Here is a 56,080-nt window from a genome sequence, read left to right as displayed (position 1 = left end):
GTTGAAGAAGCTCGTGCCGAACTGTCGATCCGACAGCACCATCGTGATGGCCGCAGCCAGCACCGGGATGACGGCAATCAGCAGGTAGGCAGTGATCAGCCAGCTCCAGCAGAACATCGGCATCTTCATCAGCGTCATGCCGGGCGCGCGCATGTTGAGGATGATGACGATGATGTTGATGGCGCCCATGATGGACGAGGCACCCAGCAGGTGCAGCGAGAAGATCGCCAGGTCCATGCCACCCGGCATCTGAGTGCTCAGCGGCGGATACAGGGTCCAGCCCGCGGCTGGTGCGCCACCGTCCACGAAGAAGGTCGCCATCAGCAGCACGCCGGCCGGCACCATCAGCCAGAAGCTGAAGTTGTTCATCCGCGCGAATGCCATGTCCGAGGCGCCGATCAACAGCGGAATCATCCAGTTGGCGAAGCCGACCAGCGCCGGCATGATCGCCCCGAAGATCATGATCAGCCCGTGCATGGTCACGAGCTGGTTGTAGAAGTGCGGGGAAGAGAGCTGCAGCCCGGGCTGGAACAGCTCTACGCGGATCAGCAGTGCGAGCACGGCATGGTGAGAGAGAACAGGAGGTAAAGGGTGCCGATGTCCTTGTGGTTGGTGGCATACAGCCACCGTCGCCAGCCATGAAGAATGGCGTGGCCGTCATGCGGGTCCGTGGCGTGGTGCGTGAGGGAGTCCATGGCGTGCGGGCGTCCGTGTGGGGCATCGGCGTGGCAAGGCTGCTTTCGGCGGGCAAAGCCCGTGCCGAAGAACCGCCCGCGCGCTGATGCGCCACACCACGACGGCATGCCGCTTGCCGGACCGGTGCACCGCATCACGAAAGGAGCGACCATGAGCACGCCGCAAGCGCAAACCCCGCCTGACATCGCCGAAATCTACCGACGGCTGCAGCGCGGCACCGGACACGAATGGGTGGACGAGGGCAACGTGAAGGCCCTCATCGAGATGGCCCGGACGCGGGGCGACACGCTCACCGCGACGCTGCTTGAGGAGTGGCGTGCCCCGTGCGCCCCGTCGACCCCTCCGGAGCCGCCTTCGGCCACGAACTGAACGGGGCGGCCAGACCGGCCAGCGGCGGCATGGCGCGCCGCTCGAGTCGGGCCAGTGCATCGGCCAGCCGGTCGATCAACCGGCTGTCCCACACCGGGGCCCGGTAAGCGGCCTCCAGATCGGCACGCAGCCGACGGTACTGTTCATGCAGGTCATGTGACCACATCCCGAAACCTCCTGTTTTGGTGCCCCCGAAGGGCGCTGCACAGGAGGGGCAAGTCACATGCCCGCCCCCCGGGGAGGCCGCGCCAGCCAGTCGGTCAGGGCATCGCTGTCAATGGGCTTCACCATGTGGGCATCGAAGCCCGCCTCCAGCGCCTGCTGCACGTCGTGTGGCTGTCCGTAGCCCGAAACCGCGATCATCCAGCCGGTGTGCCCCCGTTCGCGCGCCTGCCGGGCCACCTCGTAGCCCGTCAGCCCCGGAAGCCCGATGTCCACCAGCGCGAGGTGCGGCCGCTGCGCCAGCAGACGCTCAAGGCCGTCCTTGCCGTTGTCCTCGCCGTGGACCTCGTGGCCCTGCAGGGTGAGCATCGTGGTGAGCGCCTCGCGGGCATCGGGGTTGTCCTCCACCAGCACCACGGTGCGCGGCGCGGGCACCTCGCCGGTGCGCTCGACATGGTCTGGCTGCACCGGGGCGATGGCCGGCAGCATCACGGCAAACACACTGCCTCCCGGGCTGCTCTGCACACTGACCTCGCCGTCGTGGAGCTCTGCCAGCCGTCGCACCAGGGTCAGGCCGATCCCGAGCCCACCCTGACGGCGGTCCAGCGTCCGCTCGCCCTGCACGAACAGGTCGAAAATGTGGGGCAGCAGTGCCTCGGGGATGCCCGGGCCCTGGTCGATCACTTCCAGCCTGGCACGCCCGTCGGCCCGCACCACCCGAACCTGGATGGGCTTGTCCGGCGCGCTGTACTTCACGGCATTCGTCACGAGGTTGTTGACGATCTGCTCGAGCCGCATGGCATCGCCGTCAACCCACACCTCCTCGACGTCCAGGCTCACCGGGTGATCCTGCAACAGCCCGGCCATCTGCATGGTGCTGACGAGGCGGTGCACCATCGAGCCGAGGTTGACGGGCTGACGCGACAGGTGGATCTTGCCGGCGATCACCCGCGCCACGTCCATCAGGTCATCCATGAGCCGGGCGAGGTGCCGGGTCTGGCGCGTGATGATGGTGCGCACCCGCACCGCCTGCTCGTCCTGCGAACTGATGCGGTTGAGCACCTCGATCGCGGCCGAGATGGCACTCAACGGATTGCGCAGTTCGTGGCCCAGCATGGCGAGGAATTCGTCCTTGGCGCGGTTGGCACGCTCGGCCTCCAGCCGCGCCTGGTGTTCCTGCGCGATGAGCCGGGCGCGCTCATGCTCGATCTGCTGCTGCACCGTCACGTCGACCATCACCCCGATCATCCGGGTGGGCACGCCCTCGGGGGTATAGAGGATGACCATGCGGCTCGACAGCCAGCGCTCGATGTCGATCTGCCCGGCGGTGCGGAACTTGAAGGTGACCTGCTCGAGCTGGTCGCGCCAGGCCTGCTGCAGCAACACCTCGAGTGCGCGGGCGTCATCCGGACGCACATGGCGAAGCCAGCCGACCCAGTTCGTCTCGATCGCACGCCGCTCGAGCCCGAAGAGGCGCGCCAGGCCCGACGTCATGGTGACCGTGTCGGCGGCCACCACATGGTCGAAGAAGCCCACATCGCCCGCCTCCTGGGCCAGCTCCACCAGGTGCTGGCTGTCCTGCAGCCGGGTGCGCGCGCGCATCAGGCGCTCCTGTGCCAGCATGCGTTCGGTGATGTCGACATACGTGGCAATGGCGCCGCGCGCATGGCCATGGCCGTCCAGCAGCGGCACAGCAAAGGCCAGCAGGCGCAGCACCCGGCCATCAGGGTGGCGCACTTCCACTTCCTGGTTCCACACGGTTTCGCCACGTGCCGCGCGCTGCAGCGGATGCCGGGCCGTGGGCAGCACCTCGCCGTCCTGCAGCATCTCGTAGCGGGCCGGCTCGCCATCGCGGATGCCGAACATCGCCACCTTGGCCGGGTTGCGCAGCACCATCCGGCACTCGGGGTCCTGTGTGATCGACAGGCCGATCGGGCTGGTGTTGAACAGCGTCTCGAACTCGGCCGCCTTGGCCTCCAGCCGCTCGCGCGCCTGCTCACGCTGGGCCTCGGCAGCCTTCATCGCATCGCGCAACAGGCCGATCTCCCGCACGGCGATGTCCCCCGGCACCGCGGAAGCGCCGCCCGTGGCCAGTGCATGCAGGGGCTGGTTCACCCGCCGGACCACGAACAGCGACAGGCCGATCCCGGCCATGAGAGACAGGGCGCCGGCCAGCAAGGCCATCGAGATCGCCATGATGTTGCTGCGATCCAGCGGCGCCGCGGCCACCCCCACCCCGATGCCCCACTGCGACATCGGGATGCGCTGCCACGCCACATAGGTGTCCCCGCCCTCCAGCAGGGTGCTTTTCTGGAAGCCGGCGGACCGAACGCCCATCTGTCGCCGTCCGTCTTCAGGCAGCACCTGGCCCAGAAAGCGCTCGGGATGCAGCGAGCGGGCCACGATGCGATAGCCCTCGTCGAACACCGTCACGAAGCCGCCCTGTGGCGCCTGCATGTGGCCGATGAGGCTCTGCCATGCCGACGCGTGGATGTCGGCGGCCAGCCAGTAGGCCAGTTTGCCGTGCACTTCGACCGGCACGGCAATGCGCGAGAACAGGTCGGCGCCAGCCCCCCCCTTGAGCCCGCTGATCCGCGGCGGCGGGAGCACCCCGTCGGGCAGAGGCTGGGGTTCGTCGCGGGCCTGGGCCACGGCGGGCGCATAGGCCTCGTCGCTGCGCAGCAGCACCACGCCCTCGGGACTCGTCAGCACCACACGACGCCACGTCGGGCGCACCAGCGGCTTTCGGGCGAGCCGCATGTGAAAGCTGGCCAGATCGCCTTCTCGCAATGACGTGGAATGCGACAGGATGGTCAGCGCGTCGATCGAAGACACCTGCTCGCGTTCCACCATCAACGCCAGCGAGCCGGCCATCTGGGTCAGGCCCAGTGTCATCTGATGGCGCACCGCCATGATCTCCTGCGCCATCAACCACGACGTGAGCGCAGCCAGCGGCACAGTGGCCACCACGATGACGGCAAGCAGGTAGGTGCGCAGTGAAGCGACCGGCCACTGCAGGCGCAGGCCGCGAGGCCGGTTCAGTCCCTGTAGGGGCAGCGGTTTCATGGGCATGGAGGAAGGCGGAACACAGTGCACCCCAGGGGCGCTCGATGCCCTTTGGGCATGGAGTTTGCCGCCTTCACCGTGTTGTCTCCCTCTTCTTTCTCATTACAAGGAGTAAATCATGAAGCAAGTCATCCGGATCGCGGCCGGCATGGGCCTGGCCATCGCCCTGTCATCGGGCCACGCACAAGGCACCACCACGGGAACCGGCGCCGCAGGCACCGGCTCGGCGACCACGACACGTCAGGGCAGCGAGGACTGGCAACGCATCTACCGCGTCAGCAAGATCATCGGGTCGGACGTGCGCAACCTGCAGGGCGAGAAGGTCGGTGACATCAAGGACATTGTGCTCGACCGCCAGGGCGCGGTGTCTTACGCCATTGTGGCCACGGGCGGCTTCCTCGGTCTGGGCGATCGTCTGCATGCCGTGCCCTGGAGCGCACTGCGTTCCGTCCCTGGCCGTGACCATCGCCTGCTCGACATCGACAAGGAGCGCCTGAAGCGCGCACCGAGCTTCGAGCCGGACAAGTGGCCCAACGTGGTGGAGGAAGGCTGGAGCAACACCAACCGACGCTTCTTCGAAGGCGGCAGCGGCACGAGCGAGCGTCGCTGACGCAGGCAGGCCGGCGTCGCCCAGGGCGGCCGCCGGCCTGTTTTCGTGCCACGCCGATCAGGTCGATGCGGCCGGCCTGTCCGGTTCCGAGGGGGTAGAGATCTCCCGCAGCACGTCCTGCACCGCCTCGGGCTCCCGGACAGCGATGTCGCCCAGCGACACAATGCCGATCAACTCGTTGTCCTCGTCGAGCACCGGAATGCGGCGGACCTGGACGTCGCTCATCTGCTGAGCCACCTCCTCCAGTGTCTGTGACTCCAGGCACCACCTCGGGTGTTCGGTCATGATGTCGCTGACCCGGACCTCGCTGGGTCGCAGGTCACTGGCTGTGGCCCGCACGGTGATGTCGCGGTCGGTGATCATGCCCACCAGCCGCCGGTTGTCGCACACCGGCAACGCGCCCACATTCAGGTCGTCCATCATCTTGGCCGCCATCTGCAGGGTCGCGTCCGGGGCGATCACCTCCACACCGCGCGTCATCACATCGGCAATTCTCTGCATCACATCGCTCCTCTCGGCTGCCGGCAAGCTTTCCGGCAAAAATGCCCTGTGGTCTGTCAGACCGCAGTGCGATAGCGCTCACGCAGGAGTTTGACCTGCTCGTGATTGCGCAACACACCCTGGTACTGGCGCTCGATGACGGCCCGGATCGGCTCGGGCAGCGGGCGCGACAGCGCCTTCTCGTAACGGGCCTTGGCGACGTCCTCGCCGCGCTCGCACTCTTCCAGCATGCCCACGTCGGTGTAGCCGCTCAGGGTGCCCCGCACGGCCACCCAACCCCGGTGCATCGCACCGCTGATCGAGCCGCCATCGTCGGGCGTGCCCCCGCACTCGCTGACCAGCACCTGCAACTCCGAGACGGCGGTCTGGCAGGCCGTGGCGCGTGCCAGAAAGATGTCGCGCAGTTCGGGGGACTTCACATGTTCGGCGCAGGTATTGAAGCCGTACTGGCCGTCACGGCTGTTCTCGATCAGGTCGTTGAGCACATCGATGATGTCGTCGCGTTCCATGGTTCGCTCCTGTTGGGTTCAATGAAAGGGCCCGCCACGCGAGCCCCGCCCTGAAGGTGTGGCAGGCAGCATGCCTGCCTCCCAGGCACGGCGTTTGCCACGTTGTGCCATCGCCCTCGACCTTGCTCGTCATGCCCCACCTCATCGACGTCACCATGTTCTGGAGCGCCACCGGTGGAGGCGTGCGCCGCTACATCCACGCCAAGCGGGCGTGGCTTCAGGCACACACCGCGTGGCGGCACAGCGTGGCGGCGCCCGGAGCCGATGGACGCGATGCCGTGGCCCTGCCCGGGGTGCCCCTGCCTGGCAGCGGCGGCTACCGGGCACCGCTGAACCGACGGGCCGCGGCGCGCGCCCTGGTCGACCGCCGGCCCGACCTCATCGAATCGGGCGACCCGTACCGCCTGGCCTGGTCCGCCCTGGATGCCGGACAGGCCCTCGGCATTCCGGTCGTCGGCTTCTGCCACAGCGACCTGCCCGAGCTCCTGAGGCGCTGGACCGGACGTGGCGGCGCGGCGGCCGGGCGGCTGTACCTGCGTCACCTCTACCGGCAGTTCGACCTGGTCTTCGCCCCCAGCGCCACGGTGTATGCCCACCTGCGGGACGCCGGCCTGCAGAACGTGGTGCAGCAGGGCCTGGGGGTGGACACCGGCCTGTTCCATCCGGCAAGACGCGATCCGGCCTGGCGCCAAGAGCTCGGGCTGGCCGACGACGTCCGCGTGCTGCTGTATGCAGGCCGCTTTGCACCGGAGAAGAACCTGTCGGTGCTGGCCGATGCGGTCCGCCTGCTGGGGCCATCGCACGTGCTGGTCGCCATCGGAGCCGGGCCCTGCCCTCCCCGCGGTGACCAGGTCCGGGTGCTGCCGTTCGAGCCCTCGCAACAGGCACTGGCCCGCGCACTGGCGAGCGCCGACCTTTTCGTGCATGCCGGCGACCAGGAGACGTTCGGGCTGGCGGCACTCGAAGCCATGGCGTGCGGCTGCCCGGTGGTCGTGCGAGACCGGGCCGGGCTGGCCGAGCTGGTGGGCGACGAAGCCGGTGTGCGCGTCGCACGCGGGCGGCATGCCGATTTTGCCGAGGCGATCGCCGCAGCCCTGCGCCGCGACCGCGAGAAACAAGGGCTGGCGGCCCGCCAGCAAGCCTTGCGGCACGACTGGTCGGATGCCATGCGCGGCCTGATGGGTCATTACCTCCGCCTGATGTGCACACCATGAACCTGCCCCTCCCGCCCTCTGCCGGACGACCGATGCTCAGCGTCACCATCCACGACGTGGCCCCCTCGACCTGGCCCGCGTGCGAGCGGGTGATGGACGCCGTGCGTGCGGTGGCCGACGTGCCGATGACGCTGCTGGTGGTCCCGCGCTATCACCTGCGTCCGTCGAACCACGCTTTCGAGCAGCGGCTGGAAGCGCTGCAGGCGCAGGGACACGAGTTGGCCCTGCACGGCTACAGCCATCTGGATGACGGCGAGCCGGCCAACTGGGTCGATCACGTGCGGCGCCGCTGGTACACGGCCGGCGAGGGGGAGTTCTCGGCGCTGTCGCAAGACGAGGCCCTGCGACGCCTGCATGCCGGCGCCCGGTGGTTTGCGCGCCGGGGTTGGCCCCTGCACGGCTTTGTCGCACCCGCATGGCTGATGAGCCGCGGCACCTGGCAGGCGCTTGACCAACTTCCCCTGAGCTACACGGCCACGCTGCGTGCGGTCTACAGCCTGCCGCAGGCACAGCGCATCACGAGCGCTTGCCTGGCCTTCAGCACGCGCACCGCCTGGCGGCGGGCCGTGTCCTTGCCGCGAAATGCCTGGGTCGCCGCACGCTGGCATGCGCAGCCTCTGGTGCGCTTCGAACTGCATCCACACGATGCAGATCACCGTCTGATCCGGCAATGCTGGAGCGGCCGCCTGCGCGCGCTGCTCGCCGAGCGCGAGGCGCGCACCGTGCATGCCGCCGTCGCGGCACTGCGGCATCAAGGGCGCAGCCAGCCCGCATGGGGAACCCGGCCATGAGCACCGCACCCACCCGCACCGAGCACGACGCCCTCGGGGCTGTCGAGGTTCCCACCGACGTGCTGTGGGGGGCCCAGACCCAGCGGGCCCTGCACCATTTCGACATCTCGACCGAAACCTTGCCGCCGGAGCTCATCCGGGCGCTCGCATTCGTCAAGCAGGCTTGCGCCCGGACGAACGCGACCCTCGGCGAGCTGCCCGCGCCCATCGCCCGGGCCATCGAGGCCGCCGTGCACGAGGTGCTGGCAGGGGACCACGACGCGCAGTTCCCGCTGCGGGTCTGGCAATCCGGGTCCGGCACGCAGACCAACATGAACATGAACGAGGTGCTCGCGCACCGTGCCACGGCCGTGCTGCGCAGCCAGGGTGATCCGCACGCCGAGGTCCACCCCAACGACCATGTGAACCGCAGTCAGTCGTCTAACGATGTGTTCCCGACCGCCTTGCACGTGGCGTGTGCCATGGGCGTGCAGCATCACCTGCTACCTGCGCTGGGCGCGCTGCGGGGCACGCTGCACGCCAAGGCGGCCGCGTACGGCGGGCTGGTCAAGATCGGCCGCACCCATCTGCAGGATGCGGTGCCACTGACGCTGGGCCAGGAGCTGTCGGGTTACGAAGCGCAGCTTGCCCAGGCCGAGGCGGGGATCGTGCACGCCTTGTCTGCGGTGTGCGCGCTGGCCATCGGCGGCACGGCCGTCGGAACCGGCCTCAATGCCCCACCCGGCTTCGGTGAAGGAGTGGCCCGCGATCTGGCTCACTCATTGAGCCTCCCGTTCACCACGGCACCCAATCGCTTTGCCGTGATCGCGGCCCACGATGCCATCGTGGCCCTGCACGGCAGCCTCAAGGTGCTGGCAGTGGCCCTGATGAAACTCGCCAACGACCTGCGGTGGCTGGCCTCCGGCCCCCGGTGCGGCCTGGGTGAGCTGCGCCTCCCCGCCAATGAACCGGGCAGCTCCATCATGCCGGGCAAGGTCAACCCCAGCCAGTGCGAAGCCATGCTGATGTTGTGCGTGCAGGTACTGGGCAATGACACGGTGGTCGGCTTTGCCGGGGCGAGTGGCAACTTCGAACTCAACACGTTCAAGCCCGTCATGGCGCACAACGTGTTGCAGAGCCTCCGGCTGCTGGCCGATGGCTGCACACGCTTCGAAGCCCACTGCCTGCGTGGCCTGACGGCCGACGAGCCCCGCATCGCCGCGCTGCGCGACCGCACGCTGATGCTGGTCACGGCGCTGACCCCGCACATCGGCTATGACCGGGCGGCAGCCATCGCACTGGACGCGCACGCGCAGGACATCACCCTGCGGGAAGCCGCGCAGGCCCACGGCGTGGACATGGCCCTGTTCGACCACTGGGTACGTGCAGACCGGATGGTGTGAGCACGGGGTCGTAAGCCTTACCGCGCCCGGCAAGGCTTGCCACGGTAGCCGCCCTGCCGCTTGGCTTACGAGCCTGATTCCGCATGGCGGACTCGGTACGGAGATTGCCCACCCCAAGGGTCGCCCATGCACAGACTGCATGCCGGCAGCCCGGTTCACCCGATCCATCCATCTCAAGGAGCCCACCATGAACAGGACCTTTCGCTTCACCAGCCTGATCGCCTGCCTGCTGACGGCGTCCGCCCTGCTCGGCGCGTGCAACCGACGCGACGGCCAGACGTCCGGCGACATGAGCCCTGCCAGCGCGCCCGACGGCACGGCCGGCACGATGGGCACGACACCGGGCACCACCGGCACCGACGGCGGACTGGGCACCACCCCGGGCTCGAACAGCACGACCGGCACCCCCGGCTCGGGCAGTGACGGCGTGCCGCAGACGGGCACCGGCACCGGCACGGGCACGGGCACGGGCGTGGATGGCGGAACCGGCACGACGGCACCGGGTGCCGCGCCCGGTGCCAGCACCGTGACACCCGGCGCGAGCAGCCAGGCCCCGCTGAACGCGCAGGACCAGGCGTTTGCCCGGGCGGCGACGGAGGCCGGCCTGTACGAGGTCGCGGTGGCCCAGCTGGCCGTCGAGAAGGCAGAGCACCCCGACGTGAAGGCCATGGCCGCCACGCTGGTGGACGACCATGGCGCGGCCAACAATCGCCTGGCTCAGGTGGTGAGCACCCGCATGACCTTGCCCAAGGACATCCCGTCATCGAAGCGCAAGGTGATCGACCAGTTGAACAAGGCCAAGGGCCTGTCGTTCGACCGGCAGTTCATCGACCAGGTCGGAATCAAGGACCATCAGCTGGACATCGATCTCTTCCAGAAGGCCGATGGTCAGCTCAGCGATTCGGCCATGAAGGAGTTCGTGCAGACCACCTTGCCCACCTTGCGTCATCACCTGTCAATGGCACAGGATCTGGCGCGCAAGCTGAAGCAGACCTGAGTGCCGCGGGCCACGCCCGCCTGCATGGGGGTCTTGACGGGACGGCCCACCGCGGTACGCTCTCAGGTCTTTGCATAGAGCTCGCGGTAACGAGGTAGAGCGTGTTGGAAAAAGGCGATGCGTGGTCGCGCCTGCGCTGGTCGACGGCCTCGCTTCGGGCGCATGTTCTGGCGGTGACGCTGTTGGCCACCGTGCCGATGACGATGCTGGCAACGTGGCTGGTATCACAGCAGGCGTTGGAAGGTCAGGCACAGATGAAGGCCGACCTCGCACGGGCAGCGCGGGCGTTCGCACTCACGGTCGACCGCGAACTGGCCTCGTCGGCAGAGGCGCTGCAGGTTCTCGCGCTGTCCGAGCTCTTGCAGGAGGGCGATCTCGCCGGCGTCTTCTCCTCCATGACGGCCTTGCGTTCGCCGCGCCAGAGCTGGAGCAGCGTGTTTCTGGTCGAGCTCGATGGCCAGATCGTCTTCAACACCCACCAGCCGGTCGGACAGCCGCTGGGCCGGCTGAGTGACCTCGCCGCCCTCGCCCGCCTGCGCCAGACCGGCGCCCCCGTGGTCACCAACCTCACGACCGGCCCGGACGGCATCGCCACGACCGGCGTCCTGGTGCCCGTGCATGCTCAAGGCCGTCTCGCGTTTGCGCTGGGCGCCTGGATTCCTCCATCAAGCTGGCAGCGGCTCATCACCACCTCCACGCTTCCCCAGAACGCGTTCCTGTCCATCTTCGACCGGGAACTGAAGCTGGTGGCCCGCAACATCGGCGGCCCCGACGTGGTGGCCCGCCCCCTGCCGGCGCTGACCCGCGCCCATGTGCAGGCTGGCCCCATCGGCACGGGCCGCATCGGCCTGCTGGAGGGCGGCGAAGCCTACGGCGCCTGGTACCGCATTGAGCCGTCGAACTGGGGTGTCGTGATCGGCGAGCCGGCCGACCCCATCGACCGCGCCCGGTGGCGCTCGGTCGGCATGGCGCTGTTGCTCGGGCTGGGGTCGCTGGCTGCCGGGCTGGTGCTCGCCATGGGCGTGGCCAGCCGCGTCACGGGCCCGCTGCGCGCGCTGGCATTGCATGGGCCTCAGCGCCGGGGCGAGCCGAGCACCGTGCGCGAGCTGATCCTGCTGGAGCAGGCCCTGCAGCGGGAAGAGGCCCAACGCGACATCGCGCACGACCGGCTGCAGCGTCAGGCCGCCGAGTTCGAGACGCTGTTCCGCAGCAGCCCCATCGGCCTGGCCATGACGCAGGAACGTCACTGCGGCCACGTGCTGCGCAACCCGGCGCTGGCTCGCATGCTGGGCGAGCCCACCCCGCCGGCCATGGACGAGCGCGCGGTCGACCGCAGCGGCTGGCCTGACTGTCCCATCACCGCGCACGGCGAGACGGTGGCCCCCGACGCCCTGCCGCTGCAGAAGGCCGCGCGCACCGGCTGGACGCAGAAGGACGTCGAGTTGCAGTTGCGCCCACCTCATGGCGCCGTGCGGGACATCGTGGCCCATGCGGTGCCGCTGTTCGACGGCCGCGGATTGCCGCGCGGCGCCATCGCGAGCTTCACCGACATCACCGAACGCCAGCAGGCCGAGGCCTCCCTGGCGGCGGCCGAACGCGGGCTGCGCGCCAACCAGCAGCTGGTCGAGCTGGCGCAGGCGGCCGGCCATGTCGGCTTCTTCCAGCACAGCCGGCGTGCACGGGTGGTGCACTGGAGCAGCGGCTTCTCGCGGCTGCTGGATCTGCCGCTGTCCGAATTGCGCGGGCCCGCGCGCCGCTGCCTGCGCCGCGTCCACCCCGAAGACCGGGCGCGTGTGGTGCAGGCCTTGCGCGCCGCGGCTGCCGGCCGGACCAACGCGCACATGCTGGAGTTCCGCCACGACACGCCCGAGCACGAGACACGCTGGCTGGGCGCCCGTCTGCGTTTCACCTGGGACGAGCAGGGCCGTCCCGAGCAGGTCAGCGGCGTGATCGTCGACATCACCACCATGAAGGCCATGGAGTCGGCCCGCATGGCGCTGGTCGAGCGCGAGACGGCGGCCCGTCGCGAAGCCGAGGAGGCCAACCGCAACAAGGACGAGTTCCTGGCCATGCTGGGGCACGAGTTGCGCAACCCGCTCGGCGCCATCTCGGCCGGATGCGAGGTGCTGAACCGCGCCGGCACGCAGGAGGATCTTGCACGGCGTGCACGTCAGATCATCGCGCGCCAGGCGGCCCACCTCGGCCGCCTGATGGACGACCTGCTCGATGTGGCCAGCGTACTGGCCGGCCGGCACGAGCAGCAGACCGGGGCCATCCGACTCGATCTGCTGGCTCATCGCGTGCGCCACACGCTCGAGCTGGCCGGCCAGCTGTCGCAGCACACGTTCGAAGCCCGGCTTGAGCCCGTGTGGGTGCAGGCCGACGCCAGCCGCATGGAACAGGTGCTCACCAACCTGCTGGTCAATGCACTGAAGTACACGCCGGCCGGCGGCCGCGTGAGCCTGACGGTGGAGCCGGTGGGCCGGGAAGCGGTCATCACCGTGCAGGACACCGGTGCCGGCCTCACCCCCGAGTTGCAGAGCAAGGTCTTCGACCTGTTCGTGCAGGGTGAGCGCACGCTCGACCGACAGCAGGGGGGGCTCGGCATCGGCCTGACGCTGGTCAAGCGCCTGGTGGAGCACCATGGCGGCACGGTGGCCGTGCAGAGCGAAGGCCCCGGTCACGGCGCCACATTTACCGCCCGCCTGCCCGCTTGCGAGGCGCCGGCAGCGGAAGAGCGCGCCGCCATCGAAGGACCCGTCACGCCACGGCGTGTGGTGGTGGTCGAAGACAACGACGATGCGGGCGAGGCCTTGCGCTCCATGCTGGCCCTCGACCACCATGAAGTGCGGCTCGCCACCAGCGGTGCAGAAGGCATTGCCCTGATCCATGAAACACAGCCCGATGTCGCACTGGTCGACATCGGGCTGCCTGGCCTGGGGGGCCTTGAGGTGGCCGCCACCCTGCGGGCGCAGGGCTATGGCGGCTGGCTGGTCGCCGTTTCCGGCTATGGCCGGGCCGACGACCTGGCCCGCTCGCGTGAGGCCGGGTTCGACCGGCATCTAGTCAAGCCGGTCACGGCCGCACGCATCGAGCGCTTGCTGGCCATGGCGTCACGCCCGCGGCCGACCGCGGATCAGGCCGACGATGCCCAGCAGGATCACGGCACCGACCAGTGACACCAGCACGGAGCCGATGCTGAAGACGTTGTCGTTGATGCTCGGTACGCCCACGAGGGGCGAGATGAGCCAACCTGCCAGCGCGGCGCCCACCAGGCCCACCACGACGTTGAGCAGAACGCCCTGCTGGGCGTCCGTCTTCATGATCAGGCTCGCCAGCCAACCGACGATGCCTCCCACCACCAACCACACAATCAAACTGACCATGACACGTTCCTTTCTGTTGAGAAACACTGGACACATGACCTCGTCTTGACTGCAGGGCAACGAGGTCGCCCACCCCGTAAGGGCAAGCCTCATGCCGGCTCGGGAAAGCGGCCTGGCGCCCGCCTTCGCCCGATGTCAGGCCGAAGCGTGCGGCGCGCGGCACGTTTTGCCGGTGGCCGCTGGAATTTGCCGATGGCGCCGCGCCAGACTGGCGATCAACAGGCCGGCGCCGAACGCTCCGTAGACCAGCGCCATGCCCTGCCGCGAGGCACGCCGCTCGAACCCCGGGCGCAGTCTGGGCGGCACGCCCCGGGTGTCCACCAGCCAGGCCAGCGTGGTCACCGCGGCCGCCAGCGCCACGGGCTTTGCCAGGTCGTGACCGGGGGCGGAAACTGCCTCTGCGGCGGGCCCCTGCTCGGCGCGCACAGCGGTGGATCGGTTTTCGAGCCAGTGACTCAGCAGCTGGTGCAAAGCGGCCCACCACAGCGAACTGAGATGGTGGATCAGCATCCCCCAGAACGTGAAGCGCCAGCTTGGCATGTTGGCGCGCAGGGCGCGGTCGCCATACAGCCAGTGACTGGGCGAGTTCAGCAAGGCCACGCTGCTGCCATGGCGCTGGCGTCCGTGCCAGGCCAACGCCAGGCTCGACAACAGGCTGGCAAGGGCGCCACTCCAGAGCCATTGGGTGGAAGCCAGCGGGCGAACGGTGTGGTCTCGGGACAAGTCGGTGGGTGCGAGCATGGTGAGGATTCTTCCGTTGGGGAGATCTCCCGCCGCAGCAATCGGTGTTCCGCGCAGGGGGTCAGGCTGGGGCGACCACCTGCGCGCGCAGGAAGGCCAGCAGGCCCTGCTCGTCTTCGCTGAGCCCCTGAACGGGTGATGGTGGGGCCAAAGCGGGCCATTGGCGGCACTCGGCGCAGCGCAGCACGTCCGGGTGAACATAGGCCTTTCGGCACACAGCCACGGTGTTGCCCAGCGCCTTCGCAACCTCGCGCAGCGCGGGCATCAGCGGAGCGTCTTCCGCTTCGGGCGAACGCGGCACCAGCAGCGCCCAGGCCAGCACGCTGCCGTGCCAGGTGCGGAAATCCTTGGCCGTGAAGTCGCCGCCCGACACCGCCCGAATGTAGGCATTGACCTCGGCGGACCCGATGGCATGCCGTGCGCCGTCGGCATCGGTGTACTGGAAGAGGGCCTGGCCCGGCAGCGACTGGCACCGGCGAAGCACGCGGGCCACCCGGCGATCCTGCAAGGCCACGTCGTGCCACACGCCCGACTTGCCGCGGAAGTGCAGCCGCACACGGTGGCCTTCCACCTCGACATGGCGTTGCCGCAGGGTGCTCAGGCCATAAGAGCGGTTGTCGCGGGCATAGGCATCGTTGCCCACGCGCAGGCGCGTGCGGTCCAGCAGCCGCACCAGCGCAGCCAGCACGGCGGTGCGCCCGGGGGCTCCACTGCCGTCCGGAGCGAGGTCTTCGTCCACGCGCGCCCGCAAGCCGGGCAGCGCCTCGCCGAACGCTGCCATCCGGCCGAACTTGTCGCTGTCGCGCACCTGGCGCCAGCGAGCGTGGTAGCGGTACTGCTTGCGGCCCCGTGCATCGCGGCCCGTGGCCTGCAGATGGCCGTCGGGCAGGGGGCAGATCCACACGTCCTCATACGCGGGCGGGATGGCCAACGACCGGATGCGCGCCAGGGTGGCCCGATCGGCAGAGGATCGTTCTGTGAGCCAGTGTCCGTCCGGTGCACGGTAGGCGAAGCCGCCACCCCGGCGCACGCGCCGGATGCCCTCATCCCCGTCGTCCACGTACACCAGGTCGGCGGCCGCGGCGACCTCCCGGGCCTCGACGGCCGTGCGCGGCGGCTCAGCCTCGCACGGGGAGTCGCTCGGCGGCACTGAGATGCGCCCGCAGGGTCGGCAAGGCGAGGAGCACAAAGCTGCGCACCTGCTGGTCGCGCGTGTCACGCCCGGTGCGCTCGAACAGGGCCACCGTGTCCTGCTGCGCCCGTGCACCGGCCACATGCACGAACTGCCGATCGAACTCGGCATCGCTGGCCCGGGCCAGTTCATCCAGGATGCGCTGCCTTGGCTCGGACAAGCTGGTGGGGACGGGCACGCCCAACCGCCGTGCCAGCTGCTGCAGGTTCCGGTTCATCGTCGTCTGGTCGTTCACGAGCAGGGCGGCATACGAGCGCACCGCGGTGTGACTGGCGCGCTCCGCACCCAGCTGCCCGACCCGCAGATCGAAGAGCCCCGCCTCGATCGCCTGCGTCACAAAGGCCAGTTCGGTGGCGGTCAACGCAGGGGCCGTGCTGGCGGGGGGCGGGACCGGAATCCCGGCTGCAGGGGGCGCATTGGCCAAGGTCGTTTCGGGTGAGGTCGTGACCGCCGGCGGAGGATCGACGTTGCCAAGCAGCGGCCGCCCCATGTCCGTGCCCGCCGCCATGGGGGCTGCCGCACCGTAGGCCGCGGCAGGCTGCGTGGTCGAGGGCACGGTGGACACAACCGGATCTGATCGGGGTGGCGACTTGGCTTCGGCCCCCACGACACCCGACACAGGCTTCGGGGCGCTCTGCTGCCGTTCGCAGGCTGTGAGTCCCCCCAACGCCACCAGCGCGGCCGACCAGGCGCTGCGCATCAACGCTGCCTTCGTGATCATGATTGACACCTCGTTCGTGCTGAATCATCCGCACCCGACATGGCGCGGCTTTGTCCACCTTCAGGCAGGCTGCGTGCCCGCGTCAAGGGCCGTTCACGCGCGCCGCGACGGGCGTACCACGTGCCGCGCGAGACGGCGTTCACGCGCCCTCAAAAGCATCGTCAGGCTGGGCGCGTCGCTGCGACCGCCCTCCAGGTAGTGGCAGATGCGCCGCAGGCCACGCCGCCGCTGGCACAGACACCGAAAGCCGAGCAGCAGGGGCACCGCCACCAGCGTCCCGGCAAAGCCCCATACCCAGCCCCACAGCATCACGGACAGGAACACCGACAAGGGGCTGAGCCGCAGGCGCCTTCCCATCACCCAGGGCGACACGAGGTTGGCCTCGACAGCGTGGCCCGCGAGAAAGATCGACGCCGGCAGCAGCATGGTCCAGGTCGCACCGAAACTCATGCTGCCGGCCAGCAGCAACAGCACAGTCACCAGCGCGGGGCCCAGGTAAGGGATGAAATTGAGCACAGCCACCACGGCGCCCCACAGCACCGGATCCGGCAGGCCGATGAAGGCCAGCGCGATGCCGGTCACCACGCCGAGGCCGATGTTGATGAGGCCCATGGTGCCGAGGAACAGCCCGATCTCGCGCCGCGCCTGCCGGATGCCGGACAGCAGCAGCGCCCGTGCGCGAGGCCGCCTCACGGCTTCGACCGTGCGGGTCAGCAACCACGATTGCGAGGCCAGCAGAAAATACAGCAGGATCACCGTGGCCGAGGCCTGCAGGGCGAAGTGCATGGCTTGGCCGAAAATCACCCGCGTGAGCAGCAGCCCTTCTGTGGCCAGCTTGTCCTGGATGGAGTCGCCACCGTGCACGGTGGGGAGCGGGTGCGCGGCCCGTCGACCCGGGGGCAACATCGCCACCCGCATGCGTTCGATGGTGTCTACGACCTGTTGCACGGTGGTGGGGGCCCGCTCGGCCCACTGCGCCGCCGGCCGGGCGAGCACGCTGCCCAGACCGATGACACACGTCAGCATGATGGTGACAACCACACCGGCCCCCCAGTGCGGCGGCACCCCCAGGCGATGCAGGCGCTCCACCGGCCCGCTGAGCACGAACATCAGGGCCACGGCCACCGCAATGGGAATGAGGATGGGGGCAGCCTCCCGCAGCAGCACCAGCCCCAGCAACGCCCCCAGCAAACGCACCACGACGGGCGGGATGGTCAGCGGTGCCGCCTCGCGTTCGGCCCGCGTGAAGGCCACCACCGGCGTGGAACGCGGAGGGGAAGGCTCGGGCAGACGGGGACGTACAGGCTGTTCCATGGCCCGCAGGGGCAAGCGACATGCCCGCCACGGGCGCGCGCCTTGCTGTGCTGGCGCACTTCCACCGTCTGAGGAACCGCGCCATGGCTTCTCCACCCGTTCTGCCTCCCGCTGTGCTGCGCGCCCTGCGCCATCTGCCGGCCCCTCTGCACCCGCCGCTCACACTGTTGATGCGCGCCGGCATGCGCTGGATGGACGAAGGGGCCCCACAACTCGGCGCGGCGCTGGCCTTCTACACGATGTTCGCAATGGCACCGCTGCTGTTGATTGCCATTTCGGTGGCGGGCGCCGTCTTCGGTGTGGAAGCGGCACGCGGACAGATCGTGCACGAGATCCAGGGGGTGGTCGGCAATGAAGCGGCCAAGAGCATCGAAGCCATGGTGGAGTCGGCCTGGCGGGACCCGGACGGGCTGCAGGCGGCGGTGATCGGCGGGCTCACGCTGCTGCTCGGCGCCACCGGGGTCTTCACCGAACTGCGCCGCGCGCTGAACCGCATCATGCATGTCGAGCCCGACACCTCGGCGATCGGTGCCCTCGTGAAGGCACGGCTCACCGGGCTGGCCTTGGTGATGGGCTTCGGCTTTCTGGCGATCGTCTCGCTGCTGCTCAGTGCCGCATTGCAGGCCTTCAGCGCGCTCATGCCCGGCGCGGTGGTGCTGGGCACGGTGCTGACCGTACTGGAGTTTGCTGTGTCCACCGCGGTGCTAGGCCTGGCCTTCGGCGCGCTGCTGCGCTGGGTGCCGGACCGCGCACCCCGTTCGGGTGCCGTTTTTGCGGGGGCCCTCACCTGTGCCGTGATGTTCAACCTCGGCAAATTCCTGATCGGGCTCTACCTGTCACGCGCCAGCGTGGCGTCCAGCTACGGGGCAGCCGGGTCGTTCGTGGTGGTGATGCTGTGGGTGTACTACACCGGCCAGATCCTGCTGTTCGGTGCCGCGATCACCGCCGATGCCAGCGAGGCACGGGGGGCCAGTGCCCCCTCCCCTTCGGCTTGATCATTCAAGGAAACCGCCCCGCGTGAAAAGGGGCGGCTTGTCATGAGGATCAGTTCGTCGCGGCGCGTACCACGATGTTGTTGCGCACGTTCTTGACGTCCGGCACGTTGAGCGCGATCTGACCCGCACGGGCCTTTTCGTCCTGGTTCGAAGCAAAGCCCGACAGCTGCACTTCACCCTTCAGCGTCTCGACGTTGATGCGCATGGCGCTGACCTGCTTATCCTCCGCAAACTTGGCCTTCACACGCGCCGTGATCGTGGCATCGTCCACGTACTGTCCCACGGTGCTCTGGCCGCTGGTGACGGCGCAGGCACCCAGAGAGAAGACGGAAGCGAGTGCAACGGTGGTGGCGGCGATGAATGTTTTCATGGTGAGCTCCTTGTTGATGGAAAAGGCGGCCCGGTGGGGCCGGCACACAGGAGAAGGCAAGCCGGGTGCCCATCCCCCTTGAATGTGGGGTCATCCGGCCACGGCCTTGCCGCCTTCGCCGGGCATCACGGCGCTCACGCGCCGTGCATCGCCACCGCGCTGGGCCAGCTTGCGCAGCAACTGCGCCGTCCCGGCCACACTGTGGTCCAGCGAAAACTGGCTGACCACACGCTCGCGCGCACGCTGCCCCATGGACGCGGCGCGCTCCGGCTCACGCAACAGGCTCACCAACTGAGCCGCCATCGCGTCGTAATCGCCATCGCCCACCAGCCAGCCGCTCAAGTTGTGCTGAACCAGATCCGGCACGCCTCCCACCCGGGTGGCGATCACGGGCACGCCGCTGGACATGGCTTCCAGGACCGCCAGCGGCATGGCTTCGGAACGCGACGCCGAGACCACCACGTCGAGTTCGGCGTAGATGTTCGCCATGTCGGTCTGCAGGCCGGCAAAGTGCACACGCTCCGTCAGGCCGAGGCGGGCCACGGTCTGCTCGAGCTCGGTTCGCAGTGGCCCCTCACCGATCAGCACGAAGTGCACATCCGGCATGACGGCGTGCGCGGCCAGGGCCGCGCGAACAAAGACATCGGGGCCCTTCTCGGCCGACAACCGCCCGACCTGGCCCACCAGCGGCGCCTCAGGCGGCACACCCAGGGCCTGGCGCAGCGGGCCGTTGCGCACGCGACGCGGCACGAACAGCGTCGTGTCGGCCCCGTTCGCAATGAGGTGGAGCTGAGAGGGACTGACGCCCAGACCGAGCGCATGGAAGTAGGTCTGGCGGCACACCACACTGAGGTGTGTGGACGCCGTGCGGTGCACCTCCAGGTCGAGCGTGCTGAGCTGCCGACCATGGATGGTGGTGATCACCGGCTTGCTGCACAAGCGACCGACCAGCGCAGACAAGAGGTGTGCGTTGGGCAGATGCGCGTGCAGCACATCAATGGCATGGGCCTTCACCAGGGCGCTCACGGTCTGAATGGCGCTCCAGGGCGGGTTGTCCGGCATCGGCGTTACGTACACCTCGGCGCCCAGCGAGCGCAGGTGGTCGGAGAGTTCGCTCTCCCAGGGAAGCAGGACCGTGATGCCGAACTGGTCCGCCGGCAGGCGTTCGATCAACCGTGAGACATAGGTCTCCATGCCACCGACGATGGCGTTACCCAGGACCTGCAGGACCTGGACGCGCTGGGATGCATTGGACACGCTGGGCATGGCGAAACAGAGGTTGGTTGGATCAGCAGCACCGAGGCATCAAGCGCAGGGGCCGGTCGAAAAGCGACGCATCGGGGTCATCGTCAGACGGTGCCACGGGCAGGCGGGCCGGCCAGTCGGTGTGCGAAGGCGCAGGGGGGCGCGGGGCAGGCGTGGGCAGATGACGCCCCAGCCAGGCGGCGGCCGTGCCCCACCAGATGCGTTCGCGCGCGGCCGGCTCGAGCGCCAGTTCGTCCATCAGCACCTCCACCCATCGGCGGCGCTCGATCAGCTCGGCGGCCGGGCAAGGCAGAAAGCAGTCGCTGCCGAACTGCAGCAACTCCGGGCCCAACACATCGAGCGCCCGACGCAGCACCTCCAGCCGGTAGGGCGGCGGCGGCCCGAACGAGATGTCGAAGCGGAAGGCCACCCGGTCGGGTGGCACGCCATTGATCAGGTCGATGACACCCACGGCAATGGCCTCGTCTGTCCAGGGCCAGCTGAGGTGGGCCAACGTCACCCGCAGGCCCGGGTGGGCCCGCAAGGCCTCGAAGAATGCGGGGCGGCAGAACCGGCCGGATCGGCCGTCGATGAAGATGCCGCTGTGGCACAGCACCGGCATATCGAGCCGGCATGCTTCAGCAAATACGGGTTGAACCGCGTCGTCGTATGGATACCAGCCGGTGGGCACGAGCTTCACGCCCGCCAGGCCGTGGTCTTCGCGTGCGCGCCGCAGGTCGCTTGCCGCATCGGCATCCCTTGGATCAACCACGGCAAGACCGACCAGCCGGTCCGGATGCGCCCGCACCAGGCGGCCGAGGTGGGCATTGGCGCGGCGCAACGAGGCCGCGTCATCGAGGCTGTAGCCCGGGCTCAAAAAGGGTGCCAGCAGCACGCCGACGTCGATGTCGGCCGCATCCAGCGCCCGCACCACGCCATCGGCCGTTTCGTCGCCGGTACAGTGGATGTGGGCGTCGATCCGCATCGGGCGCCCGTCACACCGCCCGCGCCAGCATGGGCGGCAAGGTGGCCAGTGCCTGATCGGCCGCGCGACGGCCGGCAACGAAGGCGTGGTCCGAGTTGTAGTACGCCCACTCGCTGTAGCGCCCCGCCAGCACGATGCCGGCACTGGCCAGCCAGTCACGGATGCACTGCACGTTGGCAGCGCGGGCGTGGTCGTACACCACGTAGGCGCACGGCATGTCGACCTGGTTGGCGGTGATCAGCTTGTCGTCGTCGCGCAGCATGCCGACGCGCCTGCAGTCGGCCACCACGCGGTCGATCAAGGCCTGGCCGTCACAGGGCAAGGGCTTGCCCGGCGCGTAGGTGATCTCGCACGTCAGCCCGAAGCCGCCCGGTGGGTTGCAGTGCGGGCTGGCGTTGCCCTGCACGAAGATGCGGTGGAACACGGTGTCTTCGGGGTAGTAGATCCAGTGCTTGTCGGTCAGCGCCTCACGCGCCACGCCGAGGTTGACGCACCGCACCGACACATGGCGCAGGGCCTGGGCCGCCTCCCGCACGGCCTGAGGCGCTTCCTCGCCACACGCGGCCACCAGCTGCGGCAGTGGCATGGTGCTGATCAGGGTCTCGAAGCGCACCGTGCGGCCGTCGTCCAGACGCACCGTCCGGTCGCGCGGCGACACATGGACGACGCTGGTGCGCAGCGCGATCTCGGTGCCCCGCAGGTGCGGCAGGAAGCCGTCCATCAAGGCCTGAAAGCCGCCGCGCAAGGGGTAGCCGAAGCGCGCGTTGGGCCCCATCGGCGCAGGCGTGGGCTCGAGCGCACCTTCGATCATCTGCGCCAGATCGGGCAGCGGCACACGGCCTCCCAGCCAAGAGGTCTCCATCTCTTCGAGCGGCACGGCCCAGAGCTTCTCGTTGTACGGCGTGGCAAAGTGGCGCGCGATCCCGTCGCCCCACACGCGGTGGATGAACTCCTTGAAGTTGGCCGGCGGCTGGGACGCCGCGGGGGCCCCCTCACCGGACAAGGGGCCGAAGCGCGCCTCGATGGCGCCGATCAGGCACTCCTTGAGCACGGCTGGCGGCAGGCCATAGAGCGAGCCCTGGAAGGGATAGCGCGTGTACACGTTCTTGCTGTAGATCCACGCTTCGCGCTGCTGCCAGTGCAGGTTGTCGCCCAGCAGCTTGTCGTACAGCGCCAGCACCTCGGGCTCGTTGGAGAACATGATGTGGCCCGCGTAATCGAAGGTGAACCCCGCATCCTGAATGGAGCGGCACCAGCCCCCCACCGTGGCCTCGCGCTCGATCAGCAGCGTGTCGCCGCCCCGTGCATCGAGCCCCAGGTGGTAGGCAGCCGAAAGCCCGGTCGGGCCGGCCCCCACCACGATGTGGCGGACCTGCAGCGGGGCCGTGCCCGTCGACGCGGTGGCCGCCGTCATGCCGGCCGGCCTGTCATCGGCAAACGGCCCCAGCTGGTCGGCGCGTCGACCCGGCAAGGCGGCGAGGGCCTGCTCTACCGTCTCCGCAGCCTGGTCCCACGAGAAGCGCGACACCGTGGCCAGCCGGTCGGCATGGCGACGCGTGCGCCGGTCCTCGTCCTCGTTCAGCAGGCGCTCGCAGGCATCAATGAAACCCGCTGCATCGGCCGCCACCTCCACCACATCGCCATACATCGAGACCACGTCGGCCACCGGCGTGCTGACCACCGGCTTGTCGGCGGCAAGGTACTCCAGCGTCTTCGTCGGGCTGATGAAGCGCGTCGCTTCATTGAGTGCGAACGGCAGCAGGCACACATCCCAGCCGGCCATGATCTGCGGCAGCAGGCCGTACGGCTGGGGCCCCAGCCAGTGGATGTTCGGCGCCTGCGGCAGGCTCGCGGGGTCGATCTTCACCACCGGGCCGACCATCACCACCTGCCAGTCGGGCCGCGACTCGGCCAGGCTGCGCAACAGGGCGGTGTGCAGTCGTTCGTCGATCACACCGACAAAGCCCAGGCGCGGTCGGGGGATGTGCTGCTGCAGCGCATCGGCCTGGGCCACCCGATCGGCATGCGACAGGGCAAATGCCGGCGCGTAATGCCGGGCGTCCACCGCGCTGGGCAGGCACTGCACATTCGGGTGAAGGCCGCGCCGCGCCTCGTACAGGCTTGGCCCGCCGGTGAGGACCAGGTCGGCGCATTTCAGCAAGGCCGCCTCGCGCTGTTGCATCTGCCGTGGTGCCCCCAGAAACGCCGACAGCTCGTCCATGCAGTCATACACGATGGCGCGGGGTCGCAAGCCACTGGCCAGCGGCAGTGCCATGGGGGTGTAGAACCACAGCGTGGGCGCCTCGCCGCCGGCCGCACGCAGCTCGGCCTCCAGCAGGCGCCGCAGCACCGGCAACTGGTCATCGTGGAACCCAGGGGCCTCCACGGGCGTGTGCGGGCGCCACACCTCGATGTGCTCGGCCACCGACGTCTTCTCCAGGCGCGCAGGGCCCTCGGCGCGCATCGGCTCCTCCACGTAGATGACACGCCGGGTGCGTGCCAGCCGCGTCAACAGGTGTTGCGGCCGCTGGTACACGAAGTGCCAGCGCAAGTGCGAGAAGACGATGAGCGTGTCCATGAGTTTGTCCTTGTGTCGTGTTCAATGGGGCCCGCGCAGGCGAACCTGCCAGCGGGCTAGTGCGCTGGCATAGGCCAGATCGAGCCGGCGCGGCCACGGCTCACTTGCTGAGCCAGTGACGCAGTGGTCCCACAGGCCGCTGTGGTGCCAGTGGTCCTCGCGTTCCCAGTCGGGCCGGTCGAAGATGGGGTAGAGACACAGTCCGTGCACCGGAACGCCCTCGGCGAGGGCCAGTTGCACTTCGGTGGCGACTTCATCGAGCCACTCGGCGCGGCCCACACCGATGTGGCTGGTTTCCGAGATCAGGATCGGTCGCCGGTAGCGACGCCACACCCCGTACAGCAGGCGCGACAGCGGACGCCGACGCGGGTCACGCAGATGCCAGTGCAGGCGCCGCTCGGTGACGACCTCCCACTGGCCGTTGTGATAGTGGTTGATGCCGATGAGGTCGAGCGCAGCCGGGTTGCCACCCAGCTCGGGCGCGAGACGGCCGGCGATCATGTCCCAGGCCTGCCACTGGTAGCTCGCCACCTGGTCGGCCAGCGGTTGCAGCTCCGGCTGGTCGGCCGGTGGCACCACATGCACGACGGGTTCGACGTGCAGGAAGCGGGCACGCGGGTCGGCCGCCCGGATGGCGTCGATCGCCAGCAGCACGGCCTTCACGAGGCGGCGCTTGATGCTGAAGCCGTCCGCCAGCGTGCTGCCGGCCAGGGAGTCCCCCGTTGCAGCAGCGGGGCCGTACGGGTGCAGCATCCGGGTTTCGGCCAGCGCCCATGACAGAAAGCTGATCTCGTTGATCGGGGTGTAGACCGGAGGCGTGTCGCTGAACGGCGCCAGCGCGGCAGCCGCCTGGCCGGCAAACTGGGCAAAGCGCTCGGGGAACCGGTCGTCCAGCAGGCTGATGTCGGGCGGCGTGCCGTAATGCATCAGGGTCCAGAGCACCTGCACGCCATGCCGCTGCGCGGCTTCGGCAATCTGCAGCGCTGGCGTCAGGTCGACCTGTCCATCGCGTTCGCACAGGCGCCAGCCCACGCTTTCACGCACGGTGCGCAAGCCCCAGTGCGCCAGCTGCCGGAAATCTTCGTCCAGGTGTGCACGGTGCCCGCAGGCCCGTGTCATGTCCAGCGGCACACCGTGGCTGTTGAGGTGGTCCGCGCCCTCGATGCCGCCCATCCAGAAGCTGTTCAGCGGGGGCGTGTCCGCAGGCGCCTCGTGCCACGAGGCCGGCAGGCCGGTCGGCGCCCGGTCCGGCGTCACACGCTCAGAAGGTGAGCCAGGCAGTATCGCCGTCACGCGCGACCCCGCCGGTCTTACTGACGCGTGCCGTTCGCGAGGTGGGCGCGCGGCACACGGACATCGTTCAGCGCCTCGCCCCCCGGGCCCAGCTCGTCCATCAACTGTTCGCGCCGCACCAGCATGTCTTCCAGCAGCTGCGGCCAGTCCATCGTCGAGCGCGTCAGCTTGCGGAACAGCCGGCTTTCCTCTTCCTTGACGTGATGGCGCACGTATTCGGCCAGCACATGGAAAGTGGCGGCGTACTTGTCGTCGCCCGGTTGCATGCGCTGCAACTGCCGGATGAGAACCCGCGTGCTGTCGTGCTCCACTTCGGCCTCGTCCACCAGCTCCGTGGCCGGCAGCACCTCGCGCACCGCCGGATAGAACACTTCTTCCTCCAGCCGGGCGTGCAACTCCAGCTGCACGCAGGTCTGCGTCACGATGCGCGCGCAATACTCGACGTCCTCGGCCGCCCAGCGCTTCTCGAACTCGCGGAAGGCCGTCTGTGCCAGGCGGTGGTCTTCCTTGAGCATGTCGAGCACTTCGTGCCGCGCCTGCGTGCCGGTGCGGCTGGCACTGCGTGTGCGGGTTGCGGTCAAGGTCGCATGGGCGGTCATGGTGGCTCCTGGCTTTGGCACGCCGGCAGCGGTGTGCCGCTCGGTCGCACCGCTTGAGCAAACGACATACCTCCCCCGCTGATGGGGGGTACGGCGCTTGCCCGTCGCTAGCATGGAGGACCCCATGACCGCAGACACCACCCCCCGCATTCAACCCACCCCGGAACCGGGGGGCTCCCGCGGCATGCCGCCCGGCGAGACCGTCCCCGTCCAGGGAGGCGAACGTGCGCCCCGCCTGCCGCACGAGCGCGACGAATCGAGCTCCAGTCAGGAACTGGGCGAGTCACGCGACGTGATTGAACAGGCCGCCCGGGACACCGAAGCCGGCATTCAGGACAGCAGCCTGGGGCCGCCGATGGACGCGCTTTACCAGCGCCGGTTTCGCGGTCCGGACGGGCAGGAAGGACGGGGCCACGACGACGCCACTGCCCCATCAGAACGGGATGCAAGGCGCGCATCCACCGAGCGGTCACGTGGTACGCCGCGGTCCTGAAGGGCCGCAAGCAGGCTTTACGGCAAGGACAGGCCGCCGTATGTAAATCGGACCGGAACGGGCCCGTTCCGCGGGGTCTTTTCACCTTGCCGGCAAACAGCGCGCCGGGGTGTCCGGTTCCACCTACAAGCGCTTACAAAGTGCTTCTGACCGGTTCTGAAAGACGTGTTCCGCAGTCGCCCCGAAGGGAGCGTGCAATCTGGATCGCGCCCTTTGGCAGATCTGACACGCAGGCCCTGTCAAGTTGACCCATTCACCGCTCCGTCCAATGCGCACAGAGGCATGGATGTTGCGAAAACAGCGGGGTCTCAACCGACTTGACGAGAAGAGGACCCATGAACACACCCATGATGCGCGTGGAGCACCGGCAGCACCAGACGCTGACGCCCCGCCTGCAGCAGGCTGTGCGCCTGCTTCAACTGTCGTCGCTGGACTTTGCCCAGGAAATACGCGATGCGATGGGCAAGAACCCGTTCCTCGAGACCGAGGACGTGGAGCCCGGCGCGGATGAAAGCAGCACGTCAGGGAGCAGCGATGTCCCGACCGCGGTGACCACGGCCGCCAACGAACCCGTGATCGACAGCGCGCCCACCACGAACGAGGCCGAACCCGACGTCGAGTGGGAGCGCGACAGCTGGCAGCAGAGCACCAGCCCTCGCAGCGGCAGCGGCGATGGCGAAACCAGCGTGATGGACATGGTGCCGGCCGATGTCGGCCTGCGTCAGCACCTGCATGCTCAGACCGGCCTGCGTCATCTCTCGGCCCGCGAGCGGATGCTGGTCAACTGCGTGATCGAATCGCTGGACGACGACGGCTACCTTCGTTCGGCCTTGTGCGACGTGCCCTGCCTGGCCGAACTCGAGCCCGAGGTCACCCAGGCCGAGCTCGACGAGGCCCTGGCCTTCGTGCAACGACTCGAGCCCGCTGGCGTCGGCGCACGCAATGTGGCCGAGTGCCTGCGGCTGCAATTGCACCTCATCGAATGCCCGACCACCCGGGAGGTGGCCGCCGAGATCATCGATCACCACCTCGAGCGCCTCGCCCACCGCGACAGCATGAACCTGGCGCGCGTGATGGACCGTCCCGTGCACGAGGTGGAAGCGGCCTGCAACCGCATTCGCCACATGGACCCGCGGCCCGGCTGGCGCCATGGCTCGGCCGACATCCAGTACGTCACGCCGGATGTGATCGCCCGCAAGATCAAAGGCAGGTGGACCGCCGTGCTGAACCCGGCCGTGGTGCCCCGTGTGCGGCTCAATCAGGTCTATGCCGACCTGTTCCGCCGGCACCGCGACGGCCAGCATGCCGAGCTGGCCGCCCACCTGCAGGAAGCGCGCTGGACCGTACGCAACGTGGAGCAGCGCTTTGCCACCATCCTGTCGGTGGCCGAGGCCATCCTCGAGCGCCAGCACCACTTCCTCGAGTACGGCCCGATGGCCATGAAGCCGCTGGGCCTGCGCGAGATCGCCGAAGAGGTCGGCCTGCACGAATCCACCGTGTCACGCGTGACGAACAACAAGTACATGGCGACCCCCGCGGGCGTGTTCGAGCTCAAGTACTTCTTCTCGCGCTCGATGCCGACGCAGAGTGGCGGCACCTGTTCGGCGACCGCCATCCGCGGCTTGATCAAGGACATGATCGAGGCAGAGGACGGCGCCCATCCGCTGTCCGACGCCGAGATTGCGCGGCAGTTGGCCCGGCAGGGGCTGACCGTGGCGCGGCGGACGGTCACCAAATACCGGCAGCTGTTGAAGCTGCCGGCAGTGGAACAGCGCCGCCGCCACACCTGATCCGCAACGACCGGGCGCAAGGGCCGCTCACGCGGCCCCTGCAGCGGGATCACTTCGACTTGCTGCCGCCCGAGGCGCTGCCGGTGGTGCCGGTGGTACCGCTGCCCGACTCCTGATCGATGGCACTGCCCGACTGGCCTGACGTGCCGGCCTTGCCCGACCCGCCGCCGGTGGTGGAGGCCGAAGCGCCCGCCCCGGTGGCACCCAGCAGCCCCTGCGTGGTGCTGCCGCCGGTGGCCGTCGAGGCCGTGCCCTGCTGATGGCCGCCGAGTGCCCCGGCGCTGCGGGCGCCCGTCTCCTCACCCAGCATGCCGCCCGCGCCAGGGTTGCCCGTCGACTGACGCCCCTGCCGCCACTGGCTGAACTCGTCGGAGAAACGGCGGAAGCGATCCTGGCGCCACTGCCGGTAATCGTCGTCGAACGTGCGCAGCTGCTCGGATCGCCACTGGTGATAGTCGGGATCGAACTGCTCATCGTCGTGGCTGCCCCGGTGGCCCTGCCCCCAGCTGCCCTGGCCCGATTGGCCCTGGCCCCAGTTGCTGCCCTGGCCCTGACCACCCAGGCTGCTGCCCATGGTGTGGCTGATGCCACCCAGGCCGCCGCCCTGCTGCCCCAGCCCCTGGCCATGCCAGTTCGGTCCCTGGCCCCCGCCCTGCCAGCCAGAATGGCCCTGCCCGCCCTGATACGACCCTTGCGGGCTGCCGCCGAACGGCGAGCTGCCCTGATGCTGTACGGTCGGCCCGCCATACGGGCTCTGGCTGCCCTGGCCGCCAAAGCGCGACTGGCCCTGACTGTAGTTGCTGTGCTCCTGACCGATGCCCTGGTAGACGTGGTCACTGCCGCCGCCGATGCCGCTGCTGCCCCCCAGGCCGCTGCTGCCGCCCGCGCTGTGGAAACCCATGCCGCTGCCCTGCCCGGCCTGCGAAGGCCCCGGGAAGCCGTAGTTGCTGCCACTGTCATGCGAGGCCCCGTGACCGCCGGACTGCCAGCCCGTGCTGCCACCATAGTCCCCGCCCTGGCTGCCCATTTGACCGCCCATGTGACCGCCCATCTGGCCGCCGCCATAGGCACCGCCCTGCTGTCCCATGTGCGTGTCGCGGGCGCTGTGCTGCCCGCCACCAAAGCCCGATGCGGGGTTGTGCTGTCCGAACTGTCCTTGTCCAGATTGCCCTTGTCCGTACGGGCTCTGTCCTTGGCCGTACTGCCCCTGTCCGTATTGCCCTTGCTGCGTCTGCTGGTGTTCCGGACCCTGGTATTGCCCCTGGCCGGGGGTGTTCTGGCGCTGGTTCATCATGCGTCCTTTCGATGCGATGGTTGCTGTGTCCGAGGCCGGGTCTTGTCACGACACGGCAAACGAAGTTCGGCAAGCCATGTTCCCGTGTGTCACCGCTTCGGGGCCCGCACGCCCAGGTGCTGCAGGGCCTCGCGGCACCCGCCATCGGTGGGCTGAGCCGGGTCCACCAGAGGAATCAGCGCGGCCAGGGGGGCCACCGCGCTGAGCGCTGCAGCGGCCAGCACCTTCCAGCCCAGCGGGTCCGGATGCAGCCCCACAGCCGGGTCGGCAAAGGTGCCGCCGATGTCCACCGGCGTGCGCAGCGACAGCAGGCTCATCTGACGCGGGCGGCTGTCGATGCGCAGCGCCAACCGTTCCGTCGCCAGCGACACTGCACCACTGGCGAGGATGGTCGCGGCGGGCGTGTCGACGATGGCGACATCGGGGCGCACGATGCCTTCGCGCGCCTTGAACTGCATGGCTGCACAGTGCATGGGCAGGACCTCGTCACCGCGCACGACCAGGCCCAGCGCCTCGGCCACGTGCAGGCTCATGGCCTCGACCAGCAGCCGCGAGATGCGGCCCTCGCTGATCCACATGGCCCCCTGGCCCTGCAGCGAACCCAGCAACGCGGCGGTGGAGCGCCCGGTGCCGTCCACCGTTGCCCGGCCACCCAGGCGGCCCCGCAAGGCGGGCGCGGCCAGCAGCCCGTCGCCCTTGTCGGCCGACGCCTTGCGAACGGGCGCCTTGCCATCGCCCTTCCGGACCACGGGAGACGGTGGCTCGGGCTGGTTGAGCCAGCGCGCCAGATCGATGCCCGACCAGTCGAGATCGGCGTGCCACCGCAACGTGCTCTGCCGACCGTCGAGGCGCACATCGCCGCTGACCCGTCCGCCCGCGGCCTGCGCGAGCAGGTCATCGATGCGCAGCACCCCGCCCTGCAAGGTGAGCACCCCCTTGAGCGGCGACAGCGGCTCGGCAAACAACGCCCCCAGTTGCACCTCACGCACGTCAATGCGCACTTTCGCGTCCATCGCCCGCAGCGAGGGCACGTCGAACTCGCGCTGGGGCAGCACCGGCTCGCCTGGCGCACGACGGCGCTGCGCCGGCTCGGTCGGTGCGCCGATGGCCGGCGCCAGGTCGACCAGGGCCAACAGGCGCCCACCCAGCTCGCCCTCCAGCAGCGGCACCGCACGCCGCCGATCGAAACGGAACCGCCCGGCCAGCTCACTGCGCCCGACGCTCAGGCGCTTCACATCGAGCGCCCACAACTCGCCGTCCTTGCGCAATTGCCCATCGAGGTTGAAGCGTGCCGTGGTGGGCAGCGTCACGCCGACGGCATCCCCCACGGCTGCGAGCGACCGCCCTTTCAGCGTCAGGCGCCCATCCAGCTGACGCAGGCTGAGCACATCGTGGCTCACCCCGTCGAAGGCCAGGGCGGCCCCGCCCGTGTCGGCCCGGATGCGCACGGGCACCGCCACGCTGGCGCGCCCCTCGGACAACAGTGGCAGCACCCCGCTGGCGTGCAGGCTGATTTCGAAGGGCTGCTTGCGATAGCGCCCCCGTCCGTCCACCGCCAGACCGGCCGCGCCGGCATCTGCGCGCCCGCCTTCTTGCGTGGTGGCATTCACCTTCAGGTCGAGATCGATCACGGCGTCGTCGAGCTGCAGCTGGCCCTCGCGCACCACCAGACGGTCGACCCGGGGCACACCTTCCGACTGCGCCGTCGTCTGCTGCGGCGCCCGCCCGTCGGGGCTGATGCGCCAGTTGGCACGGCCCTCACCATCGCGCATGAGAACGGCTTCCAGCCGCGATGCGCTCAGTTCGCTCACGCGCCACTGGGGCATGGGGTCGCCACGCCAGGCGGCCCAGACGGTTGCGTACGGCACCGACAACACCAGCTCGCGTGCATCGAGCATCGGCTTGCCGGCCTGCCCCGAGGCCGGCTTGAACCATGCCGGCTGGGGCACGACCACATGCCCCACTTCCAGCCGGATCCGGCCGATGAGCCGGAGCGCGAACGGCGCATCCAGCGTCACGGGTCGGCCCAGCTGCGTGCTCAGCGCTTTCGCGAGCGGCGCACGGGCCATCGGCCAGCCCAGCCATTCCAGAACGCCCACCGCCGCCACCAACAACAGCACCACCACCCCCGCCACGTGCCACCCTCGCCGGCGGCGGGGCCGGCCTTCGCGGGGGGCGGATGGAGGAACGGCGGCTGCGGTGGGCGGGGTGTCGGGGGTCATCCGGTGGAGGCTCAACGTTGAACAGGCAGGGGCAACACGCCACTCTGGCAAGCTGCATGCCGCGGTAAGCCTTACCGCGGACCCCGGTAATTTCTTCGAAGGAAAGCTGCCTGAAAGGGCGCCTCGGGCGGTTTTCCCTGGTGGCATCAGGGATGCCCCGGGCCGGTACGCTCCGTGCTACCTCAGTGGCACCTTGTCACATTCACACGAGACGATGCGCCCAGAGACCCGCCCCGGCCTTGCCCCGACACCCGCCTGTGTCGCCAACGGGCCTGCGCGCCCGGCGTCTTGCGGGATCACCGCGTGAGGGCACCGACCGCCCACGCCTGGCGTGGCCGGTTGACCTGCTGGGCCCTTGCGGCGCTCATGGTCTGCCACTCCGTCGCGCTGGCGGGCGGGGCGAGCGAGCCCGCGGCCGCCATCGCGACCATCGAACCCGTGCTCGCCTCATTGGACGCAGCCCGTGCGGACCACCTCCTGCGCTTTCTGGGCTACGTGGTGTTCCCGGGCACCACGCTGCCGCCCCCGGGCCAGCCCCTTGTTGTGGCCGTGGCCGGTGCAGACGAGGTGTACCAGGCGCTGGGTCCTCTGGTGGCGCAGCGCGTGAGCCACCAGCGGCCTGTCGTCCGCCGTCAGATCAACGAAGGCGACCCGCTCCTCGGTGTGCACCTGCTCTACATCGGTCGTCGCGTCGACCTGCAGCAAAGCAGCCTCATGCGGGCAGCGCGGGCCGCACCCCTGCTTCTCGTGACGGAACACCCGGACGGGCTGGCGGCCGGAGCGCTCTTCAACTTCATCACGGTGCAGGATCAATTGCGCTTCGAGGCCTCTCTGCTCGCGGCCGATCGGACCGGGCTCACGGTCAGCTCACGGTTGCTGGCCCTGGCCGACCGTGTTCTCGGAGGACGTTGACACCATGGGTGCCCGACTGCCCTTCACACCGGCATGCCGGCGGCTCGCCCGCTGGTGGATCAGCGTGCTCGACCGCCTGGCCAATGGCCAGCAACGCGCGATCGCCACCGACGAGTTCACCGGACCGACGCTGCGCGGCAAGGTGATGCTCGTCGTGCTGTCCACCACCGGACTGGCCCTGCTGCTCAGCGCAGCAGCATTGCTGTTCTACGAGCAGCGCGCCTACCGGCATTCGCGTGAGGCCGACCTGCAGACGCAGGCCGACATCGTGGGCCAGGCCATGGCTGCCGCCCTCTCGTTCAAGGACACGCGCGCCGCAGCCGAGAACCTGCACATGCTGAGGCCGCGCCCTCAGATCACGACCGCCGCCGTCTATCTCAGCAAGGGCGAGCTGTTTGCCACCTATCTGCGCCCGCCCCAGCAGGCCACCGACATCCCGCTCACCACCGGCGACCCGGGCTTTGCCGTGCGGGGGGACCGGCTCGAACTCTTCCACCCCATCCGGCAGAACGACGAGCTGCTGGGCTGGCTCTACCTGCGCACCGACAACGACATGGCCGGCCGGCTGGCGGACTACGTCATCATCCTGCTGGGCGTGATGGCCGCAAGCACAGCCGCTGCGGCCTTGCTCACCACCAGGCTGCAACGCGCCGTGACCGAGCCCATCCTGCGGGTGGCCCAGGTGGCGCGCGACGTCATGGTGCAGCGCGATTTCTCGCTGCGCGCGCCCCGCACCTCGTCAGACGAAGTGGGGCAACTGGTCGATGCCTTCAACGACATGCTGGCCGAAGTGGCCGCGCGAACCCAGGCACTCGAGCAGAGCAACCACCATCTTTCGGTGGAAATGGCCGAGCGACGCAAGGCCGAGGAGGCCCTGCGCACCGCAGCGCGCAAGAAGGACGAGTTCCTCGCCACGCTGGCCCACGAACTGCGCAACCCGCTGGCGCCCATCAGCAACGCCGCCGAGATCCTGCGTCGCACGGGCGACCAGGATGCCGCCTTGCGTCAGCGCGCGCTGGACATCATGGGCCGGCAGCTGAGGCAGATGGTGCGCCTCATCGACGACTTGCTGGACGTTTCCCGCATCACCACCGGCAAGTTGCTGCTGCACCGCGAGCGGGTGGACCTGCTCAGGGTACTGAAGGACGCCGTCGAGATTGCCCAGCCCATGCTGGAAGCGCGACGACATGCCTTCGAACAGGCGCTGCCGCCCGGACCCATCTACATCGAGGCCGACGCGACCCGCCTGGCCCAGGTGTTCGCCAACCTGCTCAACAACGCCGCGAAGTACACACCAGATGGCGGCCGGATCCGGCTGGCCCTCGACATGGACGCGGAAGAGGTGACCGTCACCGTCGAGGACAACGGCATCGGCATCCCGGCCGACATGCAGCGTGCCGTGTTCGACATGTTCGTGCAGGGCGGGCCCTCCATCGAGCACGGCCGTGCCGGTCTGGGCGTGGGCCTCACGCTCGCGCGGCAACTCACCGCGCTGCATGGCGGGCGCATCACGGTGCACAGCGCCGGGCCGCAGCAGGGATCGGCGTTCTCCGTCACGCTGCCGCGCTGCCCCGACCCCGAGCGCACGGTGCCCGACACACCGGCCAGCCTGGTCGAGGCGCCCAGGCCAGAGGGGGCCGGCAGGCTGCACGTGCTCGTGGCCGATGACAACGTCGACTTCGCGACCAGCCTTGCGCAGATCCTGGAAGGCCTGGGCCACCAGACGACCGTGGTCCACGATGGGGAGCAGGCACTGGGCATTGCACTGGCGCAGGCGCCGGACGTCGTCATCCTCGACATCGGCATGCCAGGCTTGAATGGTCACGAGGTGGCTCATGAACTGCGCCAGCACCCGCAGACCCGAGACACGCTGCTGATCGCGATCACCGGCTGGAACCAGGACAGTGACCGGGATCGCAGCCGGGCCTCGGGCATCACGCACCACCTGGCCAAGCCCGTAAATGTGTCGCAGTTGCTCGAGATCCTCAAGCCTCTGGCCGATTCCACCGGCAAGCTGGCACGTCGCCCGGCATAAATTGCCGTTGACACGCCCGGGATCGCGGTTTTTCACCGGGCACGCCATATGCCATTTGGTGACACCTGGAACAACCCGATGAAGAGGTGAACCGATGCAAGCAGAAAAGCGATCACCCTGGCCGCTGACGGCCGGTGTCTGTGCCGCAGCCGCCATCCTGGCCGGATGCGGTTCGGCCCCCGTGCCGAGGGAGCAACTGGCCGTGGGGCAGGCGTCCATCCAGGCCGCGCAGACGGCCGGGGCGGGCGAGCTGGCCCCGGTCGAGCTGCAGCGCGCCCGAGAGAAATACGCCATGGCCGTGGCCGCGGCCAAGGAACGCGAATTCGAGGCCGCGCGCAAGCTGGCCGACGAGGCCGATGTCGACGCCCAGGTGGCGCGAACCAAGGCCCAGGCCGAGCGCTCACGCCGGGCCGCGGACGAAGTGCGCGCCGGCGTGCGCACGCTGCAGCAGCAGATCAACAGCAACGCACCTGGCGGCGCCGGTGCAGGCGCAGGCGGCGCGGGCACCAGCCCGGGCGGCTCGCCGCGCCCCTGAGCGCCGTTCCCGCCGTTGCCTTCTGACTGCGTGGCGACGCCGGGCACACGCCCGCCGCCACGCCATCCCGACCCGCAGGGGTCGCCTTGCAAGGACATCCCATGAGCACCCGACTGCCTTCCTCTCTTGCGCCGTACCGCCCTCAGCGTCTCTGGGCCGTGCTGGCCGGCGCTGCCACCCTGACCCTGGCTGCGTGCCAGACCACGCCGCCGCGCAATGCCGAACTGGAGCGCGCCCGTCAGCTCGTCCAGACGGCAAGCACCAGCCCCGATGTGGCCGCCGGCGCGCCGCTCGAACTCGAGCGCGCACGTCGTCGCCTGCAGACCGCTGAAAAGAACTGGGCCGACGAACGCGATGAGCGCGAGACCCGCCATCTGGCCTACCTGGCTGCCCAGCAGGCCCAGGTCGCGATCAACGTCGGCGCGCAGTACGCCGCCGATCGCGTGGTGGCAGGCGGTGGCACCGCACGCGCCCAGGCAGAAGCGGAAGCGCAGGCCCAGCGTGCCCGTCAGGCTGAAGCCCAGGCCCGCTCGGCCGGCGCCTCGGCCCAATCTGCTTCCGAGCGGGCCCGCATGCTGGAGCAGGCCCTGCGCGAGATGGCGGCCAAGCCCACCGACCGCGGCATGGTGATGGTGTTGCAGGACGTGCTGTTCGACGTGGGCCGTGCCGAGCTCCGCGAGGGTGGCAAGGCGCGCCTCGAAAAGCTGGCTCAAGTGATGAGCCAGTTCCCCGAGCGCAAGATCATCGTCGAAGGCTACACCGACAGCACCGGCAGCGACGCCAGCAACCAGTCGCTCTCCGAGCGGCGCGCGGACTCGGTCAAGCAGGCCCTGGTCGGCATGGGCATCCCCGCGGAACGCATCGAGACCAAGGGCTTCGGTGAGTCCCGTCCGGTGGCCAACAACAAGACGCCGGCGGGCCGCCAGCAGAATCGACGTGTCGAGCTCGTCTTCTCACAGGAAGACGGTCGCTTCGCCAATCCGAACCGCTGACGCACAAAAGCCACCCGGCCGATGCCGGGTGGCTTTACACGCACGGCTCGTCAGCCGTCCTGTCCAAAAGTGTTCTGGGGCCGCACCGGAATGTCCGGCGAAAGCTGGGCACCTGTCAGCGGCAAGCCACCACCCTCATCTTCCCAGGTCTGCACAGCCTCCGGCTGAGGTTGAGCGGCCGCCTGGCGCAGGCTGCGCCGACGCGGTGCCGCCCACTTGCTGAACAGCGCATACTGGCTCACCGCCAGCGCTGACATCATGAACAACGTACGGGTTCTCATCGTGTCCTCCTTGGGTCATTCCCAGTAAACGGCAGAGCCCCAATAGGACGCCACCTCCAACCCCATGCCGTCCACCTCGGACAGGCTGGGCCAATGGTCCTTGTCGAACCCCGGGGCCTGCTCGAAGCGCTGCTTGTCTGCATCGAGCACGAAGCACTTGCGCACCGGGTCCAGCGTCAGCGCCCGCCAGGGAAGGGCAAACAGCTTGTCGCCCATCCCCAGAAAGCCACCGCTCGACATGACCGCGTAGGCTACGCGCCCGGTCGGTACATCCAGCATGATCTCGTCGATCTTGCCGAGCGTGTCGCCGGCAAGGTTGATGACCGGATCGCCCTCGAGCGTGCTGGCGGTCATCAGCCTCGGCCCCGGTCCGCTGGGGTTGGATGTCATGGGGCTGCCGTTCGAGACGGTCTGGGCACCGGATGTCATCGCGGGATTCATCTTTGACTCCTTTTTGTGAAGACCGGCCACCCCGTGCGGCCAGCGATGTCCGGATTGCGGCAATCCCGATGCCCGTCGCGCCCCGTCAGCGCCGCATGCCAGGAGGCGGCTTCGCAGGCACGTGGTTTGCCCTTAGAGGACGTCCCGCCAGCGCGCGGGCCTTTTCAACTTGCCATGCAGTGAGGACGTCATGCGGGTTCTGTACGTGGAAGACCACCCGGTCAATGTCGAAGTGATGCGCGCCCTGTTCGCCCTCAGGCCGCAGTTGACCCTGGAGATCGCCGTGGACGGCAGTTCCGGTCTGCGCGCCGCCCTGCGGACGCCCCCGGACCTGCTGCTGCTCGACCTGCGCCTGCCCGACTGCCACGGCACCGATCTGCTGGCCCGCATGCGGACGCATCCTCCGCTGGCTTCCGTGCCGGCCATTGCGGTGACGGCCGAAGACGATCCCGACCTCAGCGCCTCGACCTTCGCCGACACGTGGGCCAAGCCGCTCGACATCCGGGGCGTGCTCGCCCGGCTGGACCAGCTCTACACCCGTCATGCGTTGAGCCAGGCCCGCCAGCCGGCCGCGATGGCAGCCTGACCCTGCCAGCCGGGCCGTCACCATGGTGAGCATCGTCTTCGACATCACCCACACCACGACCTACCGCTACGCGAAGCCGGTGAAACTGGGTGAGCACCGCGTGATGTTCCGGCCGCGTGACAGCCACGACCTTCGGGTGCTTGCCACCGACCTGGAGGTGACTCCACCGGCCCAGGACATCCGCATGATCATGGATGTCTATTCGAACTCGGTGGCCATCGTGAAGCCGGCCGACGAGGCGCAGGAGCTGCGCTTCGTGTGCACTTTCACGGTCGAGCACACCGGCTCACGCGCGCTCGATCTGCCGGTCGACCCGCAAGCACGCTTCTATCCCGTCACATACAGTGGGGAAGACCGGATCGCACTGGCGCCCTATCTGCCCGCCTTCTATCCCGCTGAACAGGCCCGCTTGAAGACCTGGGCGCAAAGCTTTCTGGATGAAGAGGGCGGGCAGACCGACAGCCGCGAGGTGCTCGTGCGGATGAACAAGGCCATCCGCGAAAGCATGAGCTACCAGGTGCGGCATGAGGAGGGCGTGCAGAGTCCCTGCGAGACGCTCGACAAGGGCAGCGGCACTTGCCGTGACTTCGCGACGCTGATGATCGAGGCGGCGCGCGCGCTGGGCTATGCCGCCCGGTTCGTGAGCGGCTATGTGTATGGGGCCGAGCTCGAACAGGCCGATTCAGCCGGCGCCACCCATGCCTGGCTGCAGGTCTATCTGCCGGGCGCGGGCTGGATTCCCTTCGACCCCACCAACGACCTCATCGGCGGGCACGAACTCATCCGGGTCGGTGTGGCACGCCATGCCAGCCTCGCCTCGCCCCTGAGCGGCACCTGGACCGGGGCCCCGGCCGACTACCTCGGCATGTCGGTCGACGTGCAGGTCCGCAAACGCAGCGGCTGAGCCGGCCGCCGCGAGCGCGCGCCCCTCAGGGCGACGTGGTGGCCGAGTGATCGTGGTCGTCGGTCTCGCCGTCCTTCAGGGGCACGGTGGCGTACTCCTTCAATCGGTTGTAGAGCGTCTTCAGGCTCACGCCCAGCGTGGCGGCGGTGCGCTCCTTGTGCCGGCCGAGGTATTCCAGCGTGCTGAGCGTCACCTGTCGCTCGACCTCTGCCAGCGGCGTGCCCACGCGGATCTGCAGCACCGGCGCGCCGGACATCACCGGCAGCGGCGCCTCGGCCGTCGGCAGGCAGTCGTCGACAATGATGGACTCCGGCGCCATCACGTAGGCGCGCTGCACGATGTTGCGCAACTCGCGCACATTGCCCGGCCAGCGGTAACCCTGCATACGAGCCAGCGCCTGGGGCGACCAGCGCTTGGGCTGCCCTTCGCGGCGCGAGATCTCTTCCAGGAAGTGCTCGGCAATCAGCGGCACATCCTCGGCACGGTCGCGCAGCGGCGGCAGGTGGATCGGAAACACGTTCAGGCGGTACAGCAGGTCTTCGCGCAGCTTGCCGCTGCGCACGGCCTGCTCCGGCGACCGGTTGGTGGCCGCGATGATGCGCACATCGGTGTCGATCGACTGGGTCGAACCGACGCGCATGAAGGTGCCGGTCTCCAGCACACGCAGCAGCTTCACCTGCAGGTCCAGCGGCATCTCCGTGATTTCATCGAGGAACAGCGTGCCGCCGCTCGCCCGCTCGAAGAAGCCCTGGTGCTGCCTGTCCGCGCCAGTGAAGCTGCCTTTCTCGTGGCCGAAAATTTCGCTCTCGATGAGGTGCGGCGAGATCGCCCCGCAGTTCACGGCCAGGAAGGGCCGGTTGCGACGGCGGCTCAGGTCGTGCACGGTGCTGGCCACCACCTCCTTGCCGCAGCCGCTCTCGCCGGTGATGAACACGGTGACCGCCGTGCCGGACACCCGAAGGATCTGCTCGTAGATCTTGCGCATGGGCGGCGAGCGCCCCCACAGCTGGCCGAAATGGCCTTCCCGCTCCAGCCCGTCCAGCAGCGTCGACGCCTCGGCCTGCAGCGTGGCAGGCTTGATGAGGCGGGACAGAATGCCGGTCAGCTGCTTCATGTTCACCGGCTTGACCAGATAGTCGGCCGCACCCATGCGCAGCGCCTGGATGGACGTGTCGAGACTGGCATGGCCGGTGATCAGTACCACCTCGGTATTGGCAAGGGCCTTGGCGTCTTCAAACAATTGCATGCCGCTGCCGTCGGGAAGCATCAGGTCGAGCAGGACGATGTCGGGCTCCTGCAGGGCCAGCTGGCGGCGTGCGTCTCGCAATGAGCCCGCTGTGGCCACAGTAAAACCTTCTGTGGCGATCATCGCCGCCATCATTTCGGCGGCGTCAGCCTCGTCGTCCACCACGAGTGCATGGGGCATGGGTCGCGCTCCTTGTGTGTTTGGAAAGGCATTGTGCGGTGCCGCATCGGCGGCAGCCAACGTGCACGCTTGTCATGCTTACAGTTGGACCGGCACGAAGCACCGGCACCCCTGAAGCGGAAAGGGTTGTTGAGCCGGCCGGCGGCGGCGCCGAGGGCCCGTTCGCCGGTCAAAACCGCCGCGGGCAGCCGCTGCAATCGGCAAGATTTACCCGCCGACCCCGTATGGCGGCCATTTCGACCCCCCTGGTTTCGGGGGAATTCAGGGCTGAAAGCCTGACCACGTTGTGAATCCGGACACGCACGGTCAGAAGCGTTTGGTTTCGCCTTTTTACACATTCGGGCGCGCCGCCGTCGGGTTAATCCGGACAGATCGCACATTGCGGAAGAAGTGCGGCAAGTGCGGCACCCAGAGGCCCTCCGACCGCATCGAACGGGGTGCATCTCCCGAAGGCGCGAAGGGAAAACACGGCATATCGCATGCCTGACCCGTCACGAACGCCACGCCAGACCCCACTTTCAGGCACGCAACAAATTGCTGCGGGGCACAAACGTTGCCGTTTCGGTCCGGGCCCAACCCGGGTTCTCTTTTTTCCAACCCCTCAGGAGTCACCATGCAGATCAAGCACCTTGCCGTCATTCTGGGCACCGCACTGGCCGCCCACGCAGCTGTTGCGGCAGACATCGACTGGGGCGCCCACGGGACGCTCGAACTCGTCGCCCAGACCGTCGATCCCGGCGCCTTCTCCGACACCATCTTCTTCACACTGCCCAAGGACACGGGCCTGGCCGCCACGGCGGTGTCCAACAACCTGCTGTCCGTACTGGGCATCATGGACGGCACGCTGAGCCTGTATTTCGACAAGCCGGGCCCCGACACCCTGATCGGCAGCTTCAGCTTTGACGGCACGACGGGCAGCTCATCCCTGAGCTTCGCGCCGACCCTGGCTGGCGACTACTACTACCTGGTGAGCGGCACCGCCACGGGTTCGTCGGGTGGCTTCTACTCGCTGAGCTCGACCACGCTGCCGGTGCCCGAGCCGCGCACCTGGTCGCTGGCCCTGAGCGGTCTGATGGCAGCCGGTCTGGTTGCCCGCCGCCGTCGCAACAGCTGACGCCGCTGCCCCTGCGCTCCGGCGGCAAGGGCCGGGGCCAGTTTCAGGGGCATGGCGCTTGCCGTGTAGCCGGCTCATGACCCGGCTCACGAAAGGAAGCGCCCATGTGTCCCGCAGATGACCCATCCAACACCTTGCCCCCGCAACACCAGGACACGCAGCCTGGCCGGCAGGGGGACATGCAGCCGCCCCCCGAGGCCGAAGCCGAACGCTACCGAGGCAGTGCCCGGCTGGCCGGCAAGGTCGCCATCGTCACCGGCGGGGACAGCGGCATCGGCCGCGCCGTAGCGGCCTTCTTCGCCAAGGAAGGCGCCCATGTGGCGGTGCTCTACCTTGAAGAAGACGAAGACGCGGAAGCGACCCGTGCGCTGGTCGAAGAGGCCGGCGTGCAGTGCCTGACGTTTGCCGGCGACCTGGGCGACCCCGCCGTGGTGGCCAAGGCCGTCGAGGCCGTATTGCAGCGCTTCGGCAGCATCGACATCCTGGTCAACAACGCCGCCGAACAGCACCCGGTGAAGGATTTCACCGAACTGCCGCTGTCGCAGGTCGAGCGCACCTTCCGCACCAACGTGTTCGCGATGTTCGAGCTGACCCGCACGGTCCTGCCTCACATGAAGGAGGGCAGCTGCATCATCAACACGACCTCGGTCACGGCCTACCGCGGCAGCCCGGGCCTCGTGGACTACGCGTCCACCAAGGGGGCCATCGTGGGCTTCACACGTTCGCTGGCATTGCAGCTGGCCGACAAGGGCATCCGCGTGAATGCGGTGGCACCCGGTCCGGTGTGGACGCCCCTGATCCCGTCGACCTTCACCGCCGAAGAGGTTTCGCACTTCGGCAGCAAGGTGCCCATGAAGCGTCCGGGCCAGCCGGACGAGATCGCGCCCTGCTACGTGTTCCTGGCCAGCCAGGACGCCAGCTACATGAGCGGACAGGTGCTGCATCCGAACGGTGGCGAGGTCGTCAACGGCTGATGTCGTTCTGACCGACCCCGGTCACTTTGACGGGCAGCAAGCGGCCGGAGTGCGCCCTTTTTGCACCGATCGCGACACGGCACGATGCTTGCCCTTCCCCCACCAGGCACACGCCGTTCATTCATCAACCAACAGGAGAGAACCATGGTCACCGACACCACCACGACAACCGGTGATGCCACCCGCGTGCGGGAAGGCGTCGACCGAGCCACCCAGACTGCGCATGACACGATTGACCGCATGGCTGCCAAGGCCGCCCCGGCGATCGAGCAACTGCAGTCGGCCGCCAGCGGCGCGGCACAGGCCCTGCGCGACAAGGCCGCGGCCCTCGGCGAGATGGAAGAGGCCTGGGTTGAATCCGCACGCAGCTGTGTGCGCCAGCACCCGCTGGCCTCGGTGCTGGTGGCGGTCGCCGTCGGCGTGCTGATCAGCCGGATGGGCAGCGACCGGGCATGAGCACAACCGGCGCATCGCCCGACAGCGCGGCGGCCGGTGTGCCGCCGCCTGGGCTTCCCCCCGGTTCGGGCACGCTGCCTGGCTCATCCGATGAGCCACCTGCAGCATTGCCGATCGGCGCCTTGCTGAACGCGCTGGCACAGGAGGTGTCCCACGGCCTGCAGGAACGCCTGCACCTCATCGTGCTGGAGGCCCGGCAGGTGGGCCTGCGCGCCACGCAGATGATTCTGCTTGCCGTGCTGGCTGCATTGATGGCCTGCAGCGCCTGGGCCACCGTGCTGGTGGCGATCTACATGGCCTGCACCACGCATGGCGTCTCGTGGCCGGTGGCACTGCTCATCGTGCTGCTCGTCAATGTCGCGGCGGCAGCCGCAGCGGTCCGTGTCGCCTACCGGCTCAACAGCCAGCTGGGATTCCCCGCCACACTGCGGATGCTGACCCACATCGGGCACAGCCATCCTGGCCCCGAAGCCGCGGTCGAACGCCCTGGCGTGACGCCGCCCACGCCCTACCCGGTCAACCCCACCGCGCCGCAGGCCTCCCCGCCCGCCTGAGCGCACTGCGAGCCACCCCATGTCCCTGAGTGAGCAGATCCATGCGACCGAGGCGGCCATCGCGGCCAGCGACGCGCGCCTGCAGGTCTGGCGCCGCGAGGCGCGCCGCACCGTGCGCGAACGCCTTATGCCCGGCAAACGGACCCTGACCATCGCTGCTGGCTTGGCCGCCGTCTCCGGCGTCGTGCTGTACCGCCGGCGCGCGGCGGTGGCGCGGGCGTGGCGCCGGCTGGGGCGCCACCCGAATCTGGTTTTCCTGTTGCGCCGCCTGCCCATTGTGGGCGGTCTGCTCCCGCTGCCGCGCCGCCGGGTCGTGCGCGGCGAACAGGACACCGGCTCGGGCGGCGGCTGGATGGCCGCCGTGCTGCCCCTGCTGTGGCCCGTGGCGTTGCGGATGATGGCGAACCGCCCCGCACCGCCGCCCGACCCGCGTGCGCCGCGCGGCGGTGCCCCGGCCCCCTGAACACCACACGTGGTGCACGCCCGTGCGGCCGCGCCGCCGCCCAACTGGCGCGCCAGGGTGCAGGCCCTGCTGCAAAGCCGCTTTCGCCTTCGCCAACTGCGGCCGGGGCAGGAAGAGGTCATCCGCCACGTGCTGGCCGGAGAGGACACGCTCGCGCTGATGGCCACGGGAGCGGGCAAGTCACTGTGTTATCAGGTGCCGGCGCTGCTGCTGCCGGGCCGCACGGTGGTCATCTCGCCGCTGATCGCGCTGATGAAGGACCAGCACGACCATCTGCGCGCGCTCGGCATCCCGGTCGTGCTGCGCCACAGTGGCCAGCTGGCGGCCGAGAACGAGAAGGCCGCCCAGGCGATGGCCGACGGCAGTGCCCGCATCGTGTTCACCACGCCGGAGCGCCTCGCCTCACCGGGCTTCGCCCAAGAGTTGGGCGCTCATCCGGTGAGCCTGCTGGTGATCGACGAAGCGCATTGCATCGCCGAATGGGGCCATGATTTCCGGCCGGCGTTTCTGGAGATCGGGGCGGCGCTGCGCAAGCTCGGCCGGCCGGTGGTGCTGGCGCTCACGGCCACTGCCACGCCCGAGGATGTGGCCGATGTCATGCGGCAACTGGACCTGGCCGACATGCAGGTCGTGCACACGGGGCTGTACCGGGGCAATCTGCACTATGCAGTCGACCATGTCGAGTCGGAAGCGGCCCAACGTGCACGCCTGCTCACGCTGGTCCACGGCACCCCGGGGCAGGGCATTGTCTACACCAGCACGGTCAAGGCAGCGGAAGCGGTACATGCCGAACTGCAATCGAGCGGCGAATCGGTGGCGCTATACCACGGCCACCTGGCCCGCGGGCGACGCCATGCGGCTCAGGATGCCTTCATGGCGGGCGAGGCCCGCGTGATGGTCGCGACGCCCGCCTTCGGCATGGGCATCGACAAGGCCGACACCCGTTTCGTGATCCACCACCAGCTGCCCGCCAGCCTGGCCAGCTACTACCAGGCCTCGGGCCGCGCTGGGCGCGACGGGCTGCCCGCCCGGTGCACGCTGCTTTATCTCGCGCAGGATCGCCGAATTCAACAGTTCTTTCTCATCGGCCGCCTGCCCACCGTGGCAGACCTGAGGGCCGTGCACGACCAGTTGGGTGAAGAGGCCGCCGAGGCCGCGGGCTGGCGCCTGCCGGAACTGGAAGCGGTGCTGGCGCGGCCCAGGCAGAAGGTGCAACTGGCGGTGTGGCTGATGCGGCGTCACGGTCTGCTCGCACGCGACCGCCACGGGGTGCTGCGCCGGCGAGTGGACACGCTGGCCGACGAGGCGCTGGCACCGCTGCTGGAAGAACACGCGCAACGCAAGCAGCACGACCTGGCCATGCTGGAGAACCTGGTTGCGTACTGTCAGTCCGGACGTTGCCGCTGGCAAATGTTGCTGCAACATTTCGACCCGGATGAGCCGTTCTCGCCCTGTGGTCACTGCGACAACTGCGAGCGCCTGGCTGCGGCCCAGCAGCAGGCTGACCAGCAGGCCGCCGATTCGTCCCTCGAGGCACCGCCTCCTGCCGACGACCTTCCCCGCATTCAGGTGGGAGATGCGGTGCGGGTCCCGCGATACGGCCGAGGCCACGTCCTGGCCATCGACGACGTGGGCATCACGGTCGGCTTTCCCAACGGCCCGGACCGCAGCTTTCTGCCTCGCTACGTGCGCCCGGCCTGAGCACCTCGGTCGGCCCGCGGCTTGCCGTGATGCGGGTGGAGCCATCCCGGCTCAGATCACCGGAGACCGCCATGCCTACCCCCGCACGCCCCGCCGAGGCCACACCGCCGCTTGATGACGACCAGGACACCTTCGGCCCGAGCGGCACCAGCGACGGGCCGAGCGACGTGCGCGGCCTCACGCCGCCCGACGACCGCGTTCCGGACCAGCCTGTCGAACAGAGCGGGATGCCTCCACCGAACCCCGACCCGGACGGCCCTCAGAAGCTCTTTCCGGATCCGCCACCGATGGACCTCCCCGAAGACGCGCCCGAGCCGCCCGTGAACGACCCGGATCCCAACAACCCCACGGGACCGCTGCTCGACGCGGGTCTCGCGGAAGACCGGGACGGCGTTCGCTGAACAGGCTGGGTACGCCGCTTGCCGTATTCGCAGCGGCGCCACCCCTCGGGCATGGCGATTGCCCTCTGGGCGCAGCACCACAGGAGCCTTATGACAAAGCCTCTGCGCATCGCGCTGATCAGCGAACACGCCTCGCCCCTGTCTGGCGCCGGTGGCGTGGACGCGGGCGGCCAGAACGTGTATGTCGCGCAGGTGGCGCGCTGCCTGGCCCAGGCCGGCCACCAGGTCGATGTGCTGACGCGCCGGGATCATCCTGACCAGCCGGCCATGACGGTCATGCGCCCCGGTGTGCGGGTGTTCCACATCCCCGCCGGTCCGGCCTGCTTCATCCCGAAAGAGCGCCTGCTGCCGGTGATGCCGGCCTTCACACGCGCGGCCGAGCAGCTGCTGCGGCACGGCCCGCGGTGCGACCTGGTCCACGCGAACTTCTTCATGTCGGGCCTGGTGGCCCAGCAGCTGAAGGCCTCGCTGGGCATCCCCTATGTCGTGACCTTCCATGCACTGGGCCTGGTGCGACGCGAACACCAGGGCGCGGCCGACGGCTTCCCGGGGATGCGGATCGACATCGAACGCAAGCTGGTGGACGACGCAGACGCCCTGATTGCCGAATGCCCCCAGGATGAGCACGACCTCGTTCGGCTCTACAGCGCCGACCCCGCGCGGATCCGCATGGTGCCGTGCGGCTTCGACGCAGGCGAATTCGGACCGCAGCATCGCCTGCGCGCCCGCGCCGAGCTGGGCCTCGATCTGGCCCCCGATGACTTCGTCATCCTGCAGCTGGGGCGCCTGGTGCCCCGCAAGGGCGTCGACAACGTCATCCGCTCGCTGGCGCATCTTCCGAGGTCGATCCCCGCACGGCTGCTGATTGTCGGTGGCGACGGCCCCGTGCCCGACGCGCAGCGCACGCCCGAGATCGGCCGGCTGCGCGCGGTGGCCCGGGAAGCGGGCGTCGAAGACCGGGTGCACTTCATCGGGCAACGCCCGCGTGAGGCCTTGCGGCGCCACTATGCGGCGGCCAATGTGTTCGTGACGACGCCCTGGTACGAGCCCTTCGGCATCACACCCCTCGAGGCCATGGCTTGCGGCATCCCCGTGATCGCCAGTGCCGTGGGGGGCTTGCAGTACACCGTGACCGATGGGGTCACCGGCCACCTCGTCCCCCCCAAGAATCCTGAGGCGGTGGCTCAGTGCCTGAGCCACCTCCATGCCAACCCACGCCTGGCCCTGGCCATGGGCCGAGCCGGCATGCGTCGGGTGCGCTCGCTGTTCACGTGGGAGCGCGTCAGCCAGATGCTGCTCGACGTGTATGGCGACGTGCTGGACACCGGCCGCCGCGCCGAGCTTGCGCACCACATCGACCTGCACGATCGCCCGACGCTGAATGACTTCAGCGCGGTGAATTGAACCGCATTCCACTTCATTACAAAGAAAGGGAGGACCCTTATGCCTGAGACCGTCGACCTGAAAGACAAGGTCGCCTTCGTGACCGGGGCCGCCAGTGGCCTCGGTGCCGCCATCAGCCGACGCCTGATTGAGCGCGGCGCGCGTGTCGTGCTGGCCGACCTGGCCGGCGACAAGGCGAAGATGCTGGCCGACAGCGTCGATCCGGCGGGCGAACGCACGCTGCCCATTCGCCTGGATGTGTCCAGCGAGCAGGGTGTGGCGAACGCGGTAAGCCTCTGTCTGGAGCGCTTTGGCGCGCTCGACATCCTCGTCAACAACGCCGGAACCGACGTGACGGCCTCGCTGGACGAGGTGGGCGTCGAAGCGTGGACACGTGTCCTGAACACCAACTTGCTGGGGCCGTTTCTCCTCACCAAGCTGGCCTTGCCCGCCTTGAAGGACAGCGACGGCGGCCGCGGTGGCCAGGTGGTGAACATCACCTCGACCGCCGCCGTGCGCGCCTGGCCCAACGCCAGCGCATACCACGCCAGCAAGTGGGGCCTGCTGGGCCTGTCGCGCGCGCTGCATGCCGAGCTGCGCAGCAGCGGCGTGCGCGTGAGCGCCCTCGTCACGGGGGGAATGCGCACCCCCTTCCTGCTCGATCGCTTCCCCGAACTCGACCCGCAGAAGCTGCAGGACCCGGCCCGGGTGGCCGATGCCGTGTGCTTCATGCTCGACATGCCGCGCGACGCCATCGTGGCCGAACTGACCATCGTGCCGCCCGACGAAACCTCATGGCCCTGATGCGCACCACGGCCCGGCCCAGCGAGCCGGAGCCTGCCCCAGCCCGGCCGGCGCCGCGCAAGCGCGCGGTGTTCCTGGACAAGGACGGCACGCTCATCGAGGACGTGCCCTACAACGTCGATCCGGCGCTGCTCAAGCTCACGCCCTCGGCCATCGAAGGCCTGCGACTGCTTCAGGCCCGCGGCTTCGTGCTCGTGATCGTGACCAACCAGTCCGGCCTGGCGCGCCGGCTGTTCGACCGCCTTCAGCTGAACCAGGCCCTGGCCGCACTCCGCGGCATGCTGTCGGCCGCGGGCGTCCACATCCTTGACGTGTTCGTCTGCCCGCATGCGCCAGCTGCGGCCCTCGCCCCGGGCTGCCTTTGCCGCAAGCCATCACCCGGCCTGTTGTTGCAGGCAGCCGCCGTGCACCAGATCGACCTGCGGCGTTCGTGGATGGTGGGCGACATCCTCAACGACGTGGAGGCAGGTCACCGCGCCGGCTGTCGCAGCGTGCTGATGGATGTGGGCAATGAGACTGAATGGCGCGTGACGCCGATCCGCCGACCCGACCTGCGCGCGCCCAATCTGTTCGAAGCCGCTCAGGCCATTCTGGCACTCGATACCGAACCAGCCCCTTCCGCCCCCTCTCACACGGAGCACCCATGATCACCCTGGGCATCAACGCCGCCTTCCATGATTCGGCCGCCGCGCTGGTGATCGACGGCCGCGTGATCGCGGCTGCCGAGGAGGAGCGCTTCACGCGCATCAAGCACGCCAAGCGGCCGCTGCCCTTCACCGCGTGGGAGCTGCCGTTTCACGCGATCGACTTCTGTCTGGCCCGCGCCGGCGTCACGCTGGCCGAGGTCGACCATGTGGCCTACAGCTACGATCCCAGCCGCTTCCTCAAGGAACGGCACATCGGCGACCAGATCACCCTGCCACTGTCGCCCTCGGCCCACCCCGCGGGCGGCTGGGAGAACGTGTGGGACCCGCTGTTTGCGTCCTACATCGTCAACGCACCCCGCCAGCTGGCCAGCGGCGCGCCGCACCACCTGAAGGCACGCTTCCGGGGCGTGCGGCATGATGGCCCCTACCGCTTCCACTTCGTGTCCCATCACCTGAGCCACCAGGCCAGCGCCTTTTTGGCCGCGCCGTTCTCGCGGTGTGCCGTGCTGACACTGGATGGCCGCGGCGAGGACGCCACCACCACCTACGGCGTCTACCGCGACGACACCTACACGCCGCTGGGCGAAGTGTGCATGCCGCACTCGCTGGGCATGCTGTATGAACGCGTGACCAGCCATCTGGGCTTTCTGCACTCGTCCGACGAGTACAAGGTCATGGCCCTGGCCGCACTGGGCCAGCCCCGCTTTGCCGACGCGCTGCAGGCCTGCGTGCACGTGGGTGATGAAGGTCAGTACACCATCGAGCCGCTGGACCTGGTGACCCTGTGCGGCGCGCCACGCGAGAAGGGCGCCCCACTGGAGGCGCGCCACTTCGACCTGGCCGCCTCGCTGCAGAGCGTGCTGGAAGACACCGTGCGGTCGCTGGCGGGCTGGCTGCAGCAGCGCACGGGCGAACGACAGCTGGCCATGGCGGGCGGCGTGGCCCTCAACTGCGTGATGAACGCACGCCTGCGCGACAGTGGGCTGTTCGACGAGGTGTGGGTGCAGCCCGCAGCCGGCGATGCCGGTACGGCCCTGGGTGCCGCGCTGTGGACCGATGCCCGGGAACGCGGCGCGCAGCCCGAGGCACAGAGCGCCACCGCACCAACCCGGCTGGCACCCCGCGCATGGCGCATGGAAGACGCCCTGCTCGGCCCGGACTTCGACGACGACGCCATCGGCGCCCTGCTGGCGTGGGCCAAGCTGCCCGTGCGCCGGCTGGACGACGTGGAAGTCGAGACGGCCCGCCTGCTGGCCGAAGGCTGCGTCATCGGCTGGTTCCAGGGACGCATGGAGTTCGGCCCGCGCGCACTGGGGGCCCGGTCCATCCTCGCTTCGCCCATCGACCCCGCCATGCAGGCGCGCCTCAATGAGCTGAAAGACCGCGAGGACTTCCGCCCGGTCGCCCCCGTGGTGCCCAGGGAGAAGCTGGCCGAGTGGTTCACCCCGGCAGAGGCCAATCGGGGGGAGTCGCCCTTCATGCTCTTCATCTACGACGTGCCTCCGGAACAGGCCGACCGCATTCCCGCAGCCTGCCACGCCGACCGCACCGCCCGCGTGCAGACGGTCGACGCCGAGCGCCAGCCACGCTTCCATCGTCTGCTGACGGCCTTCGGTGAACGCACCGGGGTGCCGGTGCTGATCAACACCTCGTTCAACGTGCGCGGCGAGCCCGTCGTCTGCACGCCCAAGGACGCGCTGGACGCCTTCTTCAGCACGCCGCTCGACGCGCTGGTCATCGGCTCGTGGCTGATCGACAAGCGGAGGCTCTCGGCATGATCCTGTCCATGGCGGTCGTGATCCCAACCTATCGGCGCCCGCAGCTGCTGGCACGCTGCCTGGAAGCCCTGACGAAGCAGTCCCTGCCCGGCCACGCCTTCGAGGTCATCGTGGTCGACGACGGTTGCACCGAGACCACGCGCCAGGTGGTGGAGGACTTCAACCGCCGCTGCCAGGGCGCACCCGCGTTTCACTACCTGCAGCCGCGCGGAACCCGGGGGCCTGCGGCCGCACGCAACCGTGGCTGGCGGGCCAGCTCTGCGCCGCTCATCGCCTTCACCGACGACGACACCGAGCCCGACCGCGACTGGCTGCTCGAGGGCTGCAAGGCCATGACCCGTGGCGGGGTCGCAGTAGGCGGTCGGGTGGTGGTGCCGACCCAGGCCCGCCCCACCGACCATGAGCGCATGACCCAGGGCCTGGAGCAGGCGGAGTTCGCCACCGCCAACGCCCTGGTCTGGCGGCATGCCCTGGTCGCCGTGGGCGGGTTCGACGAGCGCTTCAAGCGCGCCTGGCGAGAAGACTCGGACCTGCATTTCTCTCTGCTGCAGCTCGGCCACGTCGGGTGGGCGCCCAAGGCCATGGTGGTGCACCCAGTGCGGCCGGAACGCTGGGGCGTGTCGCTGCGGCAGCAGGCCAACGTGTTCTTCGACGCTCTGCTCTTCAAGAAGCACCCGCACCTCTACCGCCTCAAGATCCGGCCCACGCCGCCGTGGCACTACCACCTCATCGTGTTCGGCACCCTGCTCGCGCTGGTGGCGCTGTGGCAGGGGCTGCCCACCGTGGCCGCAGTGTCGGGCGCGGTGGCCCTGGCCGCCCTGCTGCGCTTCATTGCGCTGCGCTTGAAAGGCGCCTCGCTGGCACCTTCGCATGTGGCCGAGATGCTCGTGACCTCGCTGGTCATCCCCTTTCTGTCGCTGTACTGGCGGGTACGCGGGGCGATGCACTTCCGCGTGCTGTTCTTCTGAGGACCGCCGATGAGCCGCCCCCTTCGCGTCCTGACCTGGCACGTGCATGGCAACTACATGTACTACCTCAGCCAGGTGCCTCACCAGTTCTACCTGGTGGCCGATGCCGCGCGCTCGACCCACCACAGCGGCCGCAGCGGCACCCTGCCGTGGGGCGACAACGTGCACGACGCGCCCGTCGACCAGCTGCGCGACATGGCGTTCGACATCGTGCTGTTCCAGTCGCGCGAGGCCTACGAGCATGAGCAGCACACCCTGCTGAGCGAGGCCCAGCGGCGCCTGCCCCGCATCTACCTCGAGCACGATCCACCCCAGGAGCACCCCACCAACACGCGCCACTGGGTGCAGGATGGCGACACGCTGCTGGTGCATTGCACACCCTTCAACGCGCTGATGTGGGACAACGGCGATCAGCCCGTCCGGGTGGTGGAGCACGGTGTGAAGCTGCTGACCCACGCCGTTCACCATGGCGAGATGGCGGCGGGCCTCGTGGTCGTCAACAACCTCGATCGACGGGGGCGGCGACTTGGCTCCGACATCTACCGCCAGGCGAGCACGCGCCTGCCCCTGACGCTGGTGGGCATGGGTGCCGACCGCCTTGGCGGGGCGGGCGAAGTGACGCACCAGCAGTTGCCCGAGGTGATGGCGGCCCACCGCTTCTTCTTCAACCCCATCCGCTACACCAGCCTCGGGCTGGCGGTGATCGAGGCCATGATGGTCGGCATGCCCATCGTCGGGCTGGCCACCACCGAACTCGTGACCGTGATCCGGGATGGGCACCACGGCTTCATCGACACCCGGCCCGAGCGCCTGATTGAAGGCATGCAACAGCTGATCGCCGACCCGCGCGAGGCCCGGCGCATGGGCGAACGCGCACGCCAGGCCGCGCACGACCGCTTCCACATCGACCGCTTTGTCGCGGATTGGCAGGACGTTTTCAAGCAGGTCACAGGGTGACGCAACAGCGGGCACGCCGATTGCCCCTTCCCGCGTGAGCGCCACCTGGCGCACCCGAGACGAAGGTCCCCTTTCCATGCAGCCCGACGAGTCATTGTGGTCGGCCAGCGGCGAACGCGACGTCCGCCTGGCCCGTGAGATCCTGTACGCCCTGGTGGGCGAACCGCCCTACCCGATGACGGTGCAGCTGTGGAACGGGGAGGTGCTGCGTTTCGGCCACGGCACACCGCGGTTCGGGCTGGTCGTGCATCACCCTTCCCCGCTGTGCGATGCGGCCCTGGGAGGTGGGGCCTTGCGCCTTGCAGACGCCTACTTCCGTGGCGACATTGACATCCTGGGTGACCTGTACGCCGCGCTGAGCCTGAAGGACCACCTGGGCAGCAGCACGACCCCGCTGCAACGCGCGGGGGTGATGGCCAAGGCCCTGATGCTGCGACTGCGTGGCACCCCGATCGACCGTGGCGCGAAACGCCCCGCGGGCCTGGCGAAGGACCGCACCATCGCGTTTCACTACGACGTCTCCAATGCGTTCTACCGGCTCTGGCTGGACCGGCAGATGGTGTACTCGTGCGCCTACTTCCAGAGCCCCGACGACAACCTGGAACAGGCGCAAACCGCCAAGCTTGAACACATTTGCCGCAAGTTGCGCCTGCAACCCGGCGACCGCTTCCTCGACATCGGCTGCGGCTGGGGGGCCTTGCTCATCCACGCGGCGCGTGAACACGGGGTGCGGGCGCACGGCATCACGCTGAGCCACCGCCAGCTTGAGCTGGCCCGTCAACGGATCGCGGAGGCCGGCCTGCAGGGTCGGGTGACCGTGGAGCGGATGGACTACCGCGACCTGCCGGGCGAAGCGTGCTGGGACAAGATCGCCAGTGTGGGGATGTTCGAGCACGTCGGGCTGCGCAACCTGCCGCGCTATTTCACGATTGCACAGCGGCTGCTGGTGCCAGGCGGGTTGATGCTCAACCATGGCATCACGCAGGAAGAGGACGTGTGGGACGGGACGCTGTCGACGCGCTTCATCAACCGCTACGTGTTCCCTGACGGACAGCTGGACCGCCTGAACCGGGTGATGGCCCTCATGGAGGCCCAGGGCTTCGAGGTGTGGGATGTGGAAGGCCTGCGTCCGCACTACGCGATGACGCTGCGGCACTGGGTGCGCCGGCTCGAAGCCCGACACGACGAAGCGGTGCAGCACGTCAGCGAAATGGCCTACCGCGTGTGGCGCCTCTACATGGCCGCGAGTGCGCTGCAGTTCGAACAGGGCGAGGTGGGCGTCTATCAGGTGCTGGCCTCGCGCCGGGCGCAGGGCGTCTCGCCCCTGCCCTTGACACGAAACGACGTGTACGCCCCCCGGGCTGTCACGCAGCCAAGGCCGTATCGAGCAACATCATGACCACGAAGCCGACCATCAGGCCGGCGGTGGCCAGCCGCTCGTGACCCTGGCGGTGAGACTCGGGGATCACCTCGTGGCTGATGACGTACAGCATGGCCCCGGCCGCAAACGCGAGCCCCCAGGGCAGCAGGATGAGCGACCAGCCGACCACCAGCGCAGCCGCCACCGCGGCAACCGGCTCGACCAGACCCGACAACGCGCCAATGCCGGCTGACATCACGCGACCATAGCCGGCGCCCCTCAGGGCCACGGCGATGACCAGCCCTTCGGGCACATCCTGGATGGCGATGCCGGTGCCCAGCGCAGACGCCGCCGCGGCATCGCCCCCGCCCCACGCCACGCCGATGGCAAGCCCCTCCGGCATGTTGTGCAGCGCCACGGCAAACACGAACAGCCACACGCGCTTGAGCCGCTGCGACAGCGCGCCCTGTGCCCCTTCAGGCCCCTTGATGAAGTGCTCGTGAGGCAGCCAGCGATCCAGCAGCACCAGGCACAGCGCCCCCACCAGGATGGCACTGCCCACCAGCAACCCGGCGGGCCAGGGGCCCAGGCCTTGCTGACCGGCGGCTGCCAGCGCCGGCACCACCAGCGAGAATGCACTGGCGGCCAGCATCACGCCAGCCCCGAAGCCCATCATGGCGTCCCGCGTGCGTTCCGACGTGGTCTGCGAGAGCCAGACCGGCAGCGTGCCCAGTGCCGTGGCGCCTGCGGCGATCAACCCCGCCAGCGCCGCCTGCTGGGCGCGGGGGGCCTGCTGCCCGAGCATCGCCCACAGGTCGACGCCCAGCGTCAGCAGGCCGCCCGCCACGATGAGCACGCCCAGCGCCACGCGCCATGGCGCGCCGGTGCGCACGTGCAGCACATCCCCGGCCGTCAGGGTGGATCGGCGTGGCCCGTTCATGGCTCAGAGCGGTGCCGTACTGCCCGGCGTGCTGCCGTTGAGGCTGCCATCCGCACCGGCGCCCAGTTCGGCGCCGGTGGTCGGATTGGCTGCGCGGTCCGAGCTGGTGCGCACGGCCAGCCGGTCGACCAGATCCAGCTCCTGCGACGTCATGCCCACTTCGGCGAGCCCCGTGCCACCGTCCACCGCTAGGTGCTCATCTCGGCTGTGGATGTACTCGAAGTTCTCGTCGCTGTTCCACGGGCCGCGGCAATCGCCGGCACCTTGCGAGGTGTTGAAGTAGGCGCGGGCAAAGCGCGGGTCGCCGGGCAGCTTGCCGGGCGGGAAGTTCGGCTGAATCGCGTACAGCGCCTTCTCGAACGACTGCTGGTGCGCAACTTCGCGCGTCATCAGAAAGCCCAGCGCCTCCTTCACACCCGGGTCATCGGTTGCATTGATCAGGCGTTCGTAGATGATCTTGGCGCGGGCCTCGGCCGCGATGTTCGAACGGAGGTCGGCAGTGGGGTCGCCAATGGTGTCGATGTAGGCGGCCGTCCAGGGCACGGCGCCTGAGTTGATCAGCGGGGTGCCACCGCCATACAACACCTGGGTGACGTGGGAGTCGTTGCCGGGGCCGTTGATGGCGCGGAAGAGGTCAGCCTCTTCGTCCACGCCTTCGGCGATGCGCCCCTTAGCGCCCCGGTTCAGCATGGCCACAAGCGTGCCGATCACTTCAAGGTGACTCAGCTCCTCGGTGGCGATGTCCATCAGCATGTCCTTGCGGCCGGCGTCTTCTTCGCCCAGGGCCTGCGTGAAATAGCGACAGGCCGCGGCCAGTTCGCCTTGTGGTCCACCAAACTGTTCCAGCAGCAGCTGGGCCAGGGCGGGATTGGTTTCCTGAACGCGTACGGTGTACTGCAAGCGCTTGTTGTGGGCAAACATGGAATCTCCTTCGGGGTTGAGGGGGTCGCCAACCGGTCGGCGCCTGCACCGCTACAGCAAACCGTGATCCTGTGGCGTACCACCCGCTGGCGGCCGTCTGCATTCCCGGGCACACGGCTTGCCCGCAACGGCCATGTCTTCCTGCCCCTCCCCCCATGTCTCCCGTTACCGGTGCCCCGCTTTCTGAGGGGCCGGCGGCCTTTGCTGGCCAGGCCCCTGCCCGCCTGGCGGACCGTCTGGTCCAACGTGCTGCCTTGCGCCGGCACTACGAGACCGTGCGCCGCGAAACCACGGCACGCACCGAGGGCCTCACGGTAGAGGACCAAGGCGCGCAAGCCATGCCCGATGCCAGCCCCACCAAGTGGCACCTGGCTCACACCACCTGGTTCTTCGAGGTCGTGGTGCTGGAGCCGGTGGGCGGCGTGCCGCCGCTGCGGCCGGGTTGGCACCGCCTGTTCAACTCGTACTACGAGGCACTCGGCCCCCGCCACCCTCGGCCGGAGCGGGGGCTGCTGACACGGCCTTCGCTGGCCGAAGTGCTCGTGTGGCGGGAGGACGTCGACCGCGCGGTGACGCAGCTGATCGACGCTGCGTCGGATGCCGAATGGCCGCGTTTGCAGCAGCTCGTGCAGATCGGCCTGGCGCACGAAGCACAGCATCAGGAACTGATCCTGACCGACGCCCTGGCGCTGTTCAGGCGCCACCCCGATGAGCCGGCGCTGCGCGTGTCCCGCCCGCTGCCCAAGGAGCCGGGCGAAGCCGCCCCGCTGGCGTGGCACACGGTCGCCGCGGGCACCTACCACATCGGGCATCAGACCGACGCGCCGGCCTTCGACAACGAAGGTCCGCCCCACGCGCTGTTGCTGGGCGACTTCGCGATGGCCGACCGACCGGTGAACGGGCGCGACATGCTGAGCTTCGTGGCCGACGGCGGCTACCAGGACCCGCAATGGTGGTCGTCCGATGGCTGGGCGCTGGTGCAGGCTGAAGGCTGGCAGGCGCCACTGTCATGGGCCGAGCATGCGGGGCAAT

Annotated in this window: 52 protein-coding genes and 1 pseudogene (1 of these 53 cut by a window edge); 31 read left to right on the top strand and 22 right to left on the bottom strand. The window is 68.9% G+C overall.

Annotated features, from left to right (window positions below):
- A pseudogene (gene ctaD / locus Q0Z44_RS04900) lies at positions 1-695 on the bottom strand (cytochrome c oxidase subunit I) (it extends 897 nt beyond the left edge of the window).
- Positions 696-846: 151 nt separating this feature from the next.
- On the opposite strand from ctaD, the gene Q0Z44_RS04895 reads away from it, so the two are divergent.
- On the top strand, positions 847-1,065 hold the full coding sequence (locus tag Q0Z44_RS04895) for a hypothetical protein (RefSeq protein WP_298011024.1): 219 nt from the start codon (positions 847-849) through the stop codon (positions 1,063-1,065).
- A 219-nt stretch (positions 1,066-1,284) separates the two neighbouring features.
- Here the strand turns inward: Q0Z44_RS04895 and Q0Z44_RS04890 are convergent, their stop codons facing one another.
- Entirely contained in the window at positions 1,285-4,299 is a 3,015-nt protein-coding gene (locus Q0Z44_RS04890) for an ATP-binding protein (RefSeq protein ID WP_298011023.1), read from the bottom strand.
- A 112-nt stretch (positions 4,300-4,411) separates the two neighbouring features.
- On the opposite strand from Q0Z44_RS04890, the gene Q0Z44_RS04885 reads away from it, so the two are divergent.
- Positions 4,412-4,903 carry a PRC-barrel domain-containing protein gene (locus tag Q0Z44_RS04885; protein ID WP_298011022.1) on the top strand — a complete coding sequence of 164 codons (492 nt, stop codon included), beginning with the start codon at positions 4,412-4,414 and terminating at the stop codon, positions 4,901-4,903.
- Between the two features lie 57 nt (positions 4,904-4,960).
- On the opposite strand, the gene Q0Z44_RS04880 is transcribed toward Q0Z44_RS04885, so the two are convergent.
- Both Q0Z44_RS04880 and Q0Z44_RS04875 read right to left on the bottom strand, forming a co-directional pair.
- Positions 4,961-5,404 carry a CBS domain-containing protein gene (locus Q0Z44_RS04880; protein ID WP_298011021.1) on the bottom strand — a complete coding sequence of 148 codons (444 nt, stop codon included), beginning with the start codon at positions 5,402-5,404 and terminating at the stop codon, positions 4,961-4,963.
- A 56-nt stretch (positions 5,405-5,460) separates the two neighbouring features.
- Positions 5,461-5,913, bottom strand: a complete 453-nt coding sequence (locus Q0Z44_RS04875) for a PA2169 family four-helix-bundle protein (RefSeq protein WP_298011020.1) — start codon at positions 5,911-5,913, stop codon at positions 5,461-5,463.
- Between the two features lie 131 nt (positions 5,914-6,044).
- On the opposite strand from Q0Z44_RS04875, the gene Q0Z44_RS04870 reads away from it, so the two are divergent.
- The 5 genes from Q0Z44_RS04870 to Q0Z44_RS04850 all read left to right on the top strand — a co-directional run bounded on the left by Q0Z44_RS04870 (position 6,045) and on the right by Q0Z44_RS04850 (position 13,476).
- Entirely contained in the window at positions 6,045-7,127 is a 1,083-nt protein-coding gene (locus Q0Z44_RS04870) for a glycosyltransferase family 1 protein (RefSeq protein ID WP_298011019.1), read from the top strand.
- Positions 7,124-7,918 carry a polysaccharide deacetylase family protein gene (locus tag Q0Z44_RS04865; protein ID WP_298011018.1) on the top strand — a complete coding sequence of 265 codons (795 nt, stop codon included), beginning with the start codon at positions 7,124-7,126 and terminating at the stop codon, positions 7,916-7,918. Before Q0Z44_RS04870 ends, Q0Z44_RS04865 begins: the two co-directional genes overlap by 4 nt.
- On the top strand, positions 7,915-9,300 hold the full coding sequence (locus Q0Z44_RS04860) for a class II fumarate hydratase (protein WP_298011017.1): 1,386 nt from the start codon (positions 7,915-7,917) through the stop codon (positions 9,298-9,300). The genes Q0Z44_RS04865 and Q0Z44_RS04860 overlap by 4 nt, the downstream gene beginning before the upstream one ends.
- A gap of 187 nt (positions 9,301-9,487) precedes the next feature.
- Positions 9,488-10,297: a DUF4142 domain-containing protein gene (locus Q0Z44_RS04855; protein WP_298011016.1), complete on the top strand. Its 810-nt coding sequence runs from the start codon at positions 9,488-9,490 to the stop codon at positions 10,295-10,297.
- 101 nt (positions 10,298-10,398) lie between these two features.
- Complete coding sequence (locus Q0Z44_RS04850) at positions 10,399-13,476, top strand: ATP-binding protein (protein ID WP_298011015.1); 3,078 nt, start codon at positions 10,399-10,401, stop codon at positions 13,474-13,476.
- On the opposite strand, the gene Q0Z44_RS04845 is transcribed toward Q0Z44_RS04850, so the two are convergent.
- From Q0Z44_RS04845 to Q0Z44_RS04825, 5 genes are all read right to left on the bottom strand, one after another.
- Complete coding sequence (locus Q0Z44_RS04845; protein WP_109034907.1) at positions 13,411-13,683, bottom strand: GlsB/YeaQ/YmgE family stress response membrane protein; 273 nt, start codon at positions 13,681-13,683, stop codon at positions 13,411-13,413. The genes Q0Z44_RS04850 and Q0Z44_RS04845 overlap by 66 nt on opposite strands.
- Positions 13,684-13,818: 135 nt before the next feature.
- Positions 13,819-14,424, bottom strand: coding sequence for a hypothetical protein (locus Q0Z44_RS04840; RefSeq protein ID WP_298011014.1), 606 nt, complete (start codon positions 14,422-14,424; stop codon positions 13,819-13,821).
- A 61-nt stretch (positions 14,425-14,485) separates the two neighbouring features.
- Positions 14,486-15,574, bottom strand: coding sequence for a DNA topoisomerase IB (locus tag Q0Z44_RS04835; RefSeq protein WP_298011013.1), 1,089 nt, complete (start codon positions 15,572-15,574; stop codon positions 14,486-14,488).
- Positions 15,543-16,337, bottom strand: coding sequence for a DUF4142 domain-containing protein (locus Q0Z44_RS04830; protein WP_298011012.1), 795 nt, complete (start codon positions 16,335-16,337; stop codon positions 15,543-15,545). Before Q0Z44_RS04830 ends, Q0Z44_RS04835 begins: the two co-directional genes overlap by 32 nt.
- 93 nt (positions 16,338-16,430) lie before the next feature.
- Positions 16,431-17,651, bottom strand: coding sequence for an AI-2E family transporter (locus Q0Z44_RS04825; RefSeq protein ID WP_298011011.1), 1,221 nt, complete (start codon positions 17,649-17,651; stop codon positions 16,431-16,433).
- 83 nt (positions 17,652-17,734) lie between these two features.
- Here Q0Z44_RS04825 and Q0Z44_RS04820 point away from each other — a divergent pair, with 83 nt between their 5' ends.
- Complete coding sequence (locus Q0Z44_RS04820) at positions 17,735-18,646, top strand: YihY/virulence factor BrkB family protein (protein ID WP_298011010.1); 912 nt, start codon at positions 17,735-17,737, stop codon at positions 18,644-18,646.
- A 49-nt stretch (positions 18,647-18,695) separates the two neighbouring features.
- Here Q0Z44_RS04820 and Q0Z44_RS04815 read toward each other — a convergent pair whose 3' ends face one another.
- From Q0Z44_RS04815 to Q0Z44_RS04790, 6 genes are all read right to left on the bottom strand, one after another.
- A complete protein-coding gene (locus tag Q0Z44_RS04815) occupies positions 18,696-19,016 on the bottom strand; it encodes a BON domain-containing protein (RefSeq protein WP_109038205.1) in 321 nt (106 codons plus the stop codon).
- 90 nt (positions 19,017-19,106) lie between these two features.
- A complete protein-coding gene (locus Q0Z44_RS04810; protein ID WP_298011009.1) occupies positions 19,107-20,273 on the bottom strand; it encodes a glycosyltransferase family 4 protein in 1,167 nt (388 codons plus the stop codon).
- A 31-nt stretch (positions 20,274-20,304) separates the two neighbouring features.
- Positions 20,305-21,246 carry an amidohydrolase family protein gene (locus tag Q0Z44_RS04805; protein ID WP_298011008.1) on the bottom strand — a complete coding sequence of 314 codons (942 nt, stop codon included), beginning with the start codon at positions 21,244-21,246 and terminating at the stop codon, positions 20,305-20,307.
- 10 nt (positions 21,247-21,256) lie between these two features.
- A complete protein-coding gene (locus Q0Z44_RS04800; RefSeq protein ID WP_298011007.1) occupies positions 21,257-23,824 on the bottom strand; it encodes an FAD-dependent oxidoreductase in 2,568 nt (855 codons plus the stop codon).
- Between the two features lie 21 nt (positions 23,825-23,845).
- On the bottom strand, positions 23,846-25,081 hold the full coding sequence (locus Q0Z44_RS04795; protein ID WP_298011006.1) for a beta-glucosidase: 1,236 nt from the start codon (positions 25,079-25,081) through the stop codon (positions 23,846-23,848).
- Positions 25,082-25,134: 53 nt separating this feature from the next.
- Positions 25,135-25,716, bottom strand: coding sequence for a hemerythrin domain-containing protein (locus Q0Z44_RS04790; RefSeq protein ID WP_298011005.1), 582 nt, complete (start codon positions 25,714-25,716; stop codon positions 25,135-25,137).
- A gap of 124 nt (positions 25,717-25,840) precedes the next feature.
- Between Q0Z44_RS04790 and Q0Z44_RS04785 the strand changes: the two genes are divergently transcribed.
- Both Q0Z44_RS04785 and rpoN read left to right on the top strand, forming a co-directional pair.
- Positions 25,841-26,209: a hypothetical protein gene (locus Q0Z44_RS04785; protein WP_298011004.1), complete on the top strand. Its 369-nt coding sequence runs from the start codon at positions 25,841-25,843 to the stop codon at positions 26,207-26,209.
- Between the two features lie 335 nt (positions 26,210-26,544).
- Positions 26,545-27,999 (top strand): RNA polymerase factor sigma-54, encoded by a 1,455-nt coding sequence (rpoN, locus tag Q0Z44_RS04780; protein WP_298011003.1) that lies wholly within the window; start codon positions 26,545-26,547, stop codon positions 27,997-27,999.
- 49 nt (positions 28,000-28,048) lie between these two features.
- Here rpoN and Q0Z44_RS04775 read toward each other — a convergent pair whose 3' ends face one another.
- Both Q0Z44_RS04775 and Q0Z44_RS04770 read right to left on the bottom strand, forming a co-directional pair.
- A complete protein-coding gene (locus tag Q0Z44_RS04775) occupies positions 28,049-29,293 on the bottom strand; it encodes a hypothetical protein (RefSeq protein WP_298011002.1) in 1,245 nt (414 codons plus the stop codon).
- Positions 29,294-29,382: 89 nt separating this feature from the next.
- Positions 29,383-31,515: an AsmA family protein gene (locus Q0Z44_RS04770; RefSeq protein WP_298011001.1), complete on the bottom strand. Its 2,133-nt coding sequence runs from the start codon at positions 31,513-31,515 to the stop codon at positions 29,383-29,385.
- A 303-nt stretch (positions 31,516-31,818) separates the two neighbouring features.
- Between Q0Z44_RS04770 and Q0Z44_RS04765 the strand changes: the two genes are divergently transcribed.
- The 4 genes from Q0Z44_RS04765 (at position 31,819) to Q0Z44_RS04750 (ending at position 35,989) form a co-directional block, all read left to right on the top strand.
- Entirely contained in the window at positions 31,819-32,427 is a 609-nt protein-coding gene (locus Q0Z44_RS04765) for a YfiR family protein (protein ID WP_298011000.1), read from the top strand.
- Between the two features lie 4 nt (positions 32,428-32,431).
- A complete protein-coding gene (locus Q0Z44_RS04760; protein ID WP_298010999.1) occupies positions 32,432-34,462 on the top strand; it encodes an ATP-binding protein in 2,031 nt (676 codons plus the stop codon).
- A gap of 94 nt (positions 34,463-34,556) precedes the next feature.
- The gene (locus Q0Z44_RS04755; protein ID WP_298010998.1) at positions 34,557-34,997 is read left to right on the top strand and encodes a DUF4398 domain-containing protein; all 441 of its coding nucleotides are present in this window, start codon (positions 34,557-34,559) and stop codon (positions 34,995-34,997) included.
- Between the two features lie 101 nt (positions 34,998-35,098).
- Positions 35,099-35,989, top strand: a complete 891-nt coding sequence (locus Q0Z44_RS04750; RefSeq protein WP_298010997.1) for an OmpA family protein — start codon at positions 35,099-35,101, stop codon at positions 35,987-35,989.
- 50 nt (positions 35,990-36,039) lie between these two features.
- Here the strand turns inward: Q0Z44_RS04750 and Q0Z44_RS04745 are convergent, their stop codons facing one another.
- Both Q0Z44_RS04745 and Q0Z44_RS04740 read right to left on the bottom strand, forming a co-directional pair.
- Positions 36,040-36,270 carry a hypothetical protein gene (locus Q0Z44_RS04745; RefSeq protein WP_298010996.1) on the bottom strand — a complete coding sequence of 77 codons (231 nt, stop codon included), beginning with the start codon at positions 36,268-36,270 and terminating at the stop codon, positions 36,040-36,042.
- A 15-nt stretch (positions 36,271-36,285) separates the two neighbouring features.
- Entirely contained in the window at positions 36,286-36,699 is a 414-nt protein-coding gene (locus Q0Z44_RS04740; protein WP_298011044.1) for a PRC-barrel domain-containing protein, read from the bottom strand.
- Positions 36,700-36,901: 202 nt separating this feature from the next.
- Between Q0Z44_RS04740 and Q0Z44_RS04735 the strand changes: the two genes are divergently transcribed.
- Both Q0Z44_RS04735 and Q0Z44_RS04730 read left to right on the top strand, forming a co-directional pair.
- On the top strand, positions 36,902-37,297 hold the full coding sequence (locus Q0Z44_RS04735) for a response regulator (RefSeq protein WP_298010995.1): 396 nt from the start codon (positions 36,902-36,904) through the stop codon (positions 37,295-37,297).
- Positions 37,298-37,319: 22 nt separating this feature from the next.
- The gene (locus Q0Z44_RS04730; RefSeq protein ID WP_298010994.1) at positions 37,320-38,201 is read left to right on the top strand and encodes a transglutaminase family protein; all 882 of its coding nucleotides are present in this window, start codon (positions 37,320-37,322) and stop codon (positions 38,199-38,201) included.
- Between the two features lie 25 nt (positions 38,202-38,226).
- Here the strand turns inward: Q0Z44_RS04730 and Q0Z44_RS04725 are convergent, their stop codons facing one another.
- On the bottom strand, positions 38,227-39,627 hold the full coding sequence (locus tag Q0Z44_RS04725; protein WP_298010993.1) for a sigma-54 dependent transcriptional regulator: 1,401 nt from the start codon (positions 39,625-39,627) through the stop codon (positions 38,227-38,229).
- Between the two features lie 613 nt (positions 39,628-40,240).
- Between Q0Z44_RS04725 and Q0Z44_RS04720 the strand changes: the two genes are divergently transcribed.
- The 14 genes from Q0Z44_RS04720 (at position 40,241) to Q0Z44_RS04655 (ending at position 53,226) form a co-directional block, all read left to right on the top strand.
- A complete protein-coding gene (locus Q0Z44_RS04720) occupies positions 40,241-40,741 on the top strand; it encodes an FxDxF family PEP-CTERM protein (RefSeq protein WP_298010992.1) in 501 nt (166 codons plus the stop codon).
- A gap of 104 nt (positions 40,742-40,845) precedes the next feature.
- Complete coding sequence (locus Q0Z44_RS04715) at positions 40,846-41,715, top strand: glucose 1-dehydrogenase (protein ID WP_298010991.1); 870 nt, start codon at positions 40,846-40,848, stop codon at positions 41,713-41,715.
- A gap of 144 nt (positions 41,716-41,859) precedes the next feature.
- Complete coding sequence (locus Q0Z44_RS04710) at positions 41,860-42,171, top strand: hypothetical protein (RefSeq protein WP_109034862.1); 312 nt, start codon at positions 41,860-41,862, stop codon at positions 42,169-42,171.
- Positions 42,168-42,725, top strand: coding sequence for a phage holin family protein (locus tag Q0Z44_RS04705; RefSeq protein WP_298010990.1), 558 nt, complete (start codon positions 42,168-42,170; stop codon positions 42,723-42,725). Before Q0Z44_RS04710 ends, Q0Z44_RS04705 begins: the two co-directional genes overlap by 4 nt.
- Positions 42,726-42,744: 19 nt before the next feature.
- Positions 42,745-43,188, top strand: coding sequence for a hypothetical protein (locus Q0Z44_RS04700; protein WP_298010989.1), 444 nt, complete (start codon positions 42,745-42,747; stop codon positions 43,186-43,188).
- Positions 43,189-43,197: 9 nt separating this feature from the next.
- Entirely contained in the window at positions 43,198-44,889 is a 1,692-nt protein-coding gene (locus tag Q0Z44_RS04695; RefSeq protein ID WP_298010988.1) for a RecQ family ATP-dependent DNA helicase, read from the top strand.
- Between the two features lie 71 nt (positions 44,890-44,960).
- Positions 44,961-45,290 (top strand): hypothetical protein, encoded by a 330-nt coding sequence (locus Q0Z44_RS04690; protein WP_298010987.1) that lies wholly within the window; start codon positions 44,961-44,963, stop codon positions 45,288-45,290.
- A 90-nt stretch (positions 45,291-45,380) separates the two neighbouring features.
- Positions 45,381-46,694, top strand: coding sequence for a glycosyltransferase (locus tag Q0Z44_RS04685; RefSeq protein ID WP_298010986.1), 1,314 nt, complete (start codon positions 45,381-45,383; stop codon positions 46,692-46,694).
- Positions 46,695-46,733: 39 nt separating this feature from the next.
- The gene (locus tag Q0Z44_RS04680; RefSeq protein WP_298010985.1) at positions 46,734-47,477 is read left to right on the top strand and encodes an SDR family oxidoreductase; all 744 of its coding nucleotides are present in this window, start codon (positions 46,734-46,736) and stop codon (positions 47,475-47,477) included.
- Positions 47,468-48,124 carry an HAD family hydrolase gene (locus Q0Z44_RS04675; protein ID WP_366517572.1) on the top strand — a complete coding sequence of 219 codons (657 nt, stop codon included), beginning with the start codon at positions 47,468-47,470 and terminating at the stop codon, positions 48,122-48,124. The genes Q0Z44_RS04680 and Q0Z44_RS04675 overlap by 10 nt, the downstream gene beginning before the upstream one ends.
- Positions 48,121-49,902: a carbamoyltransferase C-terminal domain-containing protein gene (locus tag Q0Z44_RS04670; RefSeq protein ID WP_298010984.1), complete on the top strand. Its 1,782-nt coding sequence runs from the start codon at positions 48,121-48,123 to the stop codon at positions 49,900-49,902. The genes Q0Z44_RS04675 and Q0Z44_RS04670 overlap by 4 nt, the downstream gene beginning before the upstream one ends.
- A complete protein-coding gene (locus tag Q0Z44_RS04665; RefSeq protein ID WP_298010983.1) occupies positions 49,899-50,870 on the top strand; it encodes a glycosyltransferase family A protein in 972 nt (323 codons plus the stop codon). The genes Q0Z44_RS04670 and Q0Z44_RS04665 overlap by 4 nt, the downstream gene beginning before the upstream one ends.
- 9 nt (positions 50,871-50,879) lie before the next feature.
- Positions 50,880-51,827 carry a glycosyltransferase family 4 protein gene (locus tag Q0Z44_RS04660; protein WP_298010982.1) on the top strand — a complete coding sequence of 316 codons (948 nt, stop codon included), beginning with the start codon at positions 50,880-50,882 and terminating at the stop codon, positions 51,825-51,827.
- A gap of 76 nt (positions 51,828-51,903) precedes the next feature.
- Complete coding sequence (locus tag Q0Z44_RS04655) at positions 51,904-53,226, top strand: class I SAM-dependent methyltransferase (RefSeq protein WP_298010981.1); 1,323 nt, start codon at positions 51,904-51,906, stop codon at positions 53,224-53,226.
- On the opposite strand, the gene Q0Z44_RS04650 is transcribed toward Q0Z44_RS04655, so the two are convergent.
- Positions 53,192-54,127, bottom strand: a complete 936-nt coding sequence (locus Q0Z44_RS04650; RefSeq protein WP_298010980.1) for a ZIP family metal transporter — start codon at positions 54,125-54,127, stop codon at positions 53,192-53,194. The two genes, Q0Z44_RS04655 and Q0Z44_RS04650, sit on opposite strands and share 35 nt — an antisense overlap.
- A 3-nt stretch (positions 54,128-54,130) precedes the next feature.
- A complete protein-coding gene (locus tag Q0Z44_RS04645) occupies positions 54,131-55,048 on the bottom strand; it encodes a manganese catalase family protein (protein ID WP_298010979.1) in 918 nt (305 codons plus the stop codon).
- A 155-nt stretch (positions 55,049-55,203) separates the two neighbouring features.
- Here Q0Z44_RS04645 and Q0Z44_RS04640 point away from each other — a divergent pair.
- Positions 55,204-56,080: DinB family protein (locus Q0Z44_RS04640; protein WP_298010978.1), on the top strand; the 877-nt coding region annotated here is incomplete at its 3' end.

It is taken from the genome of uncultured Aquabacterium sp. (assembly GCF_947366995.1).
Lineage (GTDB): Bacteria > Pseudomonadota > Gammaproteobacteria > Burkholderiales > Burkholderiaceae_C > Aquabacterium.
This window is presented reverse-complemented; position numbering and strand designations above follow the sequence as displayed.

What these genes read in the sequence shown, in the direction of transcription:
- Q0Z44_RS04895 (WP_298011024.1), top strand. Translation starts at nt 847, where the DNA reads ATGAGCACGCCGCAAGCGCAAACCCCGCCTGACATCGCCGAAATCTAC.
- Q0Z44_RS04890 (WP_298011023.1), bottom strand. Translation starts at nt 4,299, where the DNA reads ATGCCCATGAAACCGCTGCCCCTACAGGGACTGAACCGGCCTCGCGGC.
- Q0Z44_RS04885 (WP_298011022.1), top strand. Translation starts at nt 4,412, where the DNA reads ATGAAGCAAGTCATCCGGATCGCGGCCGGCATGGGCCTGGCCATCGCC.
- Q0Z44_RS04880 (WP_298011021.1), bottom strand. Translation starts at nt 5,404, where the DNA reads ATGCAGAGAATTGCCGATGTGATGACGCGCGGTGTGGAGGTGATCGCC.
- Q0Z44_RS04875 (WP_298011020.1), bottom strand. Translation starts at nt 5,913, where the DNA reads ATGGAACGCGACGACATCATCGATGTGCTCAACGACCTGATCGAGAAC.
- Q0Z44_RS04870 (WP_298011019.1), top strand. Translation starts at nt 6,045, where the DNA reads ATGCCCCACCTCATCGACGTCACCATGTTCTGGAGCGCCACCGGTGGA.
- Q0Z44_RS04865 (WP_298011018.1), top strand. Translation starts at nt 7,124, where the DNA reads ATGAACCTGCCCCTCCCGCCCTCTGCCGGACGACCGATGCTCAGCGTC.
- Q0Z44_RS04860 (WP_298011017.1), top strand. Translation starts at nt 7,915, where the DNA reads ATGAGCACCGCACCCACCCGCACCGAGCACGACGCCCTCGGGGCTGTC.
- Q0Z44_RS04855 (WP_298011016.1), top strand. Translation starts at nt 9,488, where the DNA reads ATGAACAGGACCTTTCGCTTCACCAGCCTGATCGCCTGCCTGCTGACG.
- Q0Z44_RS04845 (WP_109034907.1), bottom strand. Translation starts at nt 13,683, where the DNA reads ATGGTCAGTTTGATTGTGTGGTTGGTGGTGGGAGGCATCGTCGGTTGG.
- Q0Z44_RS04840 (WP_298011014.1), bottom strand. Translation starts at nt 14,424, where the DNA reads ATGCTCGCACCCACCGACTTGTCCCGAGACCACACCGTTCGCCCGCTG.
- Q0Z44_RS04830 (WP_298011012.1), bottom strand. Translation starts at nt 16,337, where the DNA reads ATGATCACGAAGGCAGCGTTGATGCGCAGCGCCTGGTCGGCCGCGCTG.
- Q0Z44_RS04825 (WP_298011011.1), bottom strand. Translation starts at nt 17,651, where the DNA reads ATGGAACAGCCTGTACGTCCCCGTCTGCCCGAGCCTTCCCCTCCGCGT.
- Q0Z44_RS04820 (WP_298011010.1), top strand. Translation starts at nt 17,735, where the DNA reads ATGGCTTCTCCACCCGTTCTGCCTCCCGCTGTGCTGCGCGCCCTGCGC.
- Q0Z44_RS04815 (WP_109038205.1), bottom strand. Translation starts at nt 19,016, where the DNA reads ATGAAAACATTCATCGCCGCCACCACCGTTGCACTCGCTTCCGTCTTC.
- Q0Z44_RS04805 (WP_298011008.1), bottom strand. Translation starts at nt 21,246, where the DNA reads ATGCGGATCGACGCCCACATCCACTGTACCGGCGACGAAACGGCCGAT.
- Q0Z44_RS04800 (WP_298011007.1), bottom strand. Translation starts at nt 23,824, where the DNA reads ATGGACACGCTCATCGTCTTCTCGCACTTGCGCTGGCACTTCGTGTAC.
- Q0Z44_RS04790 (WP_298011005.1), bottom strand. Translation starts at nt 25,716, where the DNA reads ATGACCGCCCATGCGACCTTGACCGCAACCCGCACACGCAGTGCCAGC.
- Q0Z44_RS04785 (WP_298011004.1), top strand. Translation starts at nt 25,841, where the DNA reads ATGACCGCAGACACCACCCCCCGCATTCAACCCACCCCGGAACCGGGG.
- rpoN (WP_298011003.1), top strand. Translation starts at nt 26,545, where the DNA reads ATGAACACACCCATGATGCGCGTGGAGCACCGGCAGCACCAGACGCTG.
- Q0Z44_RS04775 (WP_298011002.1), bottom strand. Translation starts at nt 29,293, where the DNA reads ATGATGAACCAGCGCCAGAACACCCCCGGCCAGGGGCAATACCAGGGT.
- Q0Z44_RS04770 (WP_298011001.1), bottom strand. Translation starts at nt 31,515, where the DNA reads ATGACCCCCGACACCCCGCCCACCGCAGCCGCCGTTCCTCCATCCGCC.
- Q0Z44_RS04760 (WP_298010999.1), top strand. Translation starts at nt 32,432, where the DNA reads ATGGGTGCCCGACTGCCCTTCACACCGGCATGCCGGCGGCTCGCCCGC.
- Q0Z44_RS04755 (WP_298010998.1), top strand. Translation starts at nt 34,557, where the DNA reads ATGCAAGCAGAAAAGCGATCACCCTGGCCGCTGACGGCCGGTGTCTGT.
- Q0Z44_RS04750 (WP_298010997.1), top strand. Translation starts at nt 35,099, where the DNA reads ATGAGCACCCGACTGCCTTCCTCTCTTGCGCCGTACCGCCCTCAGCGT.
- Q0Z44_RS04745 (WP_298010996.1), bottom strand. Translation starts at nt 36,270, where the DNA reads ATGAGAACCCGTACGTTGTTCATGATGTCAGCGCTGGCGGTGAGCCAG.
- Q0Z44_RS04740 (WP_298011044.1), bottom strand. Translation starts at nt 36,699, where the DNA reads ATGACATCCGGTGCCCAGACCGTCTCGAACGGCAGCCCCATGACATCC.
- Q0Z44_RS04735 (WP_298010995.1), top strand. Translation starts at nt 36,902, where the DNA reads ATGCGGGTTCTGTACGTGGAAGACCACCCGGTCAATGTCGAAGTGATG.
- Q0Z44_RS04730 (WP_298010994.1), top strand. Translation starts at nt 37,320, where the DNA reads ATGGTGAGCATCGTCTTCGACATCACCCACACCACGACCTACCGCTAC.
- Q0Z44_RS04725 (WP_298010993.1), bottom strand. Translation starts at nt 39,627, where the DNA reads ATGCCCCATGCACTCGTGGTGGACGACGAGGCTGACGCCGCCGAAATG.
- Q0Z44_RS04720 (WP_298010992.1), top strand. Translation starts at nt 40,241, where the DNA reads ATGCAGATCAAGCACCTTGCCGTCATTCTGGGCACCGCACTGGCCGCC.
- Q0Z44_RS04715 (WP_298010991.1), top strand. Translation starts at nt 40,846, where the DNA reads ATGTGTCCCGCAGATGACCCATCCAACACCTTGCCCCCGCAACACCAG.
- Q0Z44_RS04710 (WP_109034862.1), top strand. Translation starts at nt 41,860, where the DNA reads ATGGTCACCGACACCACCACGACAACCGGTGATGCCACCCGCGTGCGG.
- Q0Z44_RS04705 (WP_298010990.1), top strand. Translation starts at nt 42,168, where the DNA reads ATGAGCACAACCGGCGCATCGCCCGACAGCGCGGCGGCCGGTGTGCCG.
- Q0Z44_RS04700 (WP_298010989.1), top strand. Translation starts at nt 42,745, where the DNA reads ATGTCCCTGAGTGAGCAGATCCATGCGACCGAGGCGGCCATCGCGGCC.
- Q0Z44_RS04690 (WP_298010987.1), top strand. Translation starts at nt 44,961, where the DNA reads ATGCCTACCCCCGCACGCCCCGCCGAGGCCACACCGCCGCTTGATGAC.
- Q0Z44_RS04685 (WP_298010986.1), top strand. Translation starts at nt 45,381, where the DNA reads ATGACAAAGCCTCTGCGCATCGCGCTGATCAGCGAACACGCCTCGCCC.
- Q0Z44_RS04680 (WP_298010985.1), top strand. Translation starts at nt 46,734, where the DNA reads ATGCCTGAGACCGTCGACCTGAAAGACAAGGTCGCCTTCGTGACCGGG.
- Q0Z44_RS04675 (WP_366517572.1), top strand. Translation starts at nt 47,468, where the DNA reads ATGGCCCTGATGCGCACCACGGCCCGGCCCAGCGAGCCGGAGCCTGCC.
- Q0Z44_RS04670 (WP_298010984.1), top strand. Translation starts at nt 48,121, where the DNA reads ATGATCACCCTGGGCATCAACGCCGCCTTCCATGATTCGGCCGCCGCG.
- Q0Z44_RS04665 (WP_298010983.1), top strand. Translation starts at nt 49,899, where the DNA reads ATGATCCTGTCCATGGCGGTCGTGATCCCAACCTATCGGCGCCCGCAG.
- Q0Z44_RS04660 (WP_298010982.1), top strand. Translation starts at nt 50,880, where the DNA reads ATGAGCCGCCCCCTTCGCGTCCTGACCTGGCACGTGCATGGCAACTAC.
- Q0Z44_RS04655 (WP_298010981.1), top strand. Translation starts at nt 51,904, where the DNA reads ATGCAGCCCGACGAGTCATTGTGGTCGGCCAGCGGCGAACGCGACGTC.
- Q0Z44_RS04650 (WP_298010980.1), bottom strand. Translation starts at nt 54,127, where the DNA reads ATGAACGGGCCACGCCGATCCACCCTGACGGCCGGGGATGTGCTGCAC.
- Q0Z44_RS04645 (WP_298010979.1), bottom strand. Translation starts at nt 55,048, where the DNA reads ATGTTTGCCCACAACAAGCGCTTGCAGTACACCGTACGCGTTCAGGAA.